Raw genomic sequence first — 56,489 nt, forward strand, 5'->3', positions numbered from 1 at the left:
CCCGGGCGCACCGTGACCGCCCGGACCGCCGTGACCGCCGGGGCGGCCCGGGGGCTCGGTGCCGAAGGGCGGGCCCGGCGGGATCGGCTCGGCCGGGCGGTTCACCTGCGAGGGCCGGGAGCCCTGGTACTCGTAGGAGTCGCCGCCGAAGGGCGGGCCGGGCGGCTGCGGGAAGCGGGGGGCACCCGGGCCGGGACCGGTACCGGTCCCGGGCGCCGGCGGGCGCGGCGCGGCCGGGGTGTACGAGGTCGCGGTGTTCGTCAGGAAGTTCCACCGGCACTCCTCGCAGAACGGCGCACCGCCCTCACGGGGCGTACGGCACTGCGGGCAGAGCTCCGGCTCGGGGGCCGGTGCGGCGGACAGGTGCGGGTGCCCGCCGGGCACACCCGGGTGACCGGGACCGCCCGGGCCACCGTGACCGCCGGGCCCCGGTGCGGGCGGGAAGCCGTAGCCGCCGGCCGGGGGCGGTGGGGGAGGCGGGGGAGGCGGGGGCACGGCACCGGCCATGCGGTGACCGCACACCTCGCACCAGTCGTCGGAACCCGACTGGTGTCCGTTCGGGCAGGTCGGCATGTCGGCGCTTCCCCCTCTCCTTTCCGGCCGTCTCGACCGGATTTCTCCCACCCCGAGGGGCCAGGCTCGCTGTCTTTCGCTGTCTGTCGCGGCGGTGCCGCGTCACTTCTTCACACGAACGGTCTTGGTGGACCGAGTCTCGAGAGTCATCTCGTCGGCCTCCTCGACCTTCGTCTTCAGTCGCACAGTACCTGTCGCCGCGTCGACCACGTCCACCACCTTCGCAAGCAGTTTCGCAGTATCCGCGTTCCCCGAGGCGCCGGCGAGCTGAACGGCCCGGCCCAGTTTGGCCGTTGCTCCATCGATATCGCCTGCTTTGCGAAGGTCGAGCCCCTGTTGGATGACCTGTGCCAGTTCGGCCTGCCCGGTGTAGTGGGCCACCTGCGGGTTGATCGAGGTGGACGCGGCCATGTCGTCGGTCCACACGGCCCGTACGAGGCCCTGCGCGCCCAGGTTCTGTACCGTTCGGTCAGGCTGCGGGACCACCAGGGAGACCCGGGCGGCGAGCATTTCCTGGCCGACGCCGGCCGCGGGCACCTCCACGCAGAGGTGGTAGTCACGGGACTCGTCCCCCCAGGAGCCGGTGGGGTAGTCCCCGGAACGCGGGCCCGCCTCGGTGCGGCGGTCCGTCAACTCCTCAACCGCAGGGGCGACTTGCTTGACGAACTTGATGGTCGCGCCGACCGGCGTCCACACCCGCAGGGCGACGTCCGCGACCTCCTTGCCCATCGCCGTCTCCATCATCCGCGTGAAGTCGGCGGCCAGACCGGCCGGATCGGCGACGATGTCGGCGGTGCCGAGCAGCGCGGAGGCGATCCCTGTGACTTCTTTCACTTCCCAGTCGGTGCCCACGCCACGCGCGTCACACGTGAAGCGTCCCGCGCAGTCGCCGAGCGCCCGCTTGAGGTCCTCGGGCGACTCGTGCTCGTTGCGGCCGTCGGTGAGCAGGATGCCGTGCCGGATGTCGGCCTCGGCCGAGGACAGCAGCCGGTCGGCCAGCCGCAGCCAGGTGCCGATGGCCGTGCCGCCGCCCGCGTTCAGCCTGCGCAGCGCCCGCTTGGCCTGCTCGCGGGTGGCGGCGTCGGCGACCGCGAGCCGGCCGTCGCCCGGATAGACCTCCTTGGCCACGTGCGTGCCGCCGACCACCGCGAAGCGCACGCCGTCGCGCAGGGTGTCGATCGCGGCGGCCGTGGCGTCCCGGGCGTTGCGCATCTTGGTCTGCGGGTAGTCCATCGAACCCGAGCAGTCGACCATCAGCACCACCGCCGCGGACGGTCCCTGACCGGATGTGTGGAGGTGCGGTGCCGCCACCGCGCCGCCGATGGTGCCGCCGCCGGTCGCGGTGACCGTGACGATCGCGTTGACCTCCCGGCCGTCCTCGGGCAGGTACTCGTTCTGGTACACGTCCACCGAGAACCGCGGCACGCTGGACTTCGAGAAATTGGCCATGCCTTCCCAGATCCCCCTTCTGGAACCCCCGCGCGCGGGAGCGACGACTGTGAACGGGCCGCTCCCCTCCGGCCCTTTGAAGCTTCCTCGTCGGTGAGGGCTCGCGCCGGGGGTCCCGTCGCGTGCCACGTGCCACATGCCACGTGTCACGTGCCGCGGCGGGCCCCGGCATACGTCCCTCAGGGCGATCCTGCCCCCCGCGGCGGGGCCGGGAACGGCAGGACGGCCACTGTTACGTTGTCGTGGCCCCCGCCGTCCAGGGCGTGGCCGACCAGTACCCGGGCGCTGTGCAGCGGACGTACGGCGGCGTCGTGGGGGACGGCCCGGGCCATCTCCTCGGCCGTCTCGGCGTAGTTCCACAGCCCGTCCGTGCAGACCACGACCACACCCGGCCGGTCCGGCTTGAAGGAGGCGGTGTGCGGCTCGAGTTCGTAGGCGTCCGCGCCGAGCCAGCCGGTGATCGCGTGGGCGCGCTCGTCGGCGTACGCCTCCGCCTCGGTCATCAGGCCCGCGGCGACCATCTGCGCGGCCCACGAGTCGTCCTCGGTGAGCCGGGCCGGGGGCGCGGAGCGGTCCACCGGCACCCAGTAGACGCGGCTGTCGCCGACCCAGCCGACGACCAGCAGGCCGGAGGTGACCACCGCGCCGACGATCGTGCAGGCCGGCGCGTTCTGGTGCGGGGCGTGCTCGCGGGCCGTCGCGGGTTCCTCGGCGAGCGACTCGACCGCCTTCGCGGCGGCCACGATCGCCTCGTGCATGGCCTGCTGGGGATGCGTGCCCCGGGGGAGCGCGGCCAGCAGGGACTCGCTCGCCGCCCGCGAGGCGGCCAGTGAGGCGTCGTCGGGGCGGGTCGCGGAGGACACGCCGTCGCAGACGATCGCCACGGCCGCGGGCGAGCCGTCGGGCAGCGTGAGGTGGCCGACGGCGAAGGAGTCCTCGTTGCGGTGGTGGCGCAGGCCCCGGTCGCTGACCGCGGCGATCGGGCCCGACTCCTGCTCCATGTGGTCGCGTTCGCGCGGCTGGGCGTGCCCGCAGTTCTCGCAGTAACCGTCGCTGTCGACCCGCCCCGCCCGGCACGCCACGCACACCGCGGCGCCCTCGTCCGGGGCGGCGGCGTCCGCGGCCACCCGCGGGTCCGGCGCCTGCAGCGGGTACTCGTCGGGCTCCGCCGGCCGGTCGAGCCGCACACCGCAGGCCGGCGGCGCGGGGGAGTCACCGAGCGGCGGCTGCGGCTCCGCCTGGCGTGGGGGCTGGGCTGCCGGGTGCGGCGCCTGGGGCTGAGGTTGGGGCTCGGGCTGCGGCTGCGCCTGCTGCGGAGGCTGGACCGCCGCGTACGCCTGATCCTGACCCTGGGCCTGTGGCTGGGCTGCGGCCGGAGCCTGTGGCTGGGTCGGCGGCTGCGGCGCCGTTTGGCGCGGGGGCTGGGCGGCCCGATGCGGCTGGCCCTGTGCCTGCTGCGGGGGCTGGGCGGGCGGCTGCGGCTGCCGCTCGACCGCCGCCTGAGCCTGCGGCTCCGCCTGGCGCGGGGGCTGGGCTGCCGGGTGCGCCTGCGGCTGCGGCTGTGGCTGCTGCGGAGGGTGAGCCGGCGGCTGGAGCTGCGGTTGCCGCGGAGGCTGGGCTGCTGCCTGTCGCTGCCCCTGGGCCTGTGGCTGTGGCTGCGACTGCGGTGCCGGTGGTGGGGGCGGCGGGGAGCCGCCCGCGTTCGTGCCCGGCACGTGCGGGCGGGGCGGGACCTCGGAGGCGTCCGGGTGCGGGGCGTGGGGCCAGGCGGCGCCGTCGGCGTGCTCGCCGGGGGCGGCCGGGCGCGGCACCGAGGCGCCGTTCATGGTGAGCGTCGGCGTGTCGTTCCGTCCCGCGGCGGCCGCGGACAGGGCGCATCCGCACGCGCCGCAGAAACGGTCACCCGACTCCACCGGCTCCGCACAGCTCGGGCACTTCGGCAGGGCGGCCTGCTGGTGCATCTGCGACATCAACTACACCCACGTCCGGGGGCGGTAACGGTTGGCACGTTCCACCAGGTCGATCCTCTCCTCGCCGCCGGAGGCCAGCCGGGCCAGCGTGCGGTACGAACGCTCCAGGCCGAAGCGGAGTCCCCGCTCGTCCAGGTCGCTGCCGAGCAGCACCCGCCGGGAGGCCGGGTCGGCGGCCCGTCCCCCGGAGAGTATCCAGTCCAGGGCGCAGCCGAGGACTTCCGCCGACAGCCGCTCGCGCCGCGCAGGATCCAGAGCGTACGCCTGAAGTGCCTCCACCTGCCCGGCGGCGGCCGTCAGGTCCTCCAGGAACGGCGTGTCGGACGCGGCCGCCGTCCGGTGCCGCAGCCGCGCCCGTACGGCCGCCACCCGCGCCGCCGTGTAGTGGATGGAGGACTCCGGAACCGACTCCAGGGTCCGTACGGCCCCACGCCGGTCACCGGTGGCCAGTTGGACGCGGGCCAGGCCGAACGCCGCGCTGACCTGGCTCGGGTCGGTGGACCACACCAGGCGGTAGTACTCGGCGGCGTTGTCGAGCTGGCCGAGCACCTCCGCGCACAGGGCGAGCGCCAGCTTCGGCGCGACCTCGCCGGGGAAGGCGTCGTAGATCGCGTCGAAGGCGAGGGCCGCCTCCTCGTGGTCGCCGGTGACCAGGGAGGTCACACCCCGGTACCAGACGACCCGCCAGTCGTCCGGGTCCTCCTCCTCCAGAGCGCGCAGGACCCGCAGCGCGACGGCCGGCTCACCGGTCTCCAGCCGGGCGCGGACCTGGCGCAGCCGTGTCTCGGTGGACTGCGTGGGCGCCGCCGCGAGCGCGTGGACCAGCTCGGCGGGCGCCGACGTCAACAGACCCGCCAGGAAACCCGCGTTCGGGTCGGTGGGGTCGACGTGGGGGACCGGCAGGGCGAGGGCGGCGGTCGGCGTGTCGACGGGTTTGACGAGGACCGGCGGAGCCGGGACGGCCGACGTGCCCGGGCTGCCGCCCGCGCCCTGCGCCGCGCCCGCGGGGAGCGCCGGAGCGGACCTGCGCGTGCGCGGCACCCGTGCCCCCAGCCGGGACACGTCCCCGTCCAGCCGGGGGAACAACTCCGTGTCCGTCACCCTCAGTTCCGGCCCGAACAGCGTCGACAGGGCCGGCCGCGCGTGGCCGGTCTGCAGGGACACGACCTCCCGCAGTACGCCCGTCAGCTGCTCGGACATCTCCTGCGCGGAGGCGAACCGGCGAGCCGGGTCGGGGTCGGTGGCGCGGACCAGCAGGCGGTAGAAGGACTCGTACCGGTGGAAGACCTCGATGCTGTCGGGGTCGGGCAGACTGTCCGCGAAGACGTTCGTGTAGCCCTGGAAGTCGAACGTGAGCACGGCGAGCGTACGGCCCACCGTGTACAGGTCGCTGGCCACCGACGGGCCGGCCTCGGCGACTTCCGGCGCCTGGTAGCCGACCGTGCCGTAGATGGCCGACTCGTCGTCGTCCATGCGGCGCACCGCGCCCATGTCGATCAGCTTGAGCTGGTCCTCGGTCTGGATCGCGTTGTCGACCTTGAAGTCGCAGTACAGCAGGTTGCGGCTGTGCAGATGGCCGAGCGCCTCCAGGGCCTCGATGCCGTACGCGCACGCCTGCTCCACCGGCAGCGGGTCACGCCTGCCGTCCGGGGCGCGGCGGGAGTTGGCGATCTCCTTCAGCGACTTGCCGCCGACGTACTCCATCACGATGTAGCCGTCGAGGGAGCCGGTGCGCTGGTCGAGGTGCTCCACGAAGTTGTAGATCCGCACGATGTTGGCGTGCTCGATCTCCGCGAGGAAGCGCCGCTCGGAGATCGCCGCCTCCATCGCGTCCTGGTCGCCGGTGTCCAGCAGGCCCTTGAGCACCACCCACCGGTCGGACACCGCCCGGTCCACGGCCAGGTAGATCCAGCCCAGCCCGCCGTGCGCCAGACAGCCCGCGACCTCGTACTGACCGTGGACGATGTCCCCGGCCCTCAGCTTGGGCACGAAGGAGTACGGGTGACCGCACTTGGTGCAGAAACCCTCCGTACGGCCCGACCGGTCACCGCGCGCGCGGCCCACCGGCGCCCCGCAGTCCGCACGCGAGCAGAACCGCTTCCGCTCCGGCACCTCGGGGCTCTCGAGCACCATCGAGCGCGGGTCGGGCCGCGGCACCTGCGGCACCTGCACCAGTCCCGCGCCCAGCCGGCCGCGGCCGGAGGAGCCCGTCGTCGAGCCGGAGCCGCGCACCGACACCGAGCGGCCGGTCGACCTGCCCGACAGCGAGCGCGACAGCCGTCCCGACACCGAGCGGCGGGACCGTGAGGAACCGGTCGACTGCGACGACGTACGCGAACTGCGGGCGCTGCGCGCGCTGGAGGCCGAACCGCCCGTGACCCCGGTGGGCGGTGAGCCCACCGTGCCGGTCGTCGAGACGACCGGCGCGAGACCGCACGTGTCGCAGTACAGCTCGCCGCCGCCCACGTCCTCGTACGTACCCTGGCACTCCGGCCGCTGACAGCTCTGCCCCGCCCGACTCATGACTCCCCCCTACCGTCCTTGCCGGCCCCGCCGTCACGGTCCCGGGGCCCGCCCTGCTCCGGCACCCGCGCGCTGCCGAGCGCTTCGGCCGCCGCCTGCTGGTAGCGCAGCACGGCCTGCTCGGCCACCCGCAGGTCGCAGGGCGCGCTCCACAGCATGCGCCGCGCCGCGTCGTACCGCTCGACCAGCAGCGGGTCCTCCGCCAGGCCGTGCCGGGCCACCTTCGCCCGGTACGCGTCCAGCCGGCCGCGCAGCTCGGCACGGACCGCCAGCGGAGCGGTGACCGCCGTCAACGACTCGCGGGCGCGCAGCAGTTCGTCCTCCGCCTTCTGCTCCAGGGAGTCCAGCAACGGCGACAGGCGGTGCCACTGCGCCTGTCTGCGGTACTCGGCGGCCGCCGCCAGCTGCTCCTGCAGCACGGTCGGCGGACCGCTGACCACCGGCACCTCCGTCGCCGCGATCTTCGCCAGCACCTCGCCCCGCGCGGTGCGCGCCTCGGCGAGCGTGCGGTCCGCGCGCGAGAGCAGGTCCCGCAGCCTGATCAGCCGCTGCTCGGCGTCCTGCCGCACCCCGAGCACGGCGTCGATCTCCCGGCGCACCTCTTCCAGCGCCCGCGCCTCACGGTCGTACACCGTGGTGTCCGGCCGGCCGCCGCCCGGCGCCGAACTGCCCTGCGCCGGCACCCAGAAGGCCAGCGGGTCGGAGACCACCTCCGCACGCAGCTTCGCCAGCGTGCGCGTGATGCGCTCCAGGTCGTCGCCCGCCGGGTGCTCGCCGGGGCGGACGCCGACCGAGTGCGCGAGCCGGCGGGTGCGCCGCAACTCCGCGGCCAGCAGGTCGATCCGCGCGGGCAGCGCCGACCAGACCGCGTCGGCGGCGACCACCATGTCCAGGCCGGCCGCGTACAGCTCGTTCATCCGCTCCACCAGCGCGGCCAGGGAGAAGCTCCGGCTGAGCCTGCTCGGGCCGGCCAGGGTCGGCGCGTTCGCCATGGCCGTCGCCGAGCCGGCGACCGTGACCGACTCGCCGCGCAGCAGCTCCGTCAGCTCCACCAGGTCCTCGCGGCTGGACCAGCGGCGGCGGGCACGGATCTCACGGGCGGTGCGCAGCGCGCCGCTGTAGGCGTCGAAGTACGTCCACAGCAGCGTGATCGACGCCTCCGTCGCCGCCCAGCGCTCCTTGGTCACGCCGGTCAGCTCGGCACCCTCCAGGAGTCTGCGGCCCGCGTGGTCCTGCAGGGCGAGGAGTGAGGTCTCGACGGCCTCGTGCTCCGAGCCGAGCCGCGCCAGCGCACGGTCCACCTCGTCCCGGTCCATCACCGGCCCGGCGGGGTCCGTGACGCCCATCGATCACCTCTCGCTGCGCTCGTGTTCCGTCTGTCACCGGTAGCTCGCCGTCGGCGGGACCGCCGACGACGACTCCCTACCCAGCGTGGCGGACAACCACGTGTCGTACGACGCCTTCCAGCCCCCGTCCCCGCGGTAGCTCTCCAGTATTCGGTTGACCCGGCGCACCAGGTCGTCGGCGCCCAGCTTCATCGCCACACCGTAGAACTCCTTGGTGAAGCTCGTGCCCTTCAGCGCCACCGTGGGGTCCTGCGCGGCCTGGCTGGCGGCGAGCGCACTGTCCGTCACCACCGCGTCCACCTCGCCGAGTTGCAGCCGCACCAGGCAGTCCAGCTGGTTGGGGACGGTGGTGGTGATGTCGGTGGAGGCGGGAAGTCTGCCGTTCTTCGTGTCGGCGGACAGGTGGTCGTAGGCGGTGGAGCCGGTCGCCGAGCAGACCTTCCGGCCGGCCAGGGAGGCGTCGTATCCGGTGATCTTCGACGTCTTGGGCGCCAGAACCTGCTGGCCCGTCAGGAAGTACGGCGCGGAGAACGCCACCTGCCTCAGACGGTCGCACGAGATCGTCATGGTGCGCACCACCATGTCCACGCGGCCGCTTCTGATCGCGGGGATGCGCTCGTTGGTGGGGATGGCCTTGAACTGCACCTTGCTCTCGTCGCCGAGGATGTCCTTGGCGATGCGGTGCGCCAGGTCGATGTCGAAGCCCTCCAGCTCGCCGGTGGAGTTGTTCGGGTTGCGGTAGCCCCAGCGGTAGCTGTTCTGGTCGACGCCCACCGACAGGTAGCCGCGCGACCTGATGGCGCTGAGGGTGGGGCCGTCCGCGCTCGACGGGGACAGGCTCTGGTTGTGGGCCTCGCTGTCCTTGCAGTTGTCCGCCTTGGCCCGGGTGCCGTGGGCCGTCCCCCGGCTGCTCGGGGTGGGGTCGTCGGGCCGGGTGTCGGCCGCGTGCGGCTGGGTGCGCGGCAGGGGCAGGAGCAGGACCAGTGTCAGCGCCAAGGTGCAGACGGCTGCCATCGCTCCCACGCCTCCCCAGCCCTTCAGGCCGGCCCGCAGACGTCTTGCTCGCATCGTCACGCCCCCTTCCCCGTTCACCTGTACTCCGACAGTCTGCGCCCGATGCCGAGCACCGCGCCGGCCGCGCCGAGGACCGCGAGCACCGCGGAGCCGGCGGGCAGGCCGGTCATCGCGGCCAGGCCGGCGCGGGCGGCCTGCCTGAACTCGTTCGTCTCGTGGGTGAGCGCCGACGCCAGTGAGGTGTCGACGTTGTCGAAGCACTCGCCCGTCGACTGGTCCTCGGCCGTGGTGCCGATGACCCGGTCCCGTGCCTTCTGGTAGTCGCCGGAGTCGTTGGCCCGGCGGGCCAGTTCGTGCCGGGACTTCCAGACCTTCATCGACTCGTTCGCCACCTGTACGGGCTTGCGGCCCGCGGTGTCGTCGGCGAGGCGGTCGGCGTGGGCGAGGGCCTTCGCGAGTCTGTCGAGCTCCTGGTCGTACGCCCAGTCGTAGGCGTCCATGACCGTGTTGTTTTTCAGCGTCTTTGTCTCCGCGCCGCGGCTGACGAGGGTCAGGTTCTCGTTGCTGCGGGCCTTCAGGGAGGCGATACGGGCGTCGTGCAGCACGCTCAGCGAGCGCACGCCGTGGGTGTAGGAGCCGTTCAGGCCCGCGCGCGCGACGCTGTGGCCGATCACCAGCCACAGCAGGACGACGGTGGTGGCCGCGGTGGCGGCCACCAGACCGTGGTTCAGCACCCTGTTCGTCCGCAGGTAGTTGCGTCGCTGGGCCCGGGCGAGGGCCGCCAGGGCGACGACACCGAGGGCGATCGCGGCCCATGGGTACGGGGTCGCGTCCGCGTAGTCGGCGCTCAGCCGCTGGTTCTCCTTCTGGTACAGGTCCTCGGCCGCCGGGAGCATCTCGTTCTGCATCGTGTCGTTGGCGGTGCGCAGGTAGGCGCCGCCGACCGGGAAGCCCTGGCGGTTGTTGGCGCGGGCGGCCTCCACCAGGCCCTTGTAGCGGGGCAGGAGTTCGTTGAGCCTGGTGATGGTGGCGGCGGAGGGAGACCCTGGGGCGGAGTTGGCGGCGGCGGTGACGAGTTTGGCGGCGGCCGTGCGGATGTCGGACTCGTAGCGCTCGCGGGTGGCCGTCGTCTCCTGCAGGCCGGCCAGGTAGCCGCTGGTGGCCATGGTGTTGGCGTCGGCGAGGGAGCGGTAGATGTCCGCGGCGTCGGAGCTGAGGGGCTGGCTGCGGTTCAGGACGTCGTCGGCGGCCGTGGCGCGGTTGGTGGTCTGCAGGGCGGTGACGGCGCCGAAGGTCACGACGAGGAGGGCCAGGACGGCGCCGATGATGCGGAGGCGGCCGGGTTCTGTGGTGGCGGCGTGGCGGAGGCGGTCCGCGCCTTCTGCGAGGGCGGTGCGGCGTGGGGGCGTGGGGGTGGGTGGGGGCGGGGATGTGGGGTGCGGCGGGACCGCGGGTGGTGGTGCCGTGTTTGTCGGCGGGTGTGTCACTGTGACCTCCCCCATGGTCATCCGTCACCGCAAGTATCGCTGCCGGGACTGACATCCGCACCGGCCTTCACTGGATCTTGATCGGACCGCAGCGGAGCTGCTCCGCACCACCCCTTGCCCATGAATACGTCGGGGAAGTCGGTTCGGTTCCCCAGCGCTGGTGTTGCGCCCGCGGCGCGTTGTGGGGTCGGGGCCGTGGGGGTGCGGGGGCCTCCGGCGGTTTGGGCCGGGGCGCCTGCGGCGTGTGGGTGGGTCGGGGCCGTGGGGGTGCGTCCAGCCCGCCGCGCACGGGCGTACTGCCCTGAGTTGCCATGGCTGGACTGGGCAGAGACGAAGTATGCGGCGGGCTGTTGACGCACCCCCACAGCCCCTTCCGCCGTCGCGCGGGTGCGGGCCCGTATGGCTGCGGGCAGATCCCACTCCGTGCACGTTTCCCATGGCTCACCGTTCGAAGTGGGCCCGCAGTGTTTCCTGTGCCTGCGCGGAGGCTCTCACCTGGTCCAGCCCCAGGAGGGCCGCGCCCAGGACCGGGCTTGCCGTGACCACCTGGGGGGTCGCCTTCGGGGCGCGGGTGGACAGGAGGGCGTGGATGGTGTCGTCCAGTTGGGGGTGGCGGGCGGCCAGGACGCTGCCGCCGAGGAGGACGGGGGTTTCCTCGTCGAGGAGGTCCAGGCGGGTCAGGGCCACCGTGGCCATGGTGACCACCTCGTTCGCCAGGCGGTCGACGATCGTGCGGGCGATCGGGTCGCCGTCCGCGGCCGTTCGGAACAGGACCGGGGTCAGTTCGTGGCGGCGGTGGTGGTCGACGCGGTTCAGGTGGAGGGCCTCGATGAGGGCGTACATGGAGGCCAGGCCGAAGTGGGCGGGGAGGGTGTGGGACAGGGCGGTGGCCTCGCCGCGGCCGTCCTCCGCCCGGGCCGCGTACCACAGGGCCTCCTCCGCCAGGCCCCAACCGCCGCCCCAGTCGCCGGAGATGCGGCCGAGCGCGGGGAAGCGGGCGGTGCGGCCGTCCGGGCGCATGCCGACGCAGTTGATGCCGGCGCCGCAGACGACGGCGACACCGCGGGGTTCGGCCACGCCCGCGCGCAGGATCGCGAACGTGTCGTTGCGTACGTCGACTGTCGTGCCCCACGCGCGTGCGTGCAGGGCGGTCGCCAGTTGTCGTTCCTCGATGGGCAGGTCGGCGTTGGCCAGGCAGGCCGAGACGTGGTCGGCGGAGGTGACTCCCGCTGTCGTGTAGGCCCGGCTGATCGTTTCTGCCAGGGTGTCCACCGCCGTTTCCACGCCCACGGCCGGTGGCCGGAATCCACCGCCGCGGGCCGTGGCGAGGACGTTTCCGTCGGCTGCCACGACCGCTACGTCGGTCTTGCTGTTGCCCGCGTCGATGGCGAGGACGCTTGCGGTCAGGCCCACGCCAGGTGCTCCCGGTTGTGCGCGATCAGTTGGTCGGTGAGGGTTTCGGCGTACTCGTACTGGCCGATGAGGGGGTGGGAGAGCAGGGCGCGGAAGACGCGGTCCCGGCCGCCGTGCAGAGCCGCCTGAAGGGCCAGGTCCTCGTACGCCGTCACGTTCGCCATCAGGCCCGCGTAGAGGGGGTCGACGGAGGGGATGGGGAGGGGCGTCGTGCCCTCGGGGCCCACTGCTGCCTGTACCTCGATCACCGCGTCGTCCGGGAGGAAGGGGAGCGTGCCGCTGTTGTGTGTGTTCACCACCTGGTACGGGTTTCCGCCTCCATTCAGGAGCGCTGCGGCGAGGTCCACCGCCGCCTCCGAGTAGTAGGCGCCGCCGCGCTTGGCGAGGAGGGCCGGCTTCTCGTCGAGGGCCGGGTCGCCGTACATCGTCAGCAACTCGCGCTCCATTGCCGCTACTTCGGCCGCTCGGGAGAGTTTTGTGCGCATTTCCTCCACTACTTTGTCGTGCGTGTAGTAGTAACGCAGGTAGTAGGAGGGGATCACGCCCAGGCGGTCCAGGAGGGGGCGGGGGAGGCGGAGGTCGTCGGCGATCGTGTCGCCGTGGTCGGTCAGGAGTTTGGGGAGGACGTCCTCGCCGTCCGGGCCGCCCAGGCGTACCCCCGTCTCCCACGTGAGGTGGTTCAGGCCCACGTGGTCCAGGTGGAGCTCGGCGGGGGCGACGCCCAGCATCGCGGCGAACTTGCGCTGGAAGCCGATCGCCACGTTGCACAGGCCGACCGCCTTGTGGCCGGCTTGGAGCAGGGCGCGGGTGACGATGCCGACCGGGTTGGTGAAGTCGATGATCCAGGCGTCGGGGTTGGTGCGGCGTACGCGGTCGGCGATGTCCAGGACGACTGGGACCGTGCGCAGCGCCTTGGCCAGGCCGCCGGCGCCCGTCGTTTCCTGGCCGACACAGCCGCAGGCCAGGGGCCAGGTCTCGTCCTGTTCGCGGGCCGCCTGGCCGCCGACGCGCAGTTGGAGCAGGACCGCGTCGGCGCCGTCGACGGCCCTGTCCAGGTCGGAGGTGGTGACGATACGGCCGTTGTGTGCCTGGCGGGCGAAGATGCGGCGGGCCAGGCCGCCGACCAGTTCCAGACGGTCCGCCGCCGGGTCGACGAGGACCAGTTCCTCGAGGGGGAGGGTGTCCCTGAGGCGAGCGAAGCCGTCGATGAGTTCGGGGGTGTAGGTCGAGCCGCCGCCGACCACGGTGAGTTTCATCCGCAACCTATACAAGCTGATGACCACTCAGGTGAAGGGTGCGGGGGCGGTGCGCGGGTCGGGCCTGGTTCAGTCCTTGAGGAACGGGGCCGTGTCCAGCGTGGGGTACGGGGCCGGGAGAGGGAGCGGCTCGCCGAGGTCGACCTTGGCCTCGTCGTCGTAGTACGCCTTGGTGGGGTCGTCGCCGGGGAGGATGGGGGTGGTGTAGCAGTGAGCCGTGTTGGTGTTGCGGTTGATCAGGATGTAGACGGGGACACCGGCGGCGGCGTAGGTGCGGAACTTGGGGCCGGTGTCCGTTTCGTGATTGGTCGAGGTGACCTCGCCGATCAGGGCGATCATGTCGATGGGGTACCAGCCCTTGTGGGCCTTGCGGTACGACTCGTCGAGCTCCGAGGCCTTGCGGCGCCGAACGTAGAAGTCCGGGATGAACAAGGTCATGGTGCTGCCGTCCTTGTGTGCGGCGCGATAGCCGTTGCCCATGCCCACAAGACGGAATCCGGCCGCACGGAACTGGTAGCTCAGCTCGAAGGCGCCGTCGTTGTGGTGGTCGTTCGGCTGTGGCGGCACGATGACCGTCCCCTCGACATACTCGGGTCGAATCGGCATCGGCGACGCCTCTTCGATCGCACTCAACAGGTCGATGGGGTCCACCTGCGTCATCACCGGCTCCATGATCGGTTCGGCGCTCATCGCTGGTCTCCTTGTCGCGCTGGTGTCAGGCTACGCCCGCGCCGGGTGCCCCGGCAGAGCAATGGAGCCCGCCGGGCGCGTTCCACGGCGAAACCTGAGGGCCTTCACTCGAATGAGTGTGCTGAACCGTTCCGTCCCTCCCCACGCATGCGAGAGGGGCGGCGCCCGGGCACTGCCGAACGCCGCCCCTCTCGTGGATCCGCGGCCCTACTTCGTCATCGACTGCGGCGGAATCGGCGACGCCGCCAGCGACTGCGGGGAGGTGGTGCTGGCGAAGGCCGAAGGGGCCGCCATGCCGGCCGTGGGGTCGGGGGCCGGGGTCTCGTCCGCCGGGGCGGTCGCGCCGCCGACGATGGGGATGTCGGCCGCGTCGAAGGCCCGCTTGATGCGCCAGCGCAGCTCGCGCTCCACGGTCACCGACTTGCCCGGCATGGTCTTGGCCGAGACGCGGACGACCATCGAGTCGATCAGCACGCTGTCCAGGCCGAGCACTTCGATCGGGCTCCACAGGAGCTCGTTCCAGGGCTCCTCCTTGCCCATCTTCTCGGCGACCTCGTCCAGGGTGGCCTTCACCTTGTCCAGGTCCTCGTCCGCCCTGACGGTGACGTCGACACCGGCCGTCGCCCAGCCCTGGGAGAGGTTGCCGATGCGCTTGACCTCGCCGTTGCGGACGTACCAGATCTCGCCGTTCGCCCCGCGCAGCTTGGTCACGCGCAGGCCGACCTCGATCACCTCGCCGCAGGCCACGCCCGCGTCGATCGAGTCGCCGACGCCGTACTGGTCCTCCAGGATCATGAAAACGCCGGAGAGGAAGTCGGTGACCAGGTTGCGGGCGCCGAAACCGATCGCCACGCCGGCCACACCGGCCGAGGCCAGCAGCGGGGCCAGGTTGATCTCGAAGGTGGCCAGCACCATCAGCGCCGCCGTCCCCATGATCAGGAAGCTCGCCACCGAGCGCAGCACCGAGCCGATCGCCTGGGAGCGCTGCCGGCGGCGCTCGACGTTGACCAGCAGCCCGCCCAGCGCGGTGCCGTCCACCGCCTCGGCCGTGCGGCTCATACGGTCGATGAGCTTGGTGATCGCCCGCCGGACCACGCTTCTCAGCACCGCCGCGATCACCAGGATCAGCAGCACCCTCAGACCGATCGCCAGCCACGTGGACCAGTTCTGCTCGACCCAGCCGGCGGCGTTCGTCGCGCTCTCGTGGGCGTCCTGGAACGTGGGGACCGTCAGGGCCGGCGTCTCGGAGGGCGACGGCGACGGCGACGGACCGGCGGCCAGTAGGACGGCGGGCAAGGACACGACAGGTACCTCCAGGTGCATCCGCCCTCCGGCACAGGGGTCAATATCGTCTGGGTCACGAAGAGGTCACCGGACGGGCAGAACCACCACACTAACGGGGCACGGTGTGGGGATCGGTGTGAAGTTCCGGGGATGACCGGTGAGGGACGGTGTCCACCCGCCTCTGATCAGGTCGTGTGAGGGGGGCGCGGTCCTGGGGAGGAACCCGGTGTGGTCGAAAACACTCCCAGCCCGTTACCGGGACATGGTGGCGCGTTCACCAGGCATGAGGGGAAACTGACTCCAGACAGCCCCGGCGCGAGCCACGCGCCGCCGGCGTACAAGGAGGCATCCGTGCCGCATGTCCTGATACTCAACGCGTCGTACGAGCCCCTCGGCGTCGTACCGCTCCGCCGCGCGCTCGTGCTCGTCCTCGAGAACAAGGCAGTCTGCCTCGAGGAGTCCGGCGCCTATCTGCACAGCGCAACCGTCACCGTCCCCGCACCCAGCGTGGTCCGGCTCAAGCGTTTCGTGCGGGTTCCCTACCGGGGGCCCGTTCCACTGACCAGGCGAGCGCTCTTCGCCCGCGACGGGGGCCGGTGCATGTACTGCGGCGGCATCGCAACCAGCGTCGACCACGTCATCCCGCGCTCACGCGGGGGCAAACACGCTTGGGACAACGTGGTGGCCTCCTGCCGCCGCTGCAACCACGTCAAGGCCGACCGCCACCTCGTCGAGCTGGGCTGGCGCCTGCGCCACAAGCCGGCCCCGCCCACGGGCCTGGCCTGGCGCATCATCGGCACCGGGCATAGGGACCCGCGCTGGCTGCCCTACCTGCAGCCGTTCGGCGCGGACGACGCCCTGGCCCGGATCGACGGCATCTCCGCCTGACGGATCCGGGCCTTCGCATTGGCTGACGGGCGTGCCGCCCGGCCCTGCGTCCTGTGCGAGTGCGCAGGGCCGGGCGGCACGCTCGGCCTCAGTCGAACCAGCTCACCTGGCGACGATCCTCTCGCCGCGCACATCGGTCAGGTAGGTGAGCATGAGCAGCCCACGCGTTTCGGTCCGGACGCCCGGGCCGAGGCCGGTATAGGCGGCGCCCTCCAGAAAGACCATGGATTCCCGTACGGCGATTTCATTGGCCAGCCGCTCCGTCTCGGTGCGAGCTGCTTTTGGGAGCCCGTCCAGCAGGTCGTCCTGGAACAGTTCCCAGTGCCAGTCAGCCACCGGCGACCTCGCGGTGTGCCGTGCGTACGATCTCGGCGGCCTCGCGAATGGCACGTTCGCGAACGGCCGGGTCCGGGTCGTTGATGGCCTGCTCGGCGGCGTGCAGTCGGCGCGCGGTCTCAGGGTGCCGCTCGATTTCGACCACGACGCCCCACTGCCGGTAGAACATCCGGATCGGCACTACGCTGTCCTCGTCCCCGGCGCGGACGAAAGCCTCCTGCAGGTCCTCGAAGAACTCGGGCAGACGGGAGGGCGCCACCGTCGCCACGGCCTGCCGCAGGGCCGGCAACGTCAGAGCGGGCCGCGGGATAAGTGGGACGTCCCCGTCCGTGCAAGGCATGGTCATCGGCTGCCCCTTCCGCTCGTCCAGCACCTTTCCGGCACGGGCCCACGCTAGCGCCATTCTCGTCACTCCTTCGTGCGAGCGAGCGGATCGCCACCGCAGAGGGTGAGGCCGAGACCCCACTGCGCCCAGACCGTCTTGCCCACCCCGGCCCTCGGTCCCGCACCCCAGTCGTCGGCCAGCGCCGCGACGATCGCCAGCCCGCGCCCGAACTGCTCCTCGCCGGTCGCGTCCCGCGGGCACGGCAGCCGCTCGCCGCGCGGGTCGTCGACCTCGACGCGGAGGGTGATGGCGGTGACGACCAGTCGTACGCGGATGAGCCGGTCCCGGAGGCTGCCGTGCAGCAGGGCGTTGGTGACCAGCTCGGACACTACGAGGGCGACGTCTCCTGCGAGGTGCGGATATCCCCACTCGGTGACCAGGCGTGCGGCGCGGCGGCGGGCGAGGGCGACGCTGCGGGGGACGGGGGTGTAGTCCAGTTTGTCTTCGTGGAGGACGGGTTCGGGGGTGGTGCCGGGAGCAGTGGGGGTTGGGGTTCGGGCATGGGTGCGCACCTCCCGTCGGCTTCGCTGTGTAGGCGACTGAGTGCTGAAAGTAGCGATGCGTGCGCTCTCGGTGCAATCGAACTGGGGAAATTCTTCCTGAGAGTGTGAAATCGTCGACTGGGTAACAAAGGTGGGACACACGGTGACCGTGACGCGATCTACTCAGCCTCGACAGGGACAGGTGTCAACTGTCCTGGCGCGCCGGCTTGGCGGAGAACTACTGCGCCTACGCGACGCTGCGGGCAAGACTCAGCAACAGGCCGCAGCGGCTATCAGCGCGACCGGCACCAAGATCGTGAAGATGGAGCGGGGATGGGTGCCCATGCGGGACCCGGACATCCGGGTTCTGTGTGAGTTCTACGGCTTGGACGACCCCAAAGCCCTGGCCAGACTCCTGGATTTGGCCCGGCTGGACCGCGAACGCCGCAAAGCGAAGGGGTGGTGGAAGCACTCACCCCACCCGGGCACGCTCTCCGAGTACATCGCTCTGGAAGACGCGGCAAGCCGGGTGCGCACCTGGCAACTCTCGCTGGTTCCAGGCCTGTTCCAGACTGCCGAGTACGCTCGTTCGCTGGCGATCAGTGAAGGCGCGGGAGTGTGGGAGGACCCTGACGAGATCGAACGGCTGGTGGAGATCCGCATGCGCCGCCAGGCACGTCTCCACGAGGAGCGTCCACTTCAGGTGTACGCCATCGTCTGGGAGGCCGCGCTACGACAGTTGATCGGCGGCCCCGGCACGATGCGCGCTCAGCTGGAACACCTGCTGGAGGTGGCCAAGCTGCCGAACGTACGACTCCAGGTGCTGCCGTTCCATGCGGGCGGACACCCCTGCATCCCAGGGGCGTTCACGATCATCTCGTTCGCCGAAACCGCGGCCGTGGACGTGGTCCACGCTGACACCATCGCGTCTACTGTGTGGGTGGAAAGCGAGGACGAAAGCACGGCGTACGGCGCGTTCTTCGAACGTACTGCGCGACTGAGCCTCGCCCAGCACGACTCGGTCCTGCTGATCGACACCATTCGCCAGGAGATGTAACCCATGCGCGAGTTCGACTTCGTCAAGTCCAGCTACAGCAGCACGGCCGGCGAATGCGTCGAAGTCGCCCGCAACGTCCCCCACGCGGTGGCCGTCCGCGACTCCAAGGCCCCCGCCGGGCCGATGGTCCGGCTCACCCCGGAAGCCTGGACGGAGTTCACGGCGTCGTTGAAGTGACGCGAGGCGCTGGGGCAGGTCACCCTGCGCAACGGCCCGGCCGCCGGCGACTTCCCCACGGGAGGCCGGACAGATCCACGGCTGCCTCGGAGCCGTCGTTTCAGGCCGGACGGATGTTGTGGTTGAGCCGGAAGAAGTTCGTCGGGTCGTAGCGCCTCTTCAGCTCCGCGAGGCGGGGCAGGTTCCCGCCGAACGTGTCCCGGACGAGGGCGTCGTTGTCCTCGTAGAAACCGGGGAAGTTCACGTACTCGCCGCCGGAGGAGAACGGCTCCACCGCGGCGTAGACCTTGCGGGCCCATGCGATGCAGACGTCGTCGTCGCGGGGGTTCTCCCAGTTGGCCTCGATGCCGAGCAGGAAGGGCGCGGAGCGGTCGCCGAACGCGGTCGCCTCGGGTGCCACCCTGCTCATCGCTCCGCCCAGCTGCCATACGTCGAGCGTGCTCTCGTGCGTCGGAGCGGCCTCATTGAGGCTGACGAGGAGGTCCACCGCGTCGTCCGGCAGGCGGTCGAGGTAGCGCGACTTCCAGTAGTACCGCATCGAGTGCGGCGGGTAGTCGTCGTCGAAGAACCGCTGCACCTCGAGGTACGTCCTGCGCCCGCTGAGATCGGCCAACGGCGAGCCGTGCGCCCGCAGTGACCGCAGCGCGTGCTCGCCTTCCTCCGGGCTTCCACCGTGCAGGGCCAGATACATCACGATCGGGGTGCCGTGGTGCTCGGCGGGGACCTCGTCGAGGCTCGGCGCGTGCCACAGCACCGCGAACGCGCTGACCTCGTCGGGTGCGCCGGCCTGCCACTCCCGGAAGAACCGCAGGGCTTCGGCGGCGTCGCTGCCGGGGTGCATCACGACGGCGAAGAACACCTCAGGGCCGACGGGGTGGGCGCGGTAGGACAGGGATGTCACGACGCCGAAGTTGCCGCCGCCGCCCTGCAGCGCCCAGAAGAGGTCGGCGTCGGCCTCCGGTGCCGCCCTGACCAGCCTGCCGTCGGCGGTCACGAGATCGGCCCCGAGCAGATTGTCGCTGCTCAGCCCGTGAAGCCGCCGCAGCCAGCCGAGCCCGCCGCCGAGGGTCAGGCCCGCGATCCCCGTGCGCGTCACCACCCCCATGGGCACGGCGAGGCCGAACGGCTGCGTCTCGTGGTCCAGGTCCCCGATGGTGGCTCCGCCCTGGGCGTCGGCCGTGCGCCGGGCCGGGTCGGCGCGCACCGCTCTCGACAGGGAGAGGTCGACGACGAGGCCGCCGTCGCACAGCGCGTTGCCCGAGACGTTGTGGCCTCCGCCGCGGACGGCCACCAGCAGATCGTGCTCGCACGCGAAGGTCACGGCGGCCATGACGTCTGCCGTCCCTGTGCAACGGGTGATCAGGCCCGGTCGCCGGTCGATCATCCCGTTCCACAGGGCGCGCACGCTGTCGTATCCCGGGTCGGACGGTCCGACCAGGCCACCCCGTATGCGCTCGGCGAGAGCCTCGACGCGGGCCTGCGATACCCCCGTGGTCGCTCCTGACGTGGTCGTCATCTCGAGATCGGGCATGCGGTCCTCCTCATGCCACTGTGCGCCGGGGTGTTCCGCTCCTCTTTTCCAGGGTGGAACGCCAGGGTCGGGGACGCATCCTCACCCGGCACAGGCCTGCCCCGCCGACGCACTCCGGCGACCACCTGACCGACACCTGGAAAGTCTGGTGGGAACACCGGTGCCCGGGGTTCCCACCCGCCGGCGCTCGGCTGTTGAGCACGGTGCGTCCGCTGGGCCACTACGAGCGGTCGACCGCCTTTGGTTGCACAGCGTGACAGATGCAGGCAACTGCTCGTGGTTCGTCCGGGCGCCCGGGGGCCCTGGGCGGGGAAACCGATCGAGGCAAGGTTTTGCCTGGTCTTGACCAGTCCCGGTAAACGTGCTGATCACCACATCCGCTTCTTGATCTTGTTCAACTGATTTCCCTTTTCCGCCAGTTGACCTTCCGCTTGGCTGCGGGGCTTAGTTGCGGCGGACAACTGTGCGAGCGCTGTGGGTGGGATGTGGCGAGGATGTGGACCCGGTTGCGGGGCGGGGGCAGGGCCGTCGGGGCGCTACTGAGCGTGACGTTGGCGGTGGGGGCGGTTCCGGCCCTGGGGGGTGGCGCGGCGGCCGCGGTGCCGGCCGCGCCGCGCAGTGCCGCAGCCGGTGCGGCCACCGGTGGGGTGTCGGAGGGGGAGGCGCTGGCCGAGGCCCGGCGCACGGGCAAGCCGGTGGAGGTCTCCGCCCGACGGGGGGAGTCCCGTGAGGTGTTCGCCACGCCGGAGGGGCGCCTGGAGGCGCGGGAGTATCTGCGGCCGGTCTGGGCCCGTGGCCAGGGCGGCTGGAAGCGGGTGGACACCGGCCTGGTGGCGACCGGTGCGGGGATGGTGGCGCCCCGGGCCGCGACGGTGGACGTGCAGTTCTCCGGGGGCGGCACGGGGGTGCCGCTGGTGCGGATGCGGCGGGCCGGGCGGGAGCTGAGCCTTACGTGGCCGGCCCCGCTGCCCAGGCCGCGGCTGGAGGGGGCGGTGGCGACGTATGCGTCGGTGCTGCCGGATGTGGACCTGCGGATGACCGCACAGGAGGACGGCTTCACCCAGCTGCTGGTGGTGAAGACGGCGAAAGCCGCGGCGAACCCGGAACTGGCCGAGCTGCGGCTGAGACTGTCGGCGTCGGGCCTGGAGGTGCGCGAGAGCGACGAGGGCGGGCTGGAGGCCGTCGACGAGGGGGCCGCCGGGGCGGTGTTCGAGGCGCCGAGGCCGCTGATGTGGGACTCCAGCACCGGCGAGCAGCCGGCCGCCCCCGCCGGGTCGCGTGCCGCCGTATCCGGTGCGCAGGCCGCGGTGGCGGAGGATGCGAGCGGCGAGCCGGGCGCGGGGGAGTCGGGCAAGCTGGCGCCGGTGGGGGTGGAGGTGACGGCCGGGCAGGACGAGCTGGTGCTGACCCCGGACCCCGACGTGCTGAAGGGTCCCGACACGACTTACCCGGTCTACATCGACCCGCAGTGGTACACGCCGAAGGCGTCGGCGTGGACGATGGCGTCGAAGTACTGGGCGTCCTCGCCGCAGTGGAAGTTCAACGGGGCCTCGGACGCGGGGCTTGGCTACTGCAACTGGGCGTACTGCCAGCCGCATGACACCAAACGGCTGTTCTACCGGATTCCGACCTCGACGTTCGCGGGCAAGTCGATCCTGTCGGCGGAGTTCGTGGTCCGCAACACCTGGTCGGCGTCCTGCGACGCGCGGTCGGTGCAGCTGTGGCAGACCAAGGACATCTCCGCCTCGACGACGTGGAACAGCCAGAACGCCTCGGGTTTCTGGATCAAGCAACTGGCGTCGAAGTCGTTCGCCCACGGCTACAGCGGCTGTGCGGCCAAGGACGCGGAGTTCAACGTGAAGTCGGCGGTGCAGGCGGCCGCCGACAGCAAGAGCGCGACGATGACGTTCGGGCTGCAGGCGGCCAGCGAGACGGACGGCTACGCCTGGAAGCGGTTCTCGGACAAGGCGTTTTTGCGGGTGCAGTACAACCGGCCGCCGCCGCAGGTGAAGATGTCGCAGCTGACGATGGAGTACGGCGGCAGCTGCAAGAAGCCGGCCGACGCGGCGCGGGTGCGCACCCTGGGCAAGGTCTACGCCAACAGCGTCACCGACCCGGACGGCGACAACGTGGCGGTGCAGTTCGAGGCCAAGTGGGACACCGGCGACGGCAAGGGGCTGATCGCACGGTGGAAGCCGGCGCTGACCTCGTACAAGAAGTCCGGGTCCAGCTTCTCGATCAGCCTGCCGACCAGCGTGCCGCAGAACAAGCAGATCAACTGGTACGTGCGCAGCTACGACGGGGCCCAGTACTCGCCGTGGTCGCATGCGGGTGATCCGACGGCCTGCTACTTCTACTACGACACCTCGGTGCCCAAGGCGCCGTCGATCACCTCGGGCGACTACCCGGCCTCGAACCCGGAGGACCCGGACGACCCCTGGTACGACGGGGTCGGCCAGTACGGCACCTTCACCATCGGCTCCTCCTCGACGGACGTGATCCGCTACCGCTACGGGTTCAACACCGACCCGTCCGCGGCGCAGCAGATCACCACCACCGGCGGAGCGGCCAAGTCCGTGCGCCTGCTGCCGGCCGGGCCGGGCCTGAACTTCGTCACCGCCCAGGCGTTCGACCAGGCAGGCAACGGCTCCGAGGTGCGGACCTACCAGTTCCGGGTGAAGGCCGGGCAGCCGGAGCGGGCGATGTGGCAGATGGACGAGGACGCGGGTGCGAGTCAGGCCGTGGGGTCGGCGCCGGAGCGCACGCTCGATCTGCGCGGCGGCGCCACACCGGGTGTGCCCGGGGCCAAGGGCACGGCGGTGTCCTTCAACGGAGTCGACGGCTACGCGGTCTCCGACATTCCCGCCGTGGACACCTCGGTCGGGTTTTCCGTCTCGGCGTGGGCGAGGCTGTCGACGATGCCGGACGGTGCGGCCATCGTCGCCGCCCAGCCCGGCAACCACGCCCCGGGCTTCGAGCTGTACTACTCCAAGTCGTACGACCGGTGGGTGTTCAACCAGTACAAGGCCGACGCCCCGGGCGCAGGCATCGTGCGGGCCATGGCACCCTCTCCGGGCGGGGTCACGGCCGGACAGTGGACGCATCTGGTGGGCACCTACAGCCTGACCAACAAGGAGTTGAAGCTCTACGTCGACGGTGAGTTGGCCGGTACTACCGTCTACGACTCCCCCTGGGATGCCCGTCGGGGTCTTCAGATCGGTGCCGGCTCCTATGACGGCGGCAGGCTGGCCTCGTTCTTCCCCGGGGCGATCGACGAGGTGCAGATCTTCGACAAGCCGCTGTCGGTCGGTGAGGTGACGCGTCTGCACGGCAAGGGGTCGCTCATCTCGGGCCGTCCGGCGCGGGCGGTGTTCCCGATGGACGAGCCCGCGGACGCGACGCAGCTGACCGGGAAGGCGGAGGTGCCGGCGGCCACCTTCGTCGGAGGGGTCACCTCCGGGCAGCCCGGTGTGGCGGGCAGGGCGCTGACGCTGAACGGGGTCGACGGTTACGCCACCACCAAGCGGCCGTTGCTCAACAACCAGCGCAGCTTCGCCGTGTCCGCATGGGCCAAACTGCCCAAGACCAAGCCGGACCACGCGGCGATCGTCGTCACACAGGCGGGCACCTACCGGCCGGGGCTGGAGCTGTACTACTCGAAGGCGTACGACCGGTGGGCGGTCAACCAGTACTCGGCGGACTCTCCGGACGCCACACCGATCCGGGCCATGCAGGCCGATGGGCAGACCGCCCACGGGGACACGTGGACGCACCTGGTCGGCGTGCACGACACCGTCGCCAACAAGCTGATCCTGTACGTCAACGGTGTGAAGGCCGGGGAGACGGACCTGAAGGCCAACTGGTACGCGGGCGGGGCGGTGCAGATCGGCGCCGGTTCCTATGACGGCAAGCCGGGCTCGTTCTTCCCCGGCACCATCGACGACGTCCGGCTCCTGGACCGGCCGGTCGCCGCCGACGAGGTCCGCCAGATGTTCCAGCAGCGTCCGCTGGTCGAGAGCCGGTGGACGTTCGAGGAGACCACCGGGACCGGCCCGGTGACCACCCCGAACGCGGTGCCGGGAGGCAGCGCGCTCACGCTGAACGGCGGCGCGAAGAAGTCGGACTTCGCCTTCATCGACTTCGGCGGCCTGGAGCTGGACGGCGTCGGCGGCCACGCGGCCACGACGTCCGTACCGGTCGACACCGCTGCCAGCTACACCGTCACCGCCTGGGCACAGGCCGCCGCGCTGCCGACCAGCGGTGTCGCGCTGGTCAGCGCCGAGGGCTCGGTCCAGAGCGCCTTCACCGTCCGCTTCGTGCCGGACCCCGCGAACCCGGAGGGCCTTGGCCACTGGGAACTGGTCATGCCGGACAAGGACGGCGCGGACGCGACGGTCGTACGCGTGAAGAACAGCGAGTTCTTCGACGCCCGGGACTGGAACCACCTGGCCGTGGTCTACGACGGGTTCGTCAAGCAGGCCCGCCTGTACGTCAACGGAACGCTGCAGGAGATCTCCTGCGACGGCGACGGCGACGGCGAGAACTGCGGGGACCAGGTCTCCTGGGCCGAGAACACGCTCGCCTTCAAGGCCACCAAGTCTTTCCAGGTCGGCCGCGCCAAGACCGACGGAGCCTGGGGCGAGTACTTCCCCGGCCTGGTCGACGACGTCTGGGCCTTCCAGGGGTCACTGACCGACGAGCAGATCGGGAAGCTGGCCGCCAGCTGGTTCGACGTACCGACCGAGGTGCCCGGCGTCGGCTGACCTCCGGTGGCGGGACAACCGGGCCCCCAAAGCGATTTGGCATTCAACTTCCGCTCCGGCCTGCTCTGTGACACGCAGGCCGGGCTCGCAGCGAAGGACGAAGGACGGAATGAACGGCAGATCGAGCAAGCGGTTCAGAACGCTGCGGCGACGCGTCGCGCTCGCTTCGGCCGCGGTCATGGTCGGCACGCTCCTGCAGGGAGTGGTCCAGCCGGCTGCCGTGGCGGATGAGGGGAAGGGCCGTTCCGCCCTTCCCCGGTCCGAGAAGCCAGTACCCGGCTCGCCGGTCAAGGCCAAGCCGCGCACCCTGATGAAGGGGCCGCGTACCCCGCAGGCGCCTCCGGACGCGGCCTGGCCGAAGGCGGACACGGCGGTCGTCGAGTTGCCGGCCTCCGCTGCGAAAGGCACCGCACGCACGGCTGTCCGGGCCAAGGGACTGCCGCTGACGCTGGACACGGGGGACATCACCGCCGCGAAGTCGGCGAGCGGTGCTGTCGAGGCACGTGTCCTTGGCCGTGAGGCAGCGAAGCAGGCGGATGTCGACGGGCTGCTTTTCACGCTGCGTTCGAAGGGTGAGGGCAAGGACGGACTGACCGGTCGGGCCGGCCGGGTGCGGGCCAAGCTCGACTACTCAGGCTTCGCGGAAGCCTACGGTGGCGGCTACGCCTCCCGCCTGACTCTGGTGGAGCTGCCCGCGTGCGCGCTGACCACCCCGGACAAGGCCCGGTGCCGCACCAGCGTGCCGGTCGCGTCGGTCAACGACACCGAGAAGCAGACCCTGACCGCGCAGAACGTGACTCTGAGCGCCAGTGCTCCCACGGTGCTGGCCGCCGTGGCGGAGGCGAGCAGCGAGAACGGGGACTACACGGCGACCTCGCTCTCTCCCTCGGCGACCTGGAACACGAACCTGAACACGGGTGACTTCGCCTGGTCGTACGACATGCCGGTGCCGGACGTCCCGGGCAGTCTGACCCCGAACATCGGGCTGTCGTATTCCTCGAGCTCCATTGACGGGCGCACCGGCAGCACCAATAACCAGGCGTCCTGGGCGGGCGACGGATTCGATTTCTGGCCGGGTTTCATCGAACGCCGTTACAAGCCGTGTGCCGATGACGGCGTGAAGAACGCGGACGGCAACAAGCCGGGCGACCTGTGCTGGGCCTACGACAACGCCTTCATCACCTTCAACGGCAAGGGCGGCGAGCTGGTCCCCAACGGGACCAATTCCTGGAAGCTGAAGGACGACGACGGCACCAGGATCGACCGTCTGACCTCCAGCAACCGCGGCAACGGCGACAACGACGGCGAGTACTGGCGGCTCACCGACCCGGACGGCACCCGCTACTACTTCGGCTACCACCGACTGCCGGGCTGGGCGGACGGCAAGCCGGTCACGAACTCCACCTGGACAGTCCCTGTCTTCGGCAACGACACCGGCGAGCCCTGCCACGCCTCGGCGTTCGCCGACGCGTGGTGCCAGCAGGCCTGGCGGTGGAACCTCGACTACGCCGTGGACGTGCACGGCAACGCCATCGCGTACTACTACAACCAGGAGACCAACTCCTACGGCCGCAACCTCAAGGCCAAGGACAACACCCGCTACGTGCGCGGTGGCACCCTGGACCGGGTCGAGTACGGCCTGAAGTCCTCCTCGATGTACGGCACCAAGGCGCTGGCCAAGGTCGACTTCACCGACGCCGAGCGCTGCCTGCCCAACTCCTCCACCACTTGCACGGACATCGGCAAGGACGCCGCCTACTGGTACGACACGCCGTGGGACCTGAACTGCGACGCGGGCAAGGACTGCGACAAGGGCCGCCTCTCCCCGGTGTTCTTCACCCGCAAGCGGATCACCGAGGTGAGCACCCAGGTCTGGGACGGCAGCGCCTACCAGAACGTCGACTCCTGGAAGCTGACCCACCGTTGGGGCATGGCCGACACCGACTACCAGCTGCTGCTCGACTCCGTCCAGCGCACCGGCCACACCGAAACCCCTGCGATCACCCTGCCGAAGACGACCTTCGCCTACACCCAGCTGGCCAACCGCCTGGACAAGACCGGTGACGGCTACCCGCCGTTCATCAAGGACCGCCTGTCCACGGTCGCCGACGAATCCGGCGGCCAGATAGACGTCAACTACTCGGCGCCGGCTTGTGACTTCGGCGCTCTGCCAACTCCGCAGACCAACACCACGCGCTGCTTCCCGCAGTACATCGGCGGTAGTACCTCGGACGACCCCGAGCGACAGTGGTTCAACAAGTACGTGGTCACCTCCGTCACCGCCACCGACCGTACCGGCGGGGCACCGGATGAGGTCACCACGTATCAGTATCTGGGTGGTGCGGCCTGGCACTACGACGATGACGACGGTCTGACCAAGGAGAAGTTCAAGACCTGGTCGCAGTGGCGCGGCTACGGGCAGGTCCGTGTGCAGGCCGGCGGGCAGGGCGGCGCCTCGGCGATGAAGTCGCAGGAGGACACCTACTTCCTGCGGGGCATGGACGGCGACCGCAAGGACACCAGCGGCGGCACCAAGACGGTCACCGTCACCCTGGGCGAGGGTGAGGGCGATCCGATCACCGACCACGAGTTGGCGGCCGGCTTCGCCTACAAGACCGTCAGCTACTCCGGCCCGGGCGGCAAGGTCCTGGCCAAGGAGGTCAGCCGGCCCTGGCACCACCAGACCGCGAAGAAGACCCGCAGCTGGGGCACCGTCACCGCCAACTTCACCGGCACCAAGAGCACCAGGTCGTGGACGTCCTTGGACGACGGGGCCGGCGCGAAGTGGCGCACCACCGAGACCAGCAACGAGTTCGACACCGTGGCCGGACGTGTTACCCAGGTCGACGACCGGGGCGATATCAGCACTGCCGCCGACGACACCTGCACGCGCACCACCTATGCCACCAACACCACCGACAACCTCCTGACCCTCCCCTCGCGGGTGGAGACGGTGTCCAAGGCCTGCGGCGCCACGGTCAGCCGCCCCGCGGACGTGATGTCCGACGTCCGTACCGCCTACGACGGCGGCGCCTACGATGCCGCCCCCACGAAGGGGGATGAGACGGCCAGCGCGGTGTTGAAGCAGTACGACGGCACCACCGCTGTCTACCTGGAATCCGGAACCACCTACGACGCCTACGGCCGGGCCCTGACCAGCACGGACCTGACCGCCGACGTGACCGTCACCGGCACCGGCGTACTCACACGCACCCCGCGCGGCGACGGCCGCACCACCACGACCGAACTCACCCCCGCGACGGGTTTCGCCACCACCGTGAAGGTGACCACGCCACCCGTCAAGGCAGGCGATGCGGCCACCAAGCAGACCTCGATCACCAGCCTCGAGATCCTGCGGGGCCTGCCCGTGAAGCAGACCGACACCAACAACAACGCCGTCGACTTCGCCTACGACGCGCTGGGCCGCTCGACCAAGGTGTGGCTGGCCGACCGGCTGACCGGGCAGACCCCGACCTACCAGTTCACCTACACCGTCACTGAGGGCAAGCCGGTCGCGGTCGGTACCAAGACGCTGGGCAACAACGCTGCCCAGCGCACCTCCTACACCCTCTACGACGGTTTCCTGCGCCCCCGTCAGACCCAGGACCCCGGCCCTGACGGCGGACGCCTGCTGGCCGACACCTTCTACGACGAACGAGGCCTGACAGCGAAGGAGTTCGCGACCTACTACGCCACCGGCGCACCCTCCACCACCCTGAGCAAGCCGGACGACGCGCTGAGCGTGCAAACCCAGAACTGGTACACGTATGACGGTCTGGGCCGTCAGACCGAGGCGAAGCAGATCGCGGGCAATGGCGACGGCGGCACCGTGCTCGGCGTCACCAGGACGATCTACGGTGGCGACCGGACCACGGTGATCCCGCCGGTCGGCGGCACCGCCACCACCATCCTCACCGACGCCCGCGACCGGACCACCGAACTGCGCCAGCACCACGCCCGCATCGCGGAGGCGTCCTACGACACCACCAAGTACGCCTACACGCCCCGTGGAGAGCTGTCGAAGGCCACCGACCCGGCAGGCAATACCTGGTCGTACACCTACGACCTGCTGGGCCGCCAGCTGACGTCCAACGACCCGGACAAGGGCACCACCACCAGCACCTACGACGACCGCGGCCAGCTCGTCACCACCAAGGACGCCCGTCCGGGCACCCCGGCCCTGTGGCACGGCTACGACAACCTCGGCCGCAAGACCGAACTGCGCGAGGGCTCGGCCACCGGCAAACTGCGCGCCACCTGGACCTACGACACCGTCAGTGGCGCCAAGGGCCACCTGGCCGAGTCCACCCGCTACGTCGACGGCGCCGCGTACACCACCAAGGTCACCCTGTACGACCGCCTCTACCGGCCGGTGAGGACCGCCGTGGTCGTCCCCGAGCGGGAGGACGACCTGCAGGGTACCTACCAGGCCGGCACCTCTTACCTGCCCTCCGGGCTGGTCGGCGGCGTGAGCTACTCCGCGGCCGGCTCGCTCCCGGGCGGCAGCCAGTCGTTCACGTACGATCCGGCCACGCTGCGGCCCATCTCCCTGCTGGGCGACGGCTTCAAGGCGGAGACCAGCTACTTCAAGACCGGCCAGCCGAGCGGGTACAAGATGTACGGCACGGCCGCCGGAGCCAAGCAGGTCCAGGTCACCAACACCTACGAGTGGGGCACCCAGCGCCTGGCCAACACCCGCGTGGAGCGCCAGGACGTGGCCGGAGTCGACCAGAGCAGCACCTACCGCTACGACGAGGTGGGCAACGTCCTGTCCGTCTCCGACGTCTCCCGCGCCGGCACCGACACCCAGTGCTTCACCTACGACCACCTGCGCCGCATGAGCGAAGCCTGGACCCAGAACACCACCGGCTGCGCCGCCACACCCGGTGGCAGCATCCTGGGCGGCCCGGCCCCGTACTGGCACTCCTACACCTACGACAAGGCAAGCAACCGAGCGACGCAGACTCTCCACGACACCACGGGCGACACGGCAAAGGACACCACGCGCACCTACTCCTATCCCGGAGTGGGCAAGGCCCAGCCGCACACGCTGACCTCCGTGACCACCACCGGTCCCACGGGAACGGCGAAGGACTCCTTCGGTTATGACGAGACCGGCAACACCACCGCCCGCACCCTGAGCGGCACCACGCAGACCCTCGAATGGGACGCGGAGGGCCACCTGGCGAAGGTGACCGAACCCGTCGAAGGCGGCAGCAGCAAGGTCACCGAGTACCTCTACGACACAGAGGGCAACCGCCTCATCGGCCGCACCCCCACCGAGACCACCCTCTACCTCGGCACCACCGAGATCACCCTGGCCAAGGGCTCCACCACCCCCAAGGCCACCCGCTACTACGACCTCGGCGGCGGCCACCAGGCCGTCAAGGCCGACGACGGCAGCGTCTCCTTCACCCTCGCCGACCACCACGGCACCGCCCAGCTCGCCATCGAGGCCGCCACCCAGAAACTCACCCAGCGCCGCAACCTGCCCTTCGGCAGCACCCGCGGAACCGAGCCGGACACCTGGCCCGGCACCAAGGGCTTCGTCGGCGGCACCAATGACACTGCCACCACCGGCCTGACCCACCTCGGAGCCCGCGAATACGACCCTGTTCTGGGCCGCTTCATCAGCGTCGACCCCATCCTGAGCCTGGACCAGCCGCAGTCCCTCAACGGCTACACCTACGCCAACAACAACCCCACCACCGCCAGCGACCCCGACGGCCTGGAAAGCTGTTACGGCGTCGCATACTGCTCCGGCAGCAACGGCACCTACGGCACCTACAAGCCCAAGAACAAGAGCAAGGACAAGGACAACGGCAAGGGCAAGTCGCCCGTTAAAACCAAGAATTCCGGCAAGATCACAAACCTCGGAAACGGTGCCGCGCCTGCTCTCAATAAGAACCTCGGAAAGAAATACCTGGGGGGTTCCGGACGGCCGACTGTTGGGCAAATGCAGACGCTCGGGACCTACATGCCGAACGTGAGTCTTGAGCTGAACTACGAGCTCTACTTTCGTGAGCGCTGTGGCTTCAGCCAGGGCACCGACATGACGTGCAAAAACCTGCGCGACTATTACGGAGGCTGGAAGCATGTAAAAGATATTCCAGCCGTAGATACGTGTCCGATATGCGGCAACGTAGGGTTCCTGGCCGTCCTCGAGTTTGCGCTCAAGCGTGGTGGAGGCTGCAACAGTTTCCTTCCTGAGCAAGGCGTCCGCATGGCGGACGGATCGATCAAGTCGATCGATGAGGTTGAGGTCGGCGACAAGGTTCTGGCTACCGACCCGAAAACCGGAAAGACGGAAGCTTGTGCCGTCACTGCCACTATCATCGGTAAGGGAGTCAAGAACCTCGTCAAAATCACTCTCGACCTCGATGGGAAGAGTGACGCAAAGGCGACGTCAATAACCGCCACCGTCGGGCACCCTTTCTGGGTGCCCGAGCTTGGGGAATGGATCAAGGCCGGCGATCTGCGCGAGGGGCAGTGGCTTCGCACGAGCGCGGGCGCACACGTCCAGATCGCCGCGATCAAGCGCTGGACCCAGCACGCGACTGTCCGTAACCTCACCGTGGAGGGCATCCACACGTACTATGTGCTGGCGGGCGAGACGCCGGTCCTGGTTCATAACTCCAACGGGTGGTGTGGTCCAGGCTTTAGAACAACGTCAGAGGCTGGGATTAGCCCCAATGATGCCCGACGAATCCAGAACGCCGCCGATAAATCGGGGTATCCAATTGTTGTAGTGGGAAGCCGGGCAGGCGGGACGGCTCACGCTATGTCAGATTGGGATTACATCCTGTATGGCCCGGCGAAGTCGCGCAACCGGATCAAGAATTCATTGCCGAGAGGGACCGGCGACGGCGAGGGAAGTGGACGCGGGCGCGATTTCTGGCAGGGCTATAATCCAAATCACAAGAAGAGCTACACGGAATTGGATCGAGATCTACCGTACGTAGTTTTTGAGCCCCGAAAGCGGTGAGTTTTGAAAGCGTCAGAGCGAATCATCAACGAGGTGGCCCAGGGGCTGCGCGACATGGAGACCGCGGTTAGCTGGTTCTCTTCGCTGGAGCAGGTTGAGCGAGAGGCAGTGCTTCTGGAGTTGGTCCGCTACTCCATGCAGGCTCACGCAACGGCGGATGATGGCCGTGAGGGCGTTTCTCGATCAGGGGTGAAGCCAACGGCGACCCCGGCTGTTCTGATCGTCCGTGAGCCGGTTCTCGAAAGCAGGGGTACCATTGCAGGTCTACCTCCTGCCGAGCATGTGAAGGCCTTTCGCGTGCTTCTAGCTACATTCGCGGTAGCCGATACGCGGCGAAGAGAGCGCGAGTGTCGTGGAAGCTGCACCCACGCTTGGCATAATTTGGCGTAGCTCGAATACGCGTGGAGCAACTCGGAGGTGTCGTCAGAAACCTCCGAGTTGCGTAGGAGTTACGATTGGGAGCCCTCTACTAGGCTAGTGCTCGGTAGAGGGCTCCCAGGTGCTTGACGGCAACGCTGACGGCAACGTCAGCGGACGGCGGCCGCCGCGGGTGGGGAGTCAGGGCCGTCGTTCTGACCGAGGGCGTGACCCAGGGTGTCGATGGCTTGCCGTTGGAGGCGGAGTCGGACGTGGGCGTAGACGCCGGCGGTGACGCCGATGTGGGCGTGGCCCAACAACTCCTTGATCACGATGAGGTCGACGTCCTGTTCCAGGAGCAGGGTGGCGGTGGAATGCCGGAGGTCGTGGAAGCGGATGCGCCGGAGCCCGGCCCGGTTGAGAAAGCTGCGGAAGCGGCGGGTGAGGTTGGCCGGGTCGAGAGGCCATCCGGTCGGCGTGGTGAAGACGAGGCCGCTGTCGCTCCAGGCCGACCCGGCCTGACCCCGTTTCCTGTCCTGCCGCTCCTTGTGCTCCTTGAGGGAGTGGATGCATTCGGTCGGGAGCGCGATGCGGCGTTCGGATGCCCGGGTCTTGGTGGGCAGGTGGGTGAGGCCGCCGGTTCGGGTGCGCTGGAGGGATTGGCGGATGGTTGCGGTCTCGGTGTTGAGGTCGAGGTCTTCCCAGTGAAGGCCGAGGAGTTCGCCCTTGCGGAGTCCGGTGCGGAGGGCGAGTTCGTACAGCGCGTGGATCCGGTCCGTGCGGGCGGCGTTGAGGAACTGACGGGCCTCCGTTGCGGTAAGCGGCCGGAACCGCCTGGGCCGGTGCGCAGTGGTCTTGACGTTCCGGGCGACATTGCGGGGCAGCTCGTCTTCGCGGACCGCATGTTCCAGCGCCGACTTGAGCACCGAGTGCACGTAGGTCACGGTCAAGGCGGACAGCCGCTTCTGGCAGCACTCGCCGATCCCGCAACGCTTCTTCCGTTCGGTGTCCAGCCCCTGGGCGCAGCACTGACAGGTGATGCGGAGCCGGTCTAGGAAGGTGCGTACGTCCTTGGCGGTGAGCCAGGCGATCTTCTTGGTGCCGAGGCCGGGGATGAGGTGGAGGCGGACGCAGGCGGTGCAGTGGGTGTGGGTGTGTTCGGCGGCGAGGCGGAGCAGGTCACGCAGGACGCCGGGCGAACCTCAAGGTCACCTGACCGCAACTGCGGGTCACCGATCGCCCGGGGCTTCGCGCCTCAGTCGCCTGTCGGTGCCGGAGGGGTCGACCGGCCGATGGCGTGAGCTCGCGCGGCTGCCTACCGTGGGAAGTGGTCGTGGCACCTATGGGGGCAGGAGGGCTGACCTATGACTGTAGAGCTCAACCACACGATCGTCGCCGCACACGACAAGGAGCAGTCCGCGCGGTTCCTCGCTGATCTGCTGGGGCTCGAGGTGGCACCGCCGTTCGGCCCGTTCACCCCGGTGCAGGTGGCGAACGGTGTGACGCTGGACTACATGGAGACCACCGAGCCGATACCCCCGCAGCACTACGCGTTCCTGGTCTCCGAGGATGACTTCGACGCGATCTTCGCCCGTGTCCGGACCGCGGGCCTGACGTACTGGGCGGACCCGTACCACCGGCGCCCTGGCGAGATCAATCGCAACGACGGGGGCCGAGGGGTGTATTTCGACGACCCGGACGGTCACAACATGGAAATCCTGACGAGGCCGTACGGGAGCGGTGAGGACTGAGATTCGGGGCCTTTGCCTGCGGGGCCGCAGTCGTCGCAGGCCAGGGCGGAGAGCTTCCCGCAGGTCAACGTGAGTACAGCGCGGGTGACGGTGGAGGAAGCCGCTGTCCGGTGGGGTCGTGCGCGCCAGACTGGCGGCATGACGGTTGACGTACTGCACCTGACTGCCGCGATCCCCCATGAAGGCAAGTGGTACGTGGCACGCTGCCTCCAGGTCGAGGTCACCTCCCAGGGGGAGAACATCGAGGAGTCCCTGGGAAGAAGCCTGCGTGAAGCGCTGGAACTGTACTTCGAGGACGCCCCCGTACCCGAAGTCACCGACGCTGACCCGGGAAGTCGCAGGCAGGTAGTGAGGAGTCCCGGGACCCGTCCCCCGGGGCCAGACGGCTCACGCGTACCGCAGCTCCGCCGGGCGCACCGAGCGCCGTAGCAGCGGCAGGGAGGCGGCCTCGGCCAGCAGGCAGGTGACGCACACCCCGGCCGGGACCACCGGGGCAGTTCAGAACTGCTGTGGCAACAGAGTGAAGGCGGGCACGTGGACAGGTCGGACGATGCTGAAGTGGCGGCGGTCCAGCGTCGCGATGCTGACCGCACCGAACTTTTCGGCGACAGCGACGACGAAGGCGTCGGCGGTACCCAGGGGGAGACTCGCGTACTGTTCCACGAGATCGGCGGCACGCGCGGCTACGGAAGAGGTGACCGGGACCAGGTCGTACACACCATCCGCGACATCGCGCAGGAAGTCGGCCTCTGTCTTCGCCCCGGCACGGCTGGAGAGTATGTACCCGATTTCCGCGACGAGCGGAGACGGTAACAGCAACGGCCCAGGGTGGTTCTCCAGCAGGCGCACGCAGTCGGTGTGATGGTCGTCCTTGCGGTTGGCCGCCGCGACCACGGGGCCGGTGTCGATCACGATCACGCGCTGCGTCGCTCCTGCCCGCCCCACTCCTCACGCGCGATGTCCTTGGCGCGTACACCGAGGTCCGGATCGCCGTCGAAGGTGGCGGTCGTGCGGAAACGCCGACGCGGGCGCTCACCACGCTCCTCCTCAGCCCACTCGCGCAGCAGCTCTATGGCGTCCATGAGCCGGTCCTCCGGCAGCGCGTTGAGCAGACGATGGGCTTCCTCGCGAACGGTCATAGCAGTCAGTGTACGGTCCGGGAACCCGCCTGGCCCAGGTCTCCAGGTGCTCCGCCAGACCCGTGAAGTCGCAGGTGATGAGTGTCCGGTCCCGGGGCTCCGTGCCTCCGGGACCGGGACGTTCACACGTACCGCAGCTCCGCCGGGCGTACCGAGCGCCGTAGCAGTGGCAGTGAGGCGGCGGCGGTCAGGAGACAGGTGGCGTACACGCCGGCCGGGACCGGGAGGGCCGTGTACGGCATGGGCCAGCCTCCGTCGCCGGCGAGGTGTCCGTACCAGATGCCGATCGCCAGGCCGCCCGTGCCCGCCACGAGGACGGCCGGGGCCAGGGGCAGGGCGGTTTCCAGGAGGAGGGCCCGGGCGAGTACTCGTCGGGGGACTCCGGCGGCCACCTGCGCGGCCAGGCCCCGGCGGCGGGTGGCGACGGACTCGGCGGTGCCGACGGCGAGTGCTGTGAGGATGATCGCGAGGGCCAGGGCGATGGCCGCGGCCGTGAGGTTCAGACCCGTGGTGTAGAAGGCGGCGTCCTGGGCGAAACCGTACGAGCCGTCCATGGTCTCCAGATGGGCGAGCAGCGCCTGCCGTACTCCCACGAACCCGGTCCCGACCACCGTCACCAGCAGTACCGCCGCATGCGTACGGGCCGCCGCCCACGGGTCGTCCCGCAGCCGTTCCGCCGCGATCAGCACCGCAGGGGAGCCGGTCCGGGCCGCGAGCAGTCGGCCGGTCAGCCGGGACAAGGCGCCCGTGAGCCACACCGCGCCCGCGCCGACGGCCAGCACCACCGCGCACACGATGAGCGGACCGGTTCCGGGGCCCGCGTAGTTGGAGTCCACGGACGTACCGGCCACGGCCCCCAGCGCCGCCACGCCCACGACCAGCAGCCCGCCCACGAACAGCAGGCCCGGGCCCCGCCCCGACCGCGGGTGGCTCCGCCGCACCCACCCCAGCGGCGACGCCACCACCCGGCGCAGCGCCAGCACCACGGCCGCCGTGCCCAGCACCGGTACGCACACCGCGACCAGCGCGATCCCCGCCCAGGCCGCCGCGGTCGGCTGCTCCCACACGGCTGTCAGCACCGCCGCCGCCCCGGCCGTGGCGAGCGCCGAGCCCAGCAGACAGGCCAGTCCGGTCTCCAGCGCCGCGATCCGCCGCACCCGGCCCGGTTCCGCGCCCGCCAGCCGCAGCACGGCCATCCGCCGGTCGCGGTGCACCGCCCCGATCCGGGCGCACTGCCCGAGCAACCCGAGCACCGGGACCAGCAGGAGCAGCAACGTGACGATCACCCCGGAGCGCTCGCCGGGGTGATCGAGCAGGCCGTTGCCGAAGGAGAAGCGGTACTGCCCGTGCACCGAGGCCAGGACGGCGGCCGCCAGGCCCAGGCCCGTCGCGCACATCGCCCCCGCCACCGTGAGCGCGATCCGCCACCACTCCCACCGGTCCGAGCCCCGTACGAGCAGCCAGGCCAGCCGCAGGTCGGTCCTCACGCGAGCACCCCCGACCCGACCGTCACGCCGTCCTGCAGCCGCACCTCGCGGTCGGCGTACGCCGCCACCTGGGCGTCGTGCGTGATCAGCAGCACCGCCGCGCCCGCCTCACGGGCGGCCCCCACCAGGGCCGTCATCACCTGCTCGCTCGCCAGCGAGTCCAGCGCCCCCGTCGGTTCGTCCGCGAACACCACCCTCGGGCCGGTCACCAACGCCCTTGCCAGCGCCACGCGTTGTGCCTGACCTCCGCTCAACTCCCCGGGGCGCGCAGCTTCCTGCTTCCGCACGCCGAACCGCTCCAGCCATGCCCCCGCCTGTTCCTGGGCCGCCCCCCGCGCGGTCCCGGCCAGCATCAGCGGCAGCGCGACGTTGTCGACGGCCGTCAGCTCGGGGATCAGCTGCCCGAACTGGAACACCACGCCGAAGTCGGTGCGGCGCAGCTCGCTCAGGCGGTGCTCCGGCAGCGTGTCGACGCGCTTCCCGGCGTACGTCACCGAGCCGCCGTCCGGCCGGACGATGCCCGCCAGACAGTGCAGCAGCGTGGACTTCCCGCTGCCGCTCGTGCCGGTCACGGCGACGATCTCGCCCTCGCCCAGTTCCAGGGCGGCCCCGCGCAGGGCCGGGGTCCTGTCATGGGACTTGACGAGGTCTCGGGCCACCAGAAGGGGCACCGGACGGTTGCTCATGATCGGTCGACCTCCACGGTCTGAGCGGTCAAGGTGGTGAGGCGGGCCTGCGTGGTGGTCATCCAGCGCAGGTCGGCGTCGAGGTGGTTGAGGGCGTAGTCCGCCGAGAGCACCGTGGCCAGACCGGAGCCCGGGGCGGTCTTGAGCGCCGTCAGCTCCCGCATCCGCTCCATGTGCGCGGCGCGCTGCGCGAGCAGGTGGGCGGCCGGGTCGCCGTCGGTGAGGATCGCCACGACGACCTTGGCGAAGATCTCGTTCGTCACGAAGGGCGCGGGCGGCGTGACCTGCCCGGCCCACGTGGCCACCTCCCGGGAGCCTTCCTCGGTGAGGCGGTACAGCGTCCGCTCCGGTCCGCCGTCGGAGTCGGTGCCCTCCACCTCCGCGAGACTGTCGCGGACCAGCCGTTGCAGGGTTGTGTAGACCTGGCCGTAGGCCAGCGGGCGGGCCTGCGGGAAGTGCTCGTCGTGGCGTCGCTTGAGGTCGTAGCCGTGGCTCGGTCCGCCGGCGAGCAGGCCCAGCAGGATGTGACGGGTGCTCATGGCGTCTCAGTATGTACTACATACATGTACTGAGTGAATAGTGATCAGTGAAAAACTTCGGGGCGTGCGATGCGGCGGGCTCAGTCCGCCACCGCGTACGCCTCCACCGACCACAGGGAATAGCCGTACCGCGTGGCCCGCTTGTCGCCCTGCACGCGGACGAACCGCACGTCGCGTTCGTCCATGCGGACGGTTTCCCGGCCGCCCCGGCTGTCCTTCACCGCGCGGGCCGTGCGCCAGCGGCGGCCGTCGGGGGAGACCTGGACGCGGTAGGCGGAGGGGTGGGCCTCCTGCCAGTGGAGGGCGACCCTGCCCAGGCGGACCGGCGCGGGGAGTTCCACCTGCCACCAGGCGCCGTCGTCGACGGGGGACGACCAGCGCGTGGACGGGTTGCCGTCGTTCGCGGCGGAGGCCGGGAAGTCGGGGGTCTCGTCGCCCGACGAGGTCGCCGTGCCGGTGCGGGCCAGGTCGGGGCCGGCGGTGCGCGGGAAGGGGCGGACCGTGAGGGTGCGGGTCTGACCGGCGAAGGTGATGCGGATGTCGTACGGGCGGGAGGGCGCCGCCGGTGGGACGGTCACCTTCACCGGGACGTCCACCGTGGTGCCGCGGGGCACGGTCAGCTCCTTGGTGGGGACGCGCACCTCGATGCCCTCGGGGGCCTCCACGGTGACCCTGCCGCGCACCTCGGCCGGGCGGCGGGAGGTCAGCCGGGCGGTCAGCCGCTCGGTGCCGCCGAGCTCCGCGTCGGCCTCGGCGCGCGGCAGGGTCAGGCCGGCCGCCGCGATGTCGGCGAACCACGGGACCAGGTGGCGTACGCGGGAGGGGTCGGCGCCGGTCACGCGGACGGCGTCGACCCGGGTGCCGGCCGGCAGGGGAGTGGGCTGCACCAGGGCCGGCGGGCGCGTCCAGAGGCCCGGAGCCGGGTAGGCGGGCGGCCAGAGGGCCGGGGGGCGCGTCGCCCGGGCGGCCGGGGACGAGGGCTGCCCGGTGTCGATCTCCGTCGCCCCGCGCTCCGCCAGCGCTCCCAGGCGGCGCCAGCCCTCTCCGGGGACGTGGACCTCCACGGCGCCGGCGGTTCCGGGATCGCTGAGGACCGTCACGGCGCTCAGGGCGCGGGCGCGCGGGAGACGGACCGTGCGGGTCGACACCTCGTCCCGGTCCGCGGCCGGCTCGTGCGTCAGACCCGCCCAGGCCGCGTACTCCTGCCGCGCGCGGTCGAGGAACGGGTCCAGTACGCCCTTGCCGACCGTCACGTCGGCGCGCTCGGTCTCGGCGCGCAGCCGGTCCAGCGTCCGGTACGCCGTCCAGGCCGCCGTCGCGTCGCCCTCGCGCTGGGCGCGGAACATGTCGAGCGCCGCCGTGCCGGCCTCGCCGTAGCGGGCCAACTGGGCTGTCCATGGGGCGACTTCGGCCGCCAGCGTGCCGTCGGAGGCGAGGCGCCCGGGGGTCTCGCGCATCACCGTGAAGGCGGCGCGCAGCCGTGCCTCGGCGGTTTCGTTCCTGGCCCGGTCCGTCGTCGTACGGGCCTCCCACACGGCCGCGATGAGCGGGCGCAGATAAGCCGACTCCGTGCCGCCCAGGACCGAGGACGCGTCGTTGCCGGCCAGGGCCGACAGCGCCTCGTGGCGTCGCGCGTCGCCCGCCGCGAGGTCGGCGATGGCCGCCCGCCAGGACTCCTGGGGGCGGTAGTCGCGGGGGTTCCAGGCGTAGTCGGCCGCCGTGAACAGCGGGATGCGGGAGGCCTCCGCCTGCTCCATCGCGTTGGCGAGCAGGGCGGCCGAGCCGCTGGCGACGGCCGGTTCGCGGCCGGTGTAGGGGCCGAGGAAGATACGGTCCTCGGCGTAGTCGTTCACCGGGTAGTTGTCCATGGTGACCAGCGCGTGCCCGAACGCCGCGCGGGCCTCGGCCAGTTCGGCCCCCGTGATGGTGCGGGGCACCACGCCCACCCCGGTCCAGGCCACCTGCACCGACTGGTCCAGCGCGGACGCCAGCGCCCGCCGGTAGGGGGTCGCTCCGTCCTCGTAGAACTCGGTCGGCATCAACGACAGCGGCACCGCGCCGGAATAACGCTCCGCCAGGTGCCGGGCCACCTCGTTCGCCACCCGCGCCTGCGCCCGCGCCGCCGCCTCCGGGCCGGAGCCGAAACGCTCCGGGTCCGCGTCGCAGTGCCACTCGCTGTAGCTGACGTTCTGGAACTGCAGCTGGAACGCCCGGAAGCCCAGCGCCCACATCGCGTCCAGCTTGCGCGTCAGCGCCCGTACGTCGGCGTCCGAGGCGAAGCACAGCGACTGGCCCGGCGCCACCGCCCAGCCCAGCGTGACGTGGTTGCCGCGGGCCCGCTCGGCCAGCTCCCGGAACGCCGCCCGCTGCTCCGCCGGGTACGGCTCGCGCCAGCGCTCCTGGCGGTAGAGGTCGTCGCCGGGGGCGTACAGGTACCGGTTCTGCTTGGTGCGGCCCATGAAGTCGACCTGGGCGAGGCGCTGCTCCTGCGTCCACGCGGTGCCGTAGAAGCCCTCGGTGGTGCCGCGCACGGCGGTGCCCGGCCAGTCGCGGACGGTCACGCCGGGGACCGTCCCGTCGGGGCGCAGCAGCTGCCGCAGTGTCTGCACGGCGTGGAAGAGGCCGTCCTCGCCGGCGCCGGTGAGGGTCAGGGCGCCGTTGCCGGTGGTGAGGAGGTAGCCGCCGGAGGGCAGCGCGCGGCGCGGGTCGCTGTGTGCGCGCTCGGTGTGCGCGCGCACCACCAGCGCGTCCGACGGGACCGGGTGCGAGACGCTCAGGTCCATGATCGTGCGGGCGCCGGCCCCGTGCAGCAGCGCGCGCAGCGCGTCCAGGGCGTACGGGTCGGTGTCCGCGTCGGTGACGAGGGCGACCCGGTCGGTGACCTGCACGGCGGTACCGGTCGTACGCAGGGACTGCGGGCGTGGCCACACGGCGAGACCGGAGGAGGCCGCGGCCGGCTGCTCCGGGTTCGTGGCCGGGGTGCCGGGGGCAGGATCGGTGCCCGGGCCGGGGGCGGACGGTGCCGCGGCGGCCGCGGGACCGGCTCCCAGGGTTCCCGCGACGACGGCGAACGCGAGTGCGGCCGCGCTCTTCCCGTGCCCGATACCGCGCCGAAGTCGCACGGCCCCTCCTCATCGATCGGCCTTCGAAAGTCCTGCCGAAGGCGGTGTCGAAGAGCCTCGACCACACCATCCCCGGGAGGAGGTGTCAACGAGAGTGGCCGTTGTGCCGCGATTGACCGAACCTGGAGCCAGGGGAGTGTGACCAGCAGCACGTCATTCGTTCTGGTACGTCTGCCCTCGCGAGCACTGGGTAGGGCTGCGGTAGTCCGACTGCTGGACGTCCCACCGGATGTCCCGCTGGGTGTCCGTTGGACGCCCGTACCCGACGTACTCGACAAGGAGGCCCCCGTGGCCGCACCGGCACACCTTCTGCTCTCGGCCCTGTCCAAACACGTGGCGGAGCCGCCCGCCCCCCACCTGCTGCCCGCCGACGATCCGCTGCCCGCCGGCGACCTGCCTCTCGCCGACCGGCTGCCGACCGCCGACGACTCCGGTCTGTGCACCCTCAGCGCCGAGAGCACCTGCTTCGAGGCCCCGCTGACCAGTGAGCCGCCCCTGCGCGACGCCGAACCGCTCACCAGCGAGCCGCCGCTCGCCGAAGCAGCACCCCTGACCAGTCAGTCGGTCGCCGAAGCGGCTGAACAGGACCCCTGCCGCGCGGAGCTGTAGATGACAGCACCGCGGCCGGCCGAACCCCCCGGATCCCCCGGACCTCCAGGACCCCCCGGCGAGGAGCTGACCCGGCTCGCCGAGCTGCACGGCGTCGCCACCTCCTACAGCCCCTCCCCGGGCCGTACGGTCACCGCCTCCCCCACCGCGGTCGTCGCGGCCCTCGCCGCCCTCGACGTCGACGCGAGCACCCCCGAGGCCGTCCGCGCCGCGCTCACCGCCCGCGAACGGGAACTCGGCGAACGGCTGCTCCCGCCGACGGTGGTGCACTGGGGCGACCCGGCCGCGGAGGGGGACACCGGACTCCCCGGACGCCACGGCCTCCCGCCCGGCACCCGGCTGCGCGTCGACACCGAGCAGGGCGAGACCCGTACCTCCCTCGACCGCCTCCCGCCGGGCGTCCACCGGCTGACCGCCACCGCCCCCGACGGCCGCACCGGACAGGCGCACCTGATCGCCGCCCCGCCCCGGCTGCCCACCCCGCCGGGACGCTCGTACGGCCTGCTGGTCCAGCTCTACTCCCTCCTCTCCCACCGCTCCTGGGGCATGGGCGACCTCGGCGACCTCGCCGAGCTGAGCGGCTGGGCGGGGCGGGCGCTGGGCGCCGGATTCGTGCAGGTCAACCCGCTGCACGCGGCCGTGCCCGGTCCGCCCGCCGACCCTTCCCCCTACCGCCCCTCCTCCCGCCGCTTCCCCGACCCCGTGCACCTGCGCGTCGAGGACGTCCCCGAGTTCGCGTACGCCGAGGACCGCGAGCGGCTGCGGCCCCTGCTGGAGCGGGCGGGCCGGCTGCGCGCCGCCGTACTGGACGAGGGCGCCCTCATCGACCGGGACGCGGTGTGGGAGCTGAAGCGGCAGGCGCTGGAACTGGTGCGCCGGGTGCCGCTCGGGCCCGGCCGCCGCGCCGCCCACGCCGACTTCCTCGCCGAGCAGGGCCGGGCCCTGGAGGACCACGCCACCTGGTACGCCCTCGCGGAGGTGCACGGCTCCGACTGGAGCCGCTGGCCCGAGGGGCTGCGGGACCCGCGCTCGGCCGAGACCGCCCGCGCCCGCACCGAACTGACGGACCGCGTCGGCTTCCACTCCTGGCTCGCCTGGCTCACCGACGACCAGCTCACCGCCGCCCAGCGCACCGCCCGCGAGGCCGGCATGCCGGTCGGGATCGTGCACGACCTCGCCGTCGGCGTGCACCCCGGCGGGGCCGACGCCTGGGCCCAGCAGGACCACTTCGCGGCCGGCATGTCCGTCGGCGCCCCGCCGGACGCCTTCAACGCGCGCGGCCAGGACTGGGGCCTGCCGCCCTGGCGCCCCGACCGCCTCGCCGCCTCCGGATACGCCCCCTTCCGCCGCCTGCTGCGCGCCCTGTTCCGCTACGCCGGCGCCCTGCGCATCGACCACGTCATGGGCCTGTTCCGGCTGTGGTGGATCCCGCGGGGCCGCCCGCCCACGGAGGGCACGTACGTCCGCTACGACGCCGAGGCCATGCTCGCGACCCTGGTGTTGGAGGCCTCGCGGGCGGGTTCCGTGGTGATCGGCGAGGACCTGGGGACGGTGGAGCCCGGGGTGCGCGAGACCCTGGACCGGCGCGGGGTGCTCGGCACGTCGGTGCTGTGGTTCGAACGGGACTGGGACGGCGACGGCCGCCCGCTGCCCCCCGAGCGCTGGCGCGCCGACTGCCTGGCCACCGCCACCACCCACGACCTGCCGTCCACCGCCGCCCGCCTCACCGGCGAGCACGTCGCACTGCGCCACCGCCTCGGCCTGCTCACCCGCCCGTTGGAGGCGGAGCGCGCGGAGGCGGCCGAGGACGTCCGCGAGTGGCTGGCGCTGCTGACGGACCTGGGCCTGCTGGAGGGCACCGGCGACGGCAGCCGCGCCTCCCCGTCCCCGGCCTCGGAGGAGGCCGGGATCCGGGCCGTCCACCGCTTCCTGCTGCGCACCCCCGCCCGCATGGTCGGCCTCTGGCTCCCGGACACCGTCGGCGACCGGCGCCCGCAGAACCTGCCCGGCACCTGGGACCAGTACCCGAACTGGCGCCTGCCCGTCGCCGACGCCGAGGGCCGCCCGGTGACCCTGGAGGACCTCGCCGCCTCACCCCGGCTGCACGCGCTGACGGACGTACTGCGAGCCGGGGCGGGGAAGGACGCGGGGAAGGAGACGGGGACGGGGAAGGGGACGGGGAAGGGAGGCTGACGGGCGGGGAGGCGCCCGCGGGTCGCATACGGCACCCCGGGCGCACACCTCGTTCAGGCATTCGCTACGTTTGTTTGCACTATGGACAAGAAGAATGCCCTGCGCGCCGGCGCCCTGGCCGCCGGTACGACGCTGATGATGCTGCTCATGACGTCTCCCGCGCTCGCGCTGACCCGCGACGACGGCGACGACCCCGGCGAGGGCCTGAGCGTCGTCCAGACGCTGGGGCTCTACGTGGTGCTCCCGATCGTCCTGTTCCTGGGCATCGCGGGCCTGGTCATGGTCCTGGACAGGTCCCAGGAGAAGCACCGGGTCAGGAGCCGGGACGTGGACGTCAGGACCAAGGCCTGACCGCACGCACACCGAGGGCGCCGACCCCGCCACCCGTACGCGCACTGCCGTACGTGGGCGAGGTGGGCGCCCTGGGTGCGTTTCGGGGGTGCGGGCCGGTCACAGTGCGGTGCGGTGGCGCCGGCCCGTGGACGCGTGCCGTTGCCAAGGGGTGGTGACCGGCAGATGTTGGTACCAGGAGGTCCCCAATGACCGGCACCACTGGAAACCGCACTCCCGGCACCGACCTCGGACCGGTCCCCGTCCCCGTTCTCGTCGTCGGCGCCGGTCCCACCGGGCTGCTCCTGGCCGGTGACCTCGCCGTCGCCGGTGTCCCCGTCACCCTCGTCGAGAAGCGGCCGCACCGGATCAGCAACCTGTCCCGCGCCTTCGCCCTGCACGCCCGCACCCTCGAACAACTCGACACCCGCGACCTCGCCGACGGCCTGGAGGCGGTCGGCCGCCCCCTCGACCGGCTTCGGCTCTTCGGCCGGCTCGCCCTCGATCTCGGCGCCCTGCCCTCCCGCTTCCCGCACGTGCTCGTCCTGCCGCAGTACGAGGTGGAGGCGGCCCTGGAGCGGCGCGCCGTCAAGGCGGGGGTGACCTTCCGGTACGAGACCGAGGTGACCGGCCTGACCCAGGACGCGGACGGTGTGACGGTCCGGGCCCGCGCCCCCGACGGCCGGCCGGAGTCGCTGCGCGCGGCGTACGTCGTCGGTGCGGACGGGATGCGCAGCGTCGTGCGCGGGGCGGTCGGGCTGCCGTTCCCGGGGCGGTCGGTGATCCGTTCCGTCGTCCTCGCCGACGTACGGCTCGCCGAGCCGCCGAAGAGCCTGCTGACCGTCAACGCCGTCGGTGACGCCTTCGCCTTTCTCGCGTCCTTCGGCGACGGCTACTACCGTGTCATCGCCTGGCGCCGCTCCACCGCCGTGCCCGACGACGCGCCCCTCGGCCTCGACGAGGTGAAGGAGATCACCCGGCTCGCCCTCGGCGGCGACCTCGGCATGCACGACGCCCGCTGGATGTCCCGCTTCCACAGCGACGAGCGCCAGGCGCCCGCCTACCGTGTCGGCCGGGTCTTCCTCGCCGGCGACGCCGCCCATGTGCACAGCCCGGCCGGCGGTCAGGGCATGAACACCGGTCTGCAGGACGCGGCCAACCTGAGCTGGAAGCTCGCCCAGGTCGTCACCGGGCACGCGCCCGAGGCACTCCTCGACACCTACCAGACCGAACGCCACCCCGTCGGCAGGTCCGTGCTGCGCAGCAGCGGCGGCATCCTCCGGCTCGCCATGGCCCGCCGCCCCTGGACCCTGGCCCTGCGCGCCGTGCTCGTCACCGTCCTCGACAAGGTCGGCCCGGTCCGCCGCAGGGTCGCCGGGCAGGTCACCGGCATCGGCTACCGGTACGCCGCTCCCCGGGGCGCCCACCGCCTGGTCGGCGCCCGAGTCCCGGACGTCGCGCTCGCCGGGGGCGGACGCCTCCACGAGGCCCTGCGCGGCGGCCGGTTCGTGCTGATCGCCCCGCGGGCGCACCCCGTCGGCCGGGACCGGTCCGGCCGGCTGACCGCGGAGCGCTGGGCGAGCGGGCGCCGTACGGCTGTGCTGGTCCGCCCCGACGGCTACGTCGCCTGGGCCGCGGACACGGCCGACGAGACCGCGATCGAGGCGGCGCTCGCCGCCCACGTGGGCTGAGTGGTCCCTCGGCCGGGCTGCCTCTCGGCCGGGCTGCCTCTCGGCCGGGCGGTCTCTCGGCCGGGCTGCCTCTGGGTCGGGCTGCCCTACAGCTGAGCAGCCGTCACGCCTGCAACTTCGGCGTCCCGGGCGGCAACTCCCTGAGCGGACCGGTCAGTCGACCGGCCCGCTCGGCATCCAGGGCGGACAGCGCCTCCGTCCGTGCGGCGAGCCCCGCGCCTTCCAGCTCGGCCGGCCGGGTGGGCGCGGCCCGTCCACCCGCTCCGGCCACCGCGCCACCCCCGCTCCTCAACCACTCCCGCGGGCATGCCCGGCCCGCAAGAAGGAGCCGGCGAGCCGGGTGCCGAACCGCAGCGCCGCCGCACACGGCGAGGGGCGCCCGGAACGGCACCGGGCGCCCCTCGCCGTACCGGCGTTACGGCCGCGCCGCCGCCGTGTCCGCCGTCTGGGCCTTCAGGGCGCGCTCGACGCCCGCCCGCGACTCCGAGACCAGACGGCGCAGGGCCGCGTTCGGCTCGGCCGAGGCCAGCCACTCGTCGGTCCTGCGCAGGGTGTCCTCGGACACCTGGATCGACGGGTACAGGCCGACGACGATCTGCTGGGCCATCTCGTACGAGCGGGACTCCCAGACGTCCTTGACCACCTCGAAGTACCGGTCGGTGTACGGCGCGAGCAGCTCGCGCTGGTCGGTCTGGACGAAGCCCGCGATGACCGCCTCCTGGACGGCGTTCGGCAGCTTGTCGGAGTCGACGACCGACGCCCAGGCCTCCGCCTTGGCCTCCGGCGTCGGACGGGCCGCACGCGCGGTGGCCGCGTGCCGCTCACCGGCCGCGGTCCGGTCCCGCTCGTACTCGCCGGCGATCTCCGCCTCGTCGAACCGGCCCACGGCCGCCAGCCGCTCCACGAACGTCCAGCGCAGCTCGGTGTCCACGGCCAGGCCCTCGACCGTGTGCGAGCCGTCCAGCAGGGACTCCAGCAGGTCCAGCTGCTCCGGCGTACGCGCGGTCGCCGCGAAGGCGCGCGCCCACGCCAGCTGGTGGTCGCTGCCCGCGTCCGCCGCGCGCAGGTGGGCCAGCGTGGCGTCCGTCCAGCGGGTGAGCAGGGCCTCGCGGGTGACCGGGTCGGAGTACAGGTCGACGGCCAGTTTCACCTGGCGGTGCAGCGACTGCACGACACCGATGTCGGACTCCTTGCCGATGCCGGACAGCACCAGCGACAGGTAGTCGCGGGTCGCCAGCTCCGCGTCCCGGGTCATGTCCCAGGCCGACGCCCAGCACAGGGCGCGCGGCAGCGAGGACTCGAAGTCGCCCAGGTGCTCGGTGACGACGGCCAGCGACTCCTCGTCCAGGCGCACCTTGGCGTACGACAGGTCGTCGTCGTTGAGCAGGATCACCGCCGGACGGCGCCGGCCGGCCAGCTCCGGTACGGCGGTCAGCTCGCCGTCCACGTCCAGCTCGATCCGGCCGTCCGCGGCGCGCACCAGCTTGCCGCTCGCCTCGTCCAGGTCGTACAGGCCGATCGCGATCCGGTGCGGGCGCAGGGTCGCCTCGCCCTTGGCGCCGGCGGGCAGGGCGGGGGCCTCCTGGCGGATCGCGAAGGAGGTGATGACACCTTCGGCGTCCGTCTCGATCTCCGGGCGCAGGATGTTGATCCCGGCCGTCTCCAGCCACTTCTTCGACCAGGTCCTCAGGTCGCGCCCGGAGGTCTCCTCCAGCGCGCCCAGCAGGTCGGACAGGCGCGTGTTGCCGTACGCGTGCCGCTTGAAGTACGCCTGCACACCCCGGAAGAACGCGTCCATGCCGACGTACGCCACCAGCTGCTTGAGCACGCTGGCGCCCTTGGCGTAGGTGATGCCGTCGAAGTTGACGAGCACGTCGTCCAGGTCGCGGATGTCCGCCATGATCGGGTGGGTGGAGGGCAGCTGGTCCTGCCGGTACGCCCAGGTCTTCATCTGGTTGGCGAACGTGGTCCACGAGTGCGGCCACTTCGAGCCGGGGGCGTACGCCATGCAGGCGGCCTCGGCGTAGGTGGCGAACGACTCGTTCAGCCACAGGTCGTTCCACCACTCCATGGTGACCAGGTCGCCGAACCACATGTGGGCCAGCTCGTGCAGGATCGTGGTGGCCCGCGCCTCGTACGCCGCGTCGGTCACCTTCGAGCGGAAGATGTACTGGTCGCGGATGGTCACCGCGCCCGCGTTCTCCATCGCGCCCGCGTTGAACTCCGGTACGAAGAGCTGGTCGTACTTCTTGAACGGGTAGGGGTAGTCGAACTTCTCCTGGAACCAGTCGAAGCCCTGCCGGGTCACCTCGAAGATCGCGTCCGCGTCGAGGAACTCGGCGAGCGAGGGCCGGCAGTAGATGCCGAGCGGCACCGACTGTCCGTCCTTCTCGTACACGCTGTGCACGCTGTGGTACGGCCCGACGATCAGCGCCGTGATGTACGTCGAGATGCGCGGCGTCGGCTCGAACACCCAGACGTTGTTCTCGGGCTCGGGGGTCGGCGAGTTGGACACGACCGTCCAGCCCTCGGGCGCCTTCACGGTGAACTGGAAGGTGGCCTTCAGGTCCGGCTGCTCGAAGGAGGCGAAGACCCGGCGGGCGTCCGGCACCTCGAACTGCGTGTACAGGTAAGCCTGGTCGTCGACCGGGTCGACGAAGCGGTGCAGGCCCTCACCGGTGTTGGTGTACGCGCACTCCGCGACGACCCGCAGGACGTTACGGCCCTGCAGCAGACCCGGCAGCGCGATCCGGGAGTCCTCGAAGACCTCGGCGGGGTCGAGCGCGTCGCCGTTGAGGGTCACCTCGTGGACGGCCGGGGCCACCAGGTCGATGAAGGAGGCGGCACCGTTCTCGGCGACGTCGAAGCGCACCGTGGTCACGGACCGGTAGGTGCCTCCCTCCTGCGCGCCGGAGAGATCGAGATCGATCTCGTACGAGTCAACGGTGAGCAGCTTCGCCCGCTGCTGAGCCTCTTCGCGAGTCAGGTTTGTGCCAGGCACGCGGTCATCTCCTCATGATGTGTGAGTGCGGTCATCCTTCCACGTCGCGCCCCATGCGAACGGGCGGTCACCGACTCCCGGCGACCGCCCGCCCGCACCGCGTACCCGAACGGGTCCTACGCGCTCAGCTCCGCCGCCACCAGCTCCGCGAGCTGGACCGTGTTCAGGGCCGCGCCCTTGCGGAGGTTGTCGCTGGAGATGAACAGCGCGAGGCCGTTCTCCACCGTCTCGTCGCGGCGGATGCGGCCGACGTAGGACGGGTCCTGGCCGGCGGCCTGGAGCGGGGTCGGGATGTCGGAGAGGGCGACGCCTGGGGCGCCGGCCAGCAGCTCGGTGGCGCGCTCCACGCTGACCGGACGCGCGAAACGGGCGTTGACCTGCAGGGAGTGGCCGGAGAACACGGGCACGCGCACACAGGTGCCGGAGACCTTCAGGTCCGGGATCTCCAGGATCTTGCGGGACTCGGTGCGCAGCTTCTGCTCCTCGTCGGTCTCGTTCAGGCCGTCGTCGACGAGGTTGCCCGCGAGGGGCAGCACGTTGAAGGCGATCGGGCGCCGGTAGACGGACGGCTCGGGGAAGTCCACGGCCGCGCCGTCGTGGGCCAGCCGGTCGGCGTCCGCGACGACCTTCTGCGTCTGGTCGTGCAGCTCGGCGACGCCCGCGACACCCGAACCGGACACGGCCTGGTAGGTGGCGACGACCAGCGCCTGCAGGCCCGCCTCCTGGTGCAGCGGCTTCAGGACCGGCATCGCGGCCATCGTCGTGCAGTTCGGGTTGGCGATGATGCCCTTGGGGCGGTCGGCGATCGCGTGCGGGTTCACCTCGGACACCACCAGCGGCACGTCCGGGTCCTTGCGCCAGGCCGAGGAGTTGTCGATCACCACGGCGCCCTGCGCGGCGACCTTCTCGGCCAGCGCCCGGGAGGTCGCGCCGCCCGCCGAGAACAGGACGATGTCCAGGCCGGTGTAGTCCGCGGTGGCCGCGTCCTCCACGGTCACCCCGTCCAGGACGCTCCCCGCCGAGCGGGCCGAGGCGAACAGGCGCAGCTCGGTGACGGGGAAGCCGCGCTCCGTGAGGATCCCGCGCATGACCGTGCCGACCTGACCGGTGGCTCCGACGATTCCGACCCTCACGGCGACTCCCTACTACGTGTTCCTGTGTGTGCGGCCTCTCCATCATGCGGCCGACTCCGGGCCACCTGTCCAATTCTTTGCGCGCCATGCCCGAGGGGTGGGACGCGCCGTCCCGCCCGCCGGTTGCGGAACTCCTGCCCGCACCCCCGCTGAGCTGGAGAAATACGTTCCCGAGGCGCGTGGTGCCGCAAGCTGTGCTGCCACGCGCGACGGTGTGACGTACGCCTCTGAACGCTTTCCCGAGCCTCCGCCGAACGTTTCCGTGCGCTGGGGCGTCGTAGAGGAAACGCGGTGAGGGGGTGGCTTGTGCTGCGCAGAAAGGCCCGCCGTGCCCAAGAGGACGACGATCCTCTGGACGCGGCTCAGGAACGCCGGGTGCGGGCGGTGCTCGCACTGGGCGGGGTGCCGCAGGCGGACCTGCCGGACGGGGTGCAACAGGTCCGCCTGCGGCTGCTGGAGCGGGCCGCGAGCGGCAGGGAGGCGCCGCGCGACGTGTCCGCGTGGGCGGCCGTCGTCGCCTCCAACCTGGCCATGGACTGGCACCGTGCCAGGCGCCGGCAGGAGCGGCTGGGGGAGCGCCTGGCCGCCCTGCGCCGGCAGGAACACCCCTCGGGCGAGGACACCAGCGTGCTGTCCCTGGCCGTCGCCCAGGGCCTGGACGAACTGCCCGACTCCCAGCGCCAGGTCCTGGTCCTGCGTTTCTACGCCGACCTGCCGGTCCGCTCGATCGCCGACGAGCTCGGCATCCCGGAGGGCACGGTCAAGAGCAGGCTCCACACGGCGGTACGGGCTCTGCGCGTCCGTCTGCACCAGAACGAGGTGGTGTGACATGACCGCCGAGCACAACGGCGCCGACGCGCTGATGGCCGCGATCACCGGCGAGCCGCTGCCGGACGAGGCCCGCGCGGACGCCGCCCTCCTGGCCGGGCACCGCGCGGCCGAGGCCGACGTGGCGCTGCTGCGGCAGCAGCTGGGGGTCATCGGGGACGCGCTGGCCGGAGACGCCCGGCCGCGGCGGAAGCCGGCGCCGGCGGCACGGAACCGGCGTCGGGTGCGCACCGCCGCCTTCGGTGCCCTCGCCGCGGCCGCCGTCGCGACCGTGCTGTCGGGGATGGCCTGGCTGGTGACACAGTCCGGCGGCGGAGCCGGCTTCGGGGTGAGCGCCGACAAGGAGGTGGGTGCCAAGGCCGACACCTCCGCCGGCTCCCCCTTCGCCGACCCCGGCTACCTCGCCTGCGCGCGTCTGGTCGCCGAGGGCGAGGTCACGGACGTGGAGCAGGTGCCGGGCGCCGCCGGTCAGGAGCGGATCACCCTGCACGTCACCCGCGCCCACAAACCCGCGAAGACCGCCGAGGAGATCACCTTCGTCCTCGACGGGTCCGCCGGCCCGAAGTCCCTCCACCTGTACGACCACGTCCTCGTCGCTCTTCCGCGGCACACGGCGTCCCCGGACCACGTGGTCGTCGGCGACGTACCGATCGCCCGCGAACGGGCCCGGATCGTCCGTGCGCTGCCCGCGGCGCGCGAACTCGGCTGCGAGTGACGGTCGAACGATCCGCGACGCTCCCGCGTCACAGGAGAAACACGACGGAGGGGGAGCACCGTTGCCGATCAGGAGATCGCGGGGTGCGGAGGCGGACCCGCTGGACGCGGCCAGGCCGACCGGGTCCGCGCCGTCCGGGCGCTGCCAGGAGCCCGGGGCTCGAGTGTGGCGGCGCCGGATGACCGCGCACGCGTGTGACACTCCGAGATGACGGCCGTCGTCCCGGGAAGCCGCGACGACGTCGGCATCGGCGGGACCGGGGCCGGGGCCGGGTTCCGGCAGACGACGGAGGGGCGGGCGCCCGTACGGACGCCCGCCCCAGTGCCGTGTGCGGAACCGCGTCCGCTACGGGATGACCTTGCCGATCTTCACGCTGCCGAGGCCCGCGACGGTGCCGCGGGTGTTCAGCACCTGGACCTCACCGAAGAACTCGCGGCCCGCGGGGGCCGGCTCGTTCGCGACGACGTCGGCGGTGATCTGCGCCGTGCCGTTCGGGGCGAGCGCGTACACCTCCGACTCGTCGACCTTCACCGAGCCGAGCGCCGCCGAGTAGTACACGTCCCGGTAGTCGTAGGCCGTGGAGCCGGTCGGCGCCGAGTAGGCGTCGATCTCGATGGTGTACGTGCCCGGCGCGGGGTTGGCGATCGAGACGGACTCCTCCGAGCCGCCCGCCGCCGAGTAGGCGACCCGCTGGCCGGCGGCGTTGAAGACGTACAGGTCCAGGTCGGCCCCGGCGTCCGAGACGTTGCCGATGGCGACGTCCAGGCGCTCGGCACCGGCCGGCACGACGACGGTCCTGGTGTGCGTGTCACCGTCGGCGATGGTGGGACGGTCCGACTTCGACGAGCCCAGCGAGCCGCCCCTCAGCTTGGCGTCCAGCCCGGCCAGCTTGTTCGTCAGCGTCCAGTCGACGGAGGTCGGCGTACCGGCCTTCGCCTCCTCGACCGTCTGCACCGCGGGGCTGAAGTCCAGTCCGTACACCGCCGCGGTCAGCTCGAACGGGTTGTCGAGCAGCGGCGAGGTACGACGCGACTCGACCTCGATCTCCCAGACTCCCGGCATCGGCTTGGCGTACGAACGCACGTCCGGACGGCAGGTGTTGGCCGGGTTGTTGTAGTTCGGGTAGCAGTTCACGGTCGAGCTGGGGTCCACCGGGGTGCCGTACGGGTGGATCGCGATGAAGCGGGTCTGGCTGCCGTCCTTGAGCCCGCTCATCGAGATCTCGAGGGTCTTGGCGCCCTCCGGGACCGTCACGAAGTACGACTGGGGGCTGTTGCGCTGCACGGAACCCGACACCGAGTGGGTCCAGGACGGCTTGGCGATGTCCGCGGAGACCACCACGGTCAGCATGATCTGCTTGTCCACGCCCTCGGTGCGGCGGTCGTCGACCTCGAGGATCGCGCTGTGCACACCGGCGGCGCCGGGACGCGCCTCGATCTTCACCGTCACCGGCTTGTTCAGCGGCAGCGAGACCTCGCGCGAGCCGACGATCCTGAAGGTGTCGTCGTCGTTCTTCAGGCCCAGCCGGTGCTTGACCGTGCCGGCCGGACCCGTGGTGCGGGTGACCTGGACGTCGTAAGTCTTCTTCTGGCCCTTCTTCAGACCGCCCTCGCGGTCGTACAGACCGGTGCCGAAGTCGGGGGTCTTCAGCGCCCAGGACAGCGAGGTGCTGACCGGGGCCTTGACCGCGTACTCGTGCGCCGAGGCGCCCTTCTCGATCGACTTCCAGGCCTTGACGATGTCGATCAGGCCGGCGCCCTCGCTGTGCGGGTGCTCGCCCTCGATGTGCTGGGCGGTCGAGGTCAGCGCGGTGCGCAGCTTCGCCGGGGTGAGGTCGATGCGCTTCTGCTTCGCCGCCGACAGCAGCAGCGCGGACGCGCCGGCCGCCTGCGGGGACGCCATCGAGGTGCCCTGCAGCATCGAGTAGCCGGCCGGGAGGGAGTACCCGGCCTCGGCGACCGGGCCGCCGGGCGCCCAGGTCTGCGTGGTGTTGATGGCCGCGCCGGGCGCCGAGATGACCGGCGTGAAGCCGCCGTCCTCACGCGGACCGCGCGAGGAGAACGGCATCATGGCGTACGACCTGCTCACCACGGAGCCGTAGTTGGCCGCCCAGGTCTCCTTGGAGACGGACGCGCCGACCGAGAGGACCTTGTCGGCGAGGCTGGGGTCACCGATGGTGTTCAGACCGGGGCCGCTGTTGCCCGCCGAGATGACGAGCTGCACGCCGTAGGTGTCGATGAGCCGCGTGTACAGCTGCGCGCGGGCGTTGTTGCCGTCGTTGAGCGCCGGCAGGCCGCCGATGGACATGTTGACGATGTCCACGCCGCGGTTGACGACGAGGTCGATCATGCCCTCGGTGAGCGCGACGCTGGTGCAGCCGCCGCTCCAGACGCAGGCGCGGGAGGAGACGATCTTCGCGCCCGGGGCGGCGCCGTTCATCTTGCCGCCGAACAGGCTGTTGGCGGCGGTGATGCCGGCGACGTGCGTGCCGTGCGAGCCCTGGATCAGGCCGATGTTGACGAAGTCGGCCTTCTGGCCGGCCCAGGACCCGCCGTAGGGGTCCATCGGCACGTCCTTGCGGATCTCCACGACGAACGGCTGCCGCTCGACGACGTCCGTCTTCGGGTCGTCGGTGCCGAAGTAGCCGATCTGGAAGCCGTCCTTGTACGGCTTCATCGGCGTGTCGTCGGTGAAGTCGTTGTTGTTGTTCAGGTCCACGCGGACCGTGCCGGCCGCCGGGTCGTACAGCACGCCCCAGGAGTCGGTGGTGTCGCCGTCGCGGTTCACGTCGCCGTTGGCGTCGCCGCCGACGGTGAACCGCTCCTCGAAGGTGCTGACCTGGTAGTCGCCCGCCGGGGCCTTCCAGGTCTCGCTGCCGTAGGTGAAGACGGGTCCGGAGACGGAGTCCACCATCGGGCGCCAGGTCCTGTCACCGTCGACGATCGGGTCCGTCGCGGTCACCCAGTCGACGATCTTGCGCTCGCCGGTGGTGGTCTTCTGCAGCGCCGGGTGGGCGAGGTCCACGCCGGTGTCGATGATGCCGATGGTGACGCCCCGGCCGTCCGCCTTCGGGTTCTTCTTCACGAAGTCGACGGCGCCCGTCTCGTGGGACGGGTTGTACGGGTTCGCGGCGGGGGTCTTCTTGTCCGGGCCCGGGTAGGTGGTGTTCCCCTTGCCCTTGCCGCCGCCCTTGGCGGAGCCCGCGTCCGGCCTCGGGTCGTCGAGCGGGATGTCCTGATTGAGGTCGATGGCATGCACCGAGGACAGCTTCGCGGCGGCGGCGATCGCCGAGTCCGCCTTGGCGGTCGGCACGGTGGCGCGGACGTAGCCGAGCTCGTCGTAGGCGAGGCCCACGGCGCCGCCCTTGACCGCGTCCAGCTGCTTGGCGACCTGCTCGGTCTGCCCGGGAGCGGTGGCGATCATCATCGTGACGTGCTTGGCGCCCTCGGCCTTGGCCTCGGCGAGCAGTTCGGCGTCGCCCGAACCGAGTTTGTCGTCCGCCGGCTTGACGGCCGGGTCGGTGGGCACCGGGCCGTCCTGGGCGGCGGCCATGGATATCGGCCCTGCCATGGAGAGCGCGGCCACCACGCCTGCCGCCGTGGCGATGCGGGCCAGGCGTCTGGCACCGGTGAGCGGTGCGCGCTGGGGGTCGGAGGTCATTGGCATCCCTTGTAGGTAAAGGAACCAGAAGAGGTATGCGCGATCGGATCCGATCGCGGCCGTCCGGATTTCGGAGCCGGATGGTCGCTCAGGTCTACCTAAAGGGAAGTTGTTTGACGAGAGTTGACCATGGCGGGATGTGTCCATGGCGTACTTCCGCCACGCGCCATCCGGGAGATAGCCGCCCAAACCGTGTCGGTTTCCCCGGGGTTGAGTCGGCCCTCTCCGGGTGACGCCGTAACGTCCCCCCATGCAAAAGGAGTTGAGGGTGGCGGCCTACGCCGTATGCGTGAGGGACGGACGGCTGCTGATGGCCCGCTGGGTGGCCGGCGACGGCACCCGCCGCTGGACCCTGCCCGGCGGCGGCATGGAACACGGCGAGGACCCCTACGACACCGTCGTACGCGAGGCCGAGGAGGAGACCGGCTACACCGTCGAACCGGTCGCCCTCCTGGGCCTGGACTCCGTCCGCCGCACCTACCCGCGCCGTCTGGGCACCCACGCCGACTTCCACGGCCTGCGCATCCTCTACGAGGCCCGCGTCACCGGCGGCGAACTGCGCCACGAGGCGGGCGGCTCCACGGACCGCGCCGCCTGGCACCCCCTGGAGGCGGTCCCCGCACTGCCCCGGGTCGGCCTGGTCGACGCGGGGCTGCGCCTGTGGCGCGAGCGCCCGCCGGCGGGGAAACCGGCGGGCACGAGCTGAAGGGGCTCCCGGCGCACACGAGGAGGGACCGCCGGGATCGGCCCCGGCGGTCCCTCCTCTCCCCTCCTGACTCTCCCCTCCTGACGCGTCCCGGTCCGTCACTGCCGGGGCAGCACCACGACAAACGCGGCCGGGGCGCGGTCGGCGGCCGCCATCAGGGCGGTGCGGACGACCGCCGCCTGCTGCTCCAGCGCGTCGCGCAGCTTCTTGGGGGTGAGGTGGACGACCGTGATGCCCAGCCGCTCCAGGTGCTCGCGCTTGCGGGCGTACTCCGACCCCTGGGCGTCCTCGTCCTGCCGGGAGGCGCGGGTGTCCAGCTCCACCGCGACCGCCTGCTCGGGCCAGTACGCGTCCAGGCCGCCCAGATGGGGGCCGCCCGGCAGCCGCAGGTCCACGTTCCAGACCGGGTCGGGCAGGCCGTACTCGCGGACCATCCGGTACAGCCGGTCCTCCGCGAGCGCCCGCCCTTCGGCCAGCAGCAGGTTGACGGCATCGACGACGTGAGGCCGGGCCAGGAGCTTCGCACTTGTCAACTCCCTTACGACTGCCGTCGGTTCGCAGTAACCGCCGCGCACCGCCTCGGTCAGGAGCCGGCGTACCGTGCCCGCGTCCGACAGCCGGGCCACCGCGTCCGCCAGGGCGCGCGGCACCGGGGCCACCGGCAGCCCGGTGACCAGGTCCGCCGTGGGCAGTCCGGCCGTACGGACGATCCGGGCGCAGCCCGTCGAACGCAGCCGTCGGCCGCGCTCCACCAGGACGTCGATCTTCTCCAGCGAGGGCAGGGGAGGCGCGGCGGTGAAACCGTGCAGGGCCAGGGCCGCCAGGCCGGTGACCATCACCTCGGCGTACAGCACCGGGCGGTGCGGGGCCTGGGCGGTCGGCTGCGCGGGCACCCCGGGCGCCGGCCGGGGCAGCGGGCCGCGCGCCGCGTAC

Annotated in this window: 39 protein-coding genes and 2 pseudogenes; 14 read left to right on the forward strand and 27 right to left on the reverse strand. The window is 71.4% G+C overall.

Annotated elements, in window-relative coordinates; genetic code table 11:
* From DEP02_RS02065 to DEP02_RS02120, 11 genes and pseudogenes are all read right to left on the reverse strand, one after another.
* Positions 1-573 (reverse strand): annotated as a pseudogene (locus DEP02_RS02065) (FHA domain-containing protein); the annotation flags it as partial.
* 102 nt (positions 574-675) lie between these two features.
* Positions 676-2,022 carry a vWA domain-containing protein gene (locus DEP02_RS02070; protein ID WP_112465584.1) on the reverse strand — a complete coding sequence of 449 codons (1,347 nt, stop codon included), beginning with the start codon at positions 2,020-2,022 and terminating at the stop codon, positions 676-678.
* 179 nt (positions 2,023-2,201) lie between these two features.
* Positions 2,202-3,992 (reverse strand): PP2C family protein-serine/threonine phosphatase, encoded by a 1,791-nt coding sequence (locus tag DEP02_RS33825; protein ID WP_232838921.1) that lies wholly within the window; start codon positions 3,990-3,992, stop codon positions 2,202-2,204.
* Between the two features lie 3 nt (positions 3,993-3,995).
* On the reverse strand, positions 3,996-6,515 hold the full coding sequence (locus tag DEP02_RS02080; protein ID WP_112465585.1) for a serine/threonine-protein kinase: 2,520 nt from the start codon (positions 6,513-6,515) through the stop codon (positions 3,996-3,998).
* Entirely contained in the window at positions 6,512-7,861 is a 1,350-nt protein-coding gene (locus DEP02_RS02085) for a coiled-coil domain-containing protein (RefSeq protein ID WP_112465586.1), read from the reverse strand. Before DEP02_RS02085 ends, DEP02_RS02080 begins: the two co-directional genes overlap by 4 nt.
* A 33-nt stretch (positions 7,862-7,894) precedes the next feature.
* Positions 7,895-8,929, reverse strand: a complete 1,035-nt coding sequence (locus DEP02_RS02090; RefSeq protein ID WP_112465616.1) for a glutamate ABC transporter substrate-binding protein — start codon at positions 8,927-8,929, stop codon at positions 7,895-7,897.
* A gap of 20 nt (positions 8,930-8,949) precedes the next feature.
* The gene (locus tag DEP02_RS02095; RefSeq protein WP_232838922.1) at positions 8,950-10,362 is read right to left on the reverse strand and encodes a GlnX family signal transduction membrane protein; all 1,413 of its coding nucleotides are present in this window, start codon (positions 10,360-10,362) and stop codon (positions 8,950-8,952) included.
* 441 nt (positions 10,363-10,803) lie between these two features.
* Complete coding sequence (locus tag DEP02_RS02105; protein ID WP_112465588.1) at positions 10,804-11,775, reverse strand: N-acetylglucosamine kinase; 972 nt, start codon at positions 11,773-11,775, stop codon at positions 10,804-10,806.
* Positions 11,766-13,031, reverse strand: a complete 1,266-nt coding sequence (locus DEP02_RS02110; protein ID WP_112465589.1) for a 6-phospho-beta-glucosidase — start codon at positions 13,029-13,031, stop codon at positions 11,766-11,768. Before DEP02_RS02110 ends, DEP02_RS02105 begins: the two co-directional genes overlap by 10 nt.
* A 69-nt stretch (positions 13,032-13,100) precedes the next feature.
* Positions 13,101-13,721: a Uma2 family endonuclease gene (locus DEP02_RS02115; RefSeq protein ID WP_112465590.1), complete on the reverse strand. Its 621-nt coding sequence runs from the start codon at positions 13,719-13,721 to the stop codon at positions 13,101-13,103.
* 207 nt (positions 13,722-13,928) lie between these two features.
* Entirely contained in the window at positions 13,929-15,023 is a 1,095-nt protein-coding gene (locus DEP02_RS02120) for a mechanosensitive ion channel family protein (RefSeq protein ID WP_500298738.1), read from the reverse strand.
* Positions 15,024-15,356: 333 nt separating this feature from the next.
* Here DEP02_RS02120 and DEP02_RS02125 point away from each other — a divergent pair, with 333 nt between their 5' ends.
* A complete protein-coding gene (locus DEP02_RS02125; RefSeq protein WP_112465592.1) occupies positions 15,357-15,893 on the forward strand; it encodes an HNH endonuclease in 537 nt (178 codons plus the stop codon).
* A 102-nt stretch (positions 15,894-15,995) separates the two neighbouring features.
* On the opposite strand, the gene DEP02_RS02130 is transcribed toward DEP02_RS02125, so the two are convergent.
* The 3 genes from DEP02_RS02130 to DEP02_RS02140 are packed head-to-tail and all read right to left on the reverse strand — an operon-like array spanning position 15,996 to position 17,126.
* Positions 15,996-16,229, reverse strand: a complete 234-nt coding sequence (locus DEP02_RS02130; protein WP_112465593.1) for a hypothetical protein — start codon at positions 16,227-16,229, stop codon at positions 15,996-15,998.
* Complete coding sequence (locus DEP02_RS02135) at positions 16,222-16,632, reverse strand: hypothetical protein (protein WP_232838923.1); 411 nt, start codon at positions 16,630-16,632, stop codon at positions 16,222-16,224. The genes DEP02_RS02130 and DEP02_RS02135 overlap by 8 nt, the downstream gene beginning before the upstream one ends.
* 5 nt (positions 16,633-16,637) lie before the next feature.
* Positions 16,638-17,126 (reverse strand): ATP-binding protein, encoded by a 489-nt coding sequence (locus DEP02_RS02140; protein ID WP_112465594.1) that lies wholly within the window; start codon positions 17,124-17,126, stop codon positions 16,638-16,640.
* Positions 17,127-17,298: 172 nt separating this feature from the next.
* On the opposite strand from DEP02_RS02140, the gene DEP02_RS02145 reads away from it, so the two are divergent.
* Complete coding sequence (locus DEP02_RS02145) at positions 17,299-18,153, forward strand: DUF5753 domain-containing protein (protein ID WP_232838924.1); 855 nt, start codon at positions 17,299-17,301, stop codon at positions 18,151-18,153.
* 3 nt (positions 18,154-18,156) lie between these two features.
* Positions 18,157-18,330, forward strand: a complete 174-nt coding sequence (locus DEP02_RS02150; RefSeq protein WP_112465595.1) for a DUF397 domain-containing protein — start codon at positions 18,157-18,159, stop codon at positions 18,328-18,330.
* Between the two features lie 100 nt (positions 18,331-18,430).
* Here DEP02_RS02150 and DEP02_RS02155 read toward each other — a convergent pair whose 3' ends face one another.
* Positions 18,431-19,861 (reverse strand): FAD-binding oxidoreductase, encoded by a 1,431-nt coding sequence (locus tag DEP02_RS02155; RefSeq protein WP_112465596.1) that lies wholly within the window; start codon positions 19,859-19,861, stop codon positions 18,431-18,433.
* A gap of 494 nt (positions 19,862-20,355) precedes the next feature.
* Between DEP02_RS02155 and DEP02_RS02160 the strand changes: the two genes are divergently transcribed.
* The 3 genes from DEP02_RS02160 (at position 20,356) to DEP02_RS35635 (ending at position 31,999) form a co-directional block, all read left to right on the forward strand.
* The gene (locus tag DEP02_RS02160; RefSeq protein WP_112465597.1) at positions 20,356-24,624 is read left to right on the forward strand and encodes a LamG-like jellyroll fold domain-containing protein; all 4,269 of its coding nucleotides are present in this window, start codon (positions 20,356-20,358) and stop codon (positions 24,622-24,624) included.
* 109 nt (positions 24,625-24,733) lie between these two features.
* Positions 24,734-31,609: a polymorphic toxin-type HINT domain-containing protein gene (locus tag DEP02_RS02165; RefSeq protein ID WP_112465598.1), complete on the forward strand. Its 6,876-nt coding sequence runs from the start codon at positions 24,734-24,736 to the stop codon at positions 31,607-31,609.
* Between the two features lie 3 nt (positions 31,610-31,612).
* Entirely contained in the window at positions 31,613-31,999 is a 387-nt protein-coding gene (locus tag DEP02_RS35635) for a DUF5958 family protein (protein ID WP_369123200.1), read from the forward strand.
* Positions 32,000-32,136: 137 nt separating this feature from the next.
* Here DEP02_RS35635 and DEP02_RS02170 read toward each other — a convergent pair.
* A pseudogene (locus DEP02_RS02170) lies at positions 32,137-33,126 on the reverse strand (tyrosine-type recombinase/integrase); the annotation flags it as partial.
* Between the two features lie 204 nt (positions 33,127-33,330).
* Here DEP02_RS02170 and DEP02_RS02175 point away from each other — a divergent pair.
* The gene (locus DEP02_RS02175; protein WP_112465599.1) at positions 33,331-33,717 is read left to right on the forward strand and encodes a VOC family protein; all 387 of its coding nucleotides are present in this window, start codon (positions 33,331-33,333) and stop codon (positions 33,715-33,717) included.
* 498 nt (positions 33,718-34,215) lie between these two features.
* On the opposite strand, the gene DEP02_RS02185 is transcribed toward DEP02_RS02175, so the two are convergent.
* The 6 genes from DEP02_RS02185 to DEP02_RS02210 all read right to left on the reverse strand — a co-directional run bounded on the left by DEP02_RS02185 (position 34,216) and on the right by DEP02_RS02210 (position 40,690).
* Positions 34,216-34,635, reverse strand: a complete 420-nt coding sequence (locus tag DEP02_RS02185; protein ID WP_112465600.1) for a type II toxin-antitoxin system VapC family toxin — start codon at positions 34,633-34,635, stop codon at positions 34,216-34,218.
* Complete coding sequence (locus DEP02_RS02190; protein WP_112465601.1) at positions 34,632-34,856, reverse strand: hypothetical protein; 225 nt, start codon at positions 34,854-34,856, stop codon at positions 34,632-34,634. Before DEP02_RS02190 ends, DEP02_RS02185 begins: the two co-directional genes overlap by 4 nt.
* 122 nt (positions 34,857-34,978) lie before the next feature.
* Positions 34,979-36,343: an FtsX-like permease family protein gene (locus tag DEP02_RS02195; protein WP_112465602.1), complete on the reverse strand. Its 1,365-nt coding sequence runs from the start codon at positions 36,341-36,343 to the stop codon at positions 34,979-34,981.
* On the reverse strand, positions 36,340-37,029 hold the full coding sequence (locus DEP02_RS02200) for an ABC transporter ATP-binding protein (RefSeq protein WP_112465603.1): 690 nt from the start codon (positions 37,027-37,029) through the stop codon (positions 36,340-36,342). Before DEP02_RS02200 ends, DEP02_RS02195 begins: the two co-directional genes overlap by 4 nt.
* Positions 37,026-37,568, reverse strand: a complete 543-nt coding sequence (locus DEP02_RS02205; RefSeq protein WP_112465604.1) for a PadR family transcriptional regulator — start codon at positions 37,566-37,568, stop codon at positions 37,026-37,028. The genes DEP02_RS02200 and DEP02_RS02205 overlap by 4 nt, the downstream gene beginning before the upstream one ends.
* A gap of 80 nt (positions 37,569-37,648) precedes the next feature.
* The gene (locus DEP02_RS02210; RefSeq protein ID WP_112465605.1) at positions 37,649-40,690 is read right to left on the reverse strand and encodes a beta-N-acetylglucosaminidase domain-containing protein; all 3,042 of its coding nucleotides are present in this window, start codon (positions 40,688-40,690) and stop codon (positions 37,649-37,651) included.
* Between the two features lie 288 nt (positions 40,691-40,978).
* On the opposite strand from DEP02_RS02210, the gene DEP02_RS02215 reads away from it, so the two are divergent.
* The 4 genes from DEP02_RS02215 to DEP02_RS02230 all read left to right on the forward strand — a co-directional run bounded on the left by DEP02_RS02215 (position 40,979) and on the right by DEP02_RS02230 (position 45,513).
* On the forward strand, positions 40,979-41,299 hold the full coding sequence (locus DEP02_RS02215) for a hypothetical protein (RefSeq protein WP_112465606.1): 321 nt from the start codon (positions 40,979-40,981) through the stop codon (positions 41,297-41,299).
* Positions 41,300-43,492 carry a 4-alpha-glucanotransferase gene (gene malQ, locus DEP02_RS02220; protein WP_112465607.1) on the forward strand — a complete coding sequence of 731 codons (2,193 nt, stop codon included), beginning with the start codon at positions 41,300-41,302 and terminating at the stop codon, positions 43,490-43,492.
* An 81-nt stretch (positions 43,493-43,573) separates the two neighbouring features.
* Positions 43,574-43,843, forward strand: coding sequence for a hypothetical protein (locus tag DEP02_RS02225; RefSeq protein WP_112465608.1), 270 nt, complete (start codon positions 43,574-43,576; stop codon positions 43,841-43,843).
* 188 nt (positions 43,844-44,031) lie between these two features.
* Complete coding sequence (locus DEP02_RS02230; protein ID WP_112465609.1) at positions 44,032-45,513, forward strand: FAD-dependent monooxygenase; 1,482 nt, start codon at positions 44,032-44,034, stop codon at positions 45,511-45,513.
* Between the two features lie 103 nt (positions 45,514-45,616).
* Here the strand turns inward: DEP02_RS02230 and DEP02_RS02235 are convergent, their stop codons facing one another.
* The 3 genes from DEP02_RS02235 to DEP02_RS02245 all read right to left on the reverse strand — a co-directional run bounded on the left by DEP02_RS02235 (position 45,617) and on the right by DEP02_RS02245 (position 49,647).
* Positions 45,617-45,784, reverse strand: a complete 168-nt coding sequence (locus DEP02_RS02235; protein WP_269809342.1) for a hypothetical protein — start codon at positions 45,782-45,784, stop codon at positions 45,617-45,619.
* Positions 45,785-45,928: 144 nt separating this feature from the next.
* Entirely contained in the window at positions 45,929-48,514 is a 2,586-nt protein-coding gene (gene pepN / locus DEP02_RS02240) for an aminopeptidase N (RefSeq protein WP_112465610.1), read from the reverse strand.
* Positions 48,515-48,630: 116 nt separating this feature from the next.
* The gene (locus DEP02_RS02245; protein WP_112465611.1) at positions 48,631-49,647 is read right to left on the reverse strand and encodes an aspartate-semialdehyde dehydrogenase; all 1,017 of its coding nucleotides are present in this window, start codon (positions 49,645-49,647) and stop codon (positions 48,631-48,633) included.
* A 306-nt stretch (positions 49,648-49,953) separates the two neighbouring features.
* Here DEP02_RS02245 and DEP02_RS02250 point away from each other — a divergent pair, with 306 nt between their 5' ends.
* Positions 49,954-50,475: a sigma-70 family RNA polymerase sigma factor gene (locus tag DEP02_RS02250; protein WP_112465612.1), complete on the forward strand. Its 522-nt coding sequence runs from the start codon at positions 49,954-49,956 to the stop codon at positions 50,473-50,475.
* Position 50,476: 1 nt separating this feature from the next.
* Positions 50,477-51,190 carry a hypothetical protein gene (locus DEP02_RS02255; RefSeq protein ID WP_112465613.1) on the forward strand — a complete coding sequence of 238 codons (714 nt, stop codon included), beginning with the start codon at positions 50,477-50,479 and terminating at the stop codon, positions 51,188-51,190.
* Positions 51,191-51,535: 345 nt separating this feature from the next.
* On the opposite strand, the gene DEP02_RS02260 is transcribed toward DEP02_RS02255, so the two are convergent.
* On the reverse strand, positions 51,536-54,850 hold the full coding sequence (locus DEP02_RS02260) for a S8 family serine peptidase (protein WP_112465614.1): 3,315 nt from the start codon (positions 54,848-54,850) through the stop codon (positions 51,536-51,538).
* Between the two features lie 250 nt (positions 54,851-55,100).
* Between DEP02_RS02260 and DEP02_RS02265 the strand changes: the two genes are divergently transcribed.
* Positions 55,101-55,556 carry an NUDIX hydrolase gene (locus tag DEP02_RS02265; protein ID WP_112465615.1) on the forward strand — a complete coding sequence of 152 codons (456 nt, stop codon included), beginning with the start codon at positions 55,101-55,103 and terminating at the stop codon, positions 55,554-55,556.
* 98 nt (positions 55,557-55,654) lie between these two features.
* Here DEP02_RS02265 and DEP02_RS02270 read toward each other — a convergent pair.
* The coding region (locus DEP02_RS02270; RefSeq protein ID WP_112465619.1) for a hypothetical protein at positions 55,655-56,489 on the reverse strand (835 nt) is incomplete at its 5' end.

This window comes from Streptomyces triticisoli (assembly GCF_003270085.1).
Taxonomy (GTDB): domain Bacteria; phylum Actinomycetota; class Actinomycetes; order Streptomycetales; family Streptomycetaceae; genus Streptomyces; species Streptomyces triticisoli.

Bases quoted from the DNA above. Each gene is read 5' to 3' on its own strand.
- DEP02_RS02205 (WP_112465604.1), bottom strand. From the start codon at position 37,568: ATGAGCACCCGTCACATCCTGCTGGGCCTGCTCGCCGGCGGACCGAGC.
- DEP02_RS02070 (WP_112465584.1), bottom strand. From the start codon at position 2,022: ATGGCCAATTTCTCGAAGTCCAGCGTGCCGCGGTTCTCGGTGGACGTG.
- DEP02_RS02160 (WP_112465597.1), top strand. From the start codon at position 20,356: ATGTGGACCCGGTTGCGGGGCGGGGGCAGGGCCGTCGGGGCGCTACTG.
- DEP02_RS02175 (WP_112465599.1), top strand. From the start codon at position 33,331: ATGACTGTAGAGCTCAACCACACGATCGTCGCCGCACACGACAAGGAG.
- DEP02_RS02225 (WP_112465608.1), top strand. From the start codon at position 43,574: ATGGACAAGAAGAATGCCCTGCGCGCCGGCGCCCTGGCCGCCGGTACG.
- DEP02_RS33825 (WP_232838921.1), bottom strand. From the start codon at position 3,992: ATGTCGCAGATGCACCAGCAGGCCGCCCTGCCGAAGTGCCCGAGCTGT.
- DEP02_RS02135 (WP_232838923.1), bottom strand. From the start codon at position 16,632: ATGGCGCTAGCGTGGGCCCGTGCCGGAAAGGTGCTGGACGAGCGGAAG.
- DEP02_RS02190 (WP_112465601.1), bottom strand. From the start codon at position 34,856: ATGACCGTTCGCGAGGAAGCCCATCGTCTGCTCAACGCGCTGCCGGAG.
- DEP02_RS02265 (WP_112465615.1), top strand. From the start codon at position 55,101: ATGCAAAAGGAGTTGAGGGTGGCGGCCTACGCCGTATGCGTGAGGGAC.
- malQ (WP_112465607.1), top strand. From the start codon at position 41,300: ATGACAGCACCGCGGCCGGCCGAACCCCCCGGATCCCCCGGACCTCCA.
- DEP02_RS02080 (WP_112465585.1), bottom strand. From the start codon at position 6,515: ATGAGTCGGGCGGGGCAGAGCTGTCAGCGGCCGGAGTGCCAGGGTACG.
- DEP02_RS02090 (WP_112465616.1), bottom strand. From the start codon at position 8,929: ATGCGAGCAAGACGTCTGCGGGCCGGCCTGAAGGGCTGGGGAGGCGTG.
- DEP02_RS02150 (WP_112465595.1), top strand. From the start codon at position 18,157: ATGCGCGAGTTCGACTTCGTCAAGTCCAGCTACAGCAGCACGGCCGGC.
- DEP02_RS02200 (WP_112465603.1), bottom strand. From the start codon at position 37,029: ATGAGCAACCGTCCGGTGCCCCTTCTGGTGGCCCGAGACCTCGTCAAG.
- DEP02_RS02255 (WP_112465613.1), top strand. From the start codon at position 50,477: ATGACCGCCGAGCACAACGGCGCCGACGCGCTGATGGCCGCGATCACC.
- DEP02_RS02260 (WP_112465614.1), bottom strand. From the start codon at position 54,850: ATGACCTCCGACCCCCAGCGCGCACCGCTCACCGGTGCCAGACGCCTG.
- DEP02_RS02230 (WP_112465609.1), top strand. From the start codon at position 44,032: ATGACCGGCACCACTGGAAACCGCACTCCCGGCACCGACCTCGGACCG.
- DEP02_RS02085 (WP_112465586.1), bottom strand. From the start codon at position 7,861: ATGGGCGTCACGGACCCCGCCGGGCCGGTGATGGACCGGGACGAGGTG.
- DEP02_RS02155 (WP_112465596.1), bottom strand. From the start codon at position 19,861: ATGCCCGATCTCGAGATGACGACCACGTCAGGAGCGACCACGGGGGTA.
- DEP02_RS02165 (WP_112465598.1), top strand. From the start codon at position 24,734: ATGAACGGCAGATCGAGCAAGCGGTTCAGAACGCTGCGGCGACGCGTC.
- DEP02_RS02110 (WP_112465589.1), bottom strand. From the start codon at position 13,031: ATGAAACTCACCGTGGTCGGCGGCGGCTCGACCTACACCCCCGAACTC.
- DEP02_RS02115 (WP_112465590.1), bottom strand. From the start codon at position 13,721: ATGAGCGCCGAACCGATCATGGAGCCGGTGATGACGCAGGTGGACCCC.